The sequence below is a fragment of the Desulfomicrobium escambiense DSM 10707 genome, assembly GCF_000428825.1.
Lineage (GTDB): Bacteria > Desulfobacterota > Desulfovibrionia > Desulfovibrionales > Desulfomicrobiaceae > Desulfomicrobium > Desulfomicrobium escambiense.
Genome location: NZ_AUAR01000013.1, coordinates 1 through 56984, shown reverse-complemented (window position 1 = coordinate 56984; position 56984 = coordinate 1). Strand labels below are relative to the sequence as shown.

At 65.0% G+C, this 56984-nt stretch carries 52 protein-coding genes (1 of these 52 running past the window's edge); 32 read left to right on the top strand and 20 right to left on the bottom strand.

Going from position 1 to position 56984, the window contains the following annotated elements:
• On the bottom strand, window positions 1-664 hold the 5' portion of the coding sequence (locus G394_RS0111350) for a phosphate ABC transporter substrate-binding protein (RefSeq protein ID WP_028577758.1). 164 nt of this gene lie to the left of the window's left edge; the window shows 664 of its 828 coding nt (coding positions 1-664); the start codon lies at window positions 662-664; the stop codon falls past the left edge of the window.
• Between the two features lie 105 nt (window positions 665-769).
• Window positions 770-1597 carry a 4Fe-4S binding protein gene (locus G394_RS0111345; RefSeq protein ID WP_028577757.1) on the bottom strand — a complete coding sequence of 276 codons (828 nt, stop codon included), beginning with the start codon at window positions 1595-1597 and terminating at the stop codon, window positions 770-772.
• A 441-nt stretch (window positions 1598-2038) separates the two neighbouring features.
• On the opposite strand from G394_RS0111345, the gene G394_RS0111340 reads away from it, so the two are divergent.
• The 4 genes from G394_RS0111340 to G394_RS0111325 are packed head-to-tail and all read left to right on the top strand — an operon-like array spanning window position 2039 to window position 7939.
• Window positions 2039-2998, top strand: coding sequence for a PfkB family carbohydrate kinase (locus G394_RS0111340; protein ID WP_084435562.1), 960 nt, complete (start codon window positions 2039-2041; stop codon window positions 2996-2998).
• Window positions 2995-5148, top strand: coding sequence for an HAD family hydrolase (locus G394_RS0111335; protein ID WP_028577755.1), 2154 nt, complete (start codon window positions 2995-2997; stop codon window positions 5146-5148). Before G394_RS0111340 ends, G394_RS0111335 begins: the two co-directional genes overlap by 4 nt.
• Window positions 5145-5987 (top strand): HAD-IIB family hydrolase, encoded by an 843-nt coding sequence (locus tag G394_RS0111330; RefSeq protein WP_028577754.1) that lies wholly within the window; start codon window positions 5145-5147, stop codon window positions 5985-5987. Before G394_RS0111335 ends, G394_RS0111330 begins: the two co-directional genes overlap by 4 nt.
• The gene (locus tag G394_RS0111325) at window positions 5987-7939 is read left to right on the top strand and encodes an amylosucrase (RefSeq protein WP_028577753.1); all 1953 of its coding nucleotides are present in this window, start codon (window positions 5987-5989) and stop codon (window positions 7937-7939) included. The genes G394_RS0111330 and G394_RS0111325 overlap by 1 nt, the downstream gene beginning before the upstream one ends.
• A 220-nt stretch (window positions 7940-8159) precedes the next feature.
• On the opposite strand, the gene G394_RS0111315 is transcribed toward G394_RS0111325, so the two are convergent.
• Together G394_RS0111315 and G394_RS0111305 are read right to left on the bottom strand one after the other, a co-directional pair.
• Window positions 8160-9296 (bottom strand): PQQ-dependent sugar dehydrogenase, encoded by a 1137-nt coding sequence (locus tag G394_RS0111315; protein ID WP_028577752.1) that lies wholly within the window; start codon window positions 9294-9296, stop codon window positions 8160-8162.
• A gap of 138 nt (window positions 9297-9434) precedes the next feature.
• Window positions 9435-10034: a peroxiredoxin gene (locus G394_RS0111305; protein WP_028577751.1), complete on the bottom strand. Its 600-nt coding sequence runs from the start codon at window positions 10032-10034 to the stop codon at window positions 9435-9437.
• Between the two features lie 245 nt (window positions 10035-10279).
• Between G394_RS0111305 and G394_RS0111300 the strand changes: the two genes are divergently transcribed.
• Window positions 10280-10927: an HAD family hydrolase gene (locus G394_RS0111300; RefSeq protein ID WP_028577750.1), complete on the top strand. Its 648-nt coding sequence runs from the start codon at window positions 10280-10282 to the stop codon at window positions 10925-10927.
• A 92-nt stretch (window positions 10928-11019) separates the two neighbouring features.
• Here the strand turns inward: G394_RS0111300 and G394_RS0111295 are convergent, their stop codons facing one another.
• From G394_RS0111295 to glpA, 6 genes are all read right to left on the bottom strand, one after another.
• Complete coding sequence (locus G394_RS0111295) at window positions 11020-12768, bottom strand: GNAT family N-acetyltransferase (RefSeq protein WP_028577749.1); 1749 nt, start codon at window positions 12766-12768, stop codon at window positions 11020-11022.
• 186 nt (window positions 12769-12954) lie between these two features.
• The gene (gene glpK, locus G394_RS0111290; protein ID WP_028577748.1) at window positions 12955-14466 is read right to left on the bottom strand and encodes a glycerol kinase GlpK; all 1512 of its coding nucleotides are present in this window, start codon (window positions 14464-14466) and stop codon (window positions 12955-12957) included.
• Between the two features lie 48 nt (window positions 14467-14514).
• The gene (locus G394_RS0111285) at window positions 14515-15342 is read right to left on the bottom strand and encodes a CoB--CoM heterodisulfide reductase iron-sulfur subunit B family protein (RefSeq protein WP_028577747.1); all 828 of its coding nucleotides are present in this window, start codon (window positions 15340-15342) and stop codon (window positions 14515-14517) included.
• Window positions 15342-16925, bottom strand: a complete 1584-nt coding sequence (locus G394_RS0111280) for a 4Fe-4S dicluster domain-containing protein (RefSeq protein WP_028577746.1) — start codon at window positions 16923-16925, stop codon at window positions 15342-15344. Before G394_RS0111280 ends, G394_RS0111285 begins: the two co-directional genes overlap by 1 nt.
• Window positions 16926-16940: 15 nt before the next feature.
• A complete protein-coding gene (gene glpB / locus G394_RS0111275; RefSeq protein ID WP_028577745.1) occupies window positions 16941-18197 on the bottom strand; it encodes a glycerol-3-phosphate dehydrogenase subunit GlpB in 1257 nt (418 codons plus the stop codon).
• Window positions 18194-19807 (bottom strand): anaerobic glycerol-3-phosphate dehydrogenase subunit A, encoded by a 1614-nt coding sequence (gene glpA, locus G394_RS18930; RefSeq protein WP_051307131.1) that lies wholly within the window; start codon window positions 19805-19807, stop codon window positions 18194-18196. Before glpA ends, glpB begins: the two co-directional genes overlap by 4 nt.
• Before the next feature lie 259 nt (window positions 19808-20066).
• Here glpA and G394_RS0111265 point away from each other — a divergent pair, with 259 nt between their 5' ends.
• The 8 genes from G394_RS0111265 (at window position 20067) to G394_RS18925 (ending at window position 27989) form a co-directional block, all read left to right on the top strand.
• Window positions 20067-20894, top strand: coding sequence for a DeoR family transcriptional regulator (locus G394_RS0111265; RefSeq protein ID WP_028577744.1), 828 nt, complete (start codon window positions 20067-20069; stop codon window positions 20892-20894).
• 136 nt (window positions 20895-21030) lie between these two features.
• Window positions 21031-22119: an ABC transporter ATP-binding protein gene (locus tag G394_RS0111260; RefSeq protein WP_028577743.1), complete on the top strand. Its 1089-nt coding sequence runs from the start codon at window positions 21031-21033 to the stop codon at window positions 22117-22119.
• A 12-nt stretch (window positions 22120-22131) separates the two neighbouring features.
• Complete coding sequence (locus tag G394_RS0111255) at window positions 22132-23211, top strand: ABC transporter ATP-binding protein (protein ID WP_028577742.1); 1080 nt, start codon at window positions 22132-22134, stop codon at window positions 23209-23211.
• A 9-nt stretch (window positions 23212-23220) separates the two neighbouring features.
• Window positions 23221-24090: a carbohydrate ABC transporter permease gene (locus G394_RS0111250; RefSeq protein ID WP_028577741.1), complete on the top strand. Its 870-nt coding sequence runs from the start codon at window positions 23221-23223 to the stop codon at window positions 24088-24090.
• The gene (locus G394_RS0111245) at window positions 24087-24884 is read left to right on the top strand and encodes a carbohydrate ABC transporter permease (protein WP_028577740.1); all 798 of its coding nucleotides are present in this window, start codon (window positions 24087-24089) and stop codon (window positions 24882-24884) included. The genes G394_RS0111250 and G394_RS0111245 overlap by 4 nt, the downstream gene beginning before the upstream one ends.
• Window positions 24885-24893: 9 nt before the next feature.
• Window positions 24894-25172, top strand: a complete 279-nt coding sequence (locus G394_RS0111240) for a DUF2160 domain-containing protein (RefSeq protein WP_156902588.1) — start codon at window positions 24894-24896, stop codon at window positions 25170-25172.
• 84 nt (window positions 25173-25256) lie between these two features.
• Window positions 25257-26996, top strand: a complete 1740-nt coding sequence (locus G394_RS0111235) for an ABC transporter substrate-binding protein (protein ID WP_028577738.1) — start codon at window positions 25257-25259, stop codon at window positions 26994-26996.
• A 141-nt stretch (window positions 26997-27137) separates the two neighbouring features.
• Window positions 27138-27989: a competence/damage-inducible protein A gene (locus G394_RS18925; RefSeq protein ID WP_051307130.1), complete on the top strand. Its 852-nt coding sequence runs from the start codon at window positions 27138-27140 to the stop codon at window positions 27987-27989.
• Window positions 27990-28216: 227 nt separating this feature from the next.
• Here G394_RS18925 and G394_RS0111220 read toward each other — a convergent pair whose 3' ends face one another.
• Window positions 28217-28681: a 23S rRNA (pseudouridine(1915)-N(3))-methyltransferase RlmH gene (locus G394_RS0111220; protein WP_028577737.1), complete on the bottom strand. Its 465-nt coding sequence runs from the start codon at window positions 28679-28681 to the stop codon at window positions 28217-28219.
• Between the two features lie 174 nt (window positions 28682-28855).
• Here G394_RS0111220 and G394_RS0111215 point away from each other — a divergent pair, with 174 nt between their 5' ends.
• From G394_RS0111215 to G394_RS0111195, 5 genes are all read left to right on the top strand, one after another.
• Entirely contained in the window at window positions 28856-29281 is a 426-nt protein-coding gene (locus G394_RS0111215; RefSeq protein WP_028577736.1) for a PilZ domain-containing protein, read from the top strand.
• A gap of 13 nt (window positions 29282-29294) precedes the next feature.
• Complete coding sequence (locus G394_RS0111210; protein ID WP_156902587.1) at window positions 29295-29687, top strand: hypothetical protein; 393 nt, start codon at window positions 29295-29297, stop codon at window positions 29685-29687.
• A gap of 15 nt (window positions 29688-29702) precedes the next feature.
• Entirely contained in the window at window positions 29703-30605 is a 903-nt protein-coding gene (locus G394_RS0111205) for an AAA family ATPase (RefSeq protein ID WP_028577734.1), read from the top strand.
• 124 nt (window positions 30606-30729) lie between these two features.
• The gene (locus G394_RS18920; protein WP_051307129.1) at window positions 30730-32595 is read left to right on the top strand and encodes a DNA topoisomerase 3; all 1866 of its coding nucleotides are present in this window, start codon (window positions 30730-30732) and stop codon (window positions 32593-32595) included.
• The gene (locus G394_RS0111195; RefSeq protein WP_028577733.1) at window positions 32592-33770 is read left to right on the top strand and encodes a response regulator; all 1179 of its coding nucleotides are present in this window, start codon (window positions 32592-32594) and stop codon (window positions 33768-33770) included. The genes G394_RS18920 and G394_RS0111195 overlap by 4 nt, the downstream gene beginning before the upstream one ends.
• Before the next feature lie 181 nt (window positions 33771-33951).
• Here the strand turns inward: G394_RS0111195 and G394_RS20260 are convergent, their stop codons facing one another.
• From G394_RS20260 to folK, 5 genes are read right to left on the bottom strand one after another with little or no spacing between them, the layout of a single operon-like run.
• Window positions 33952-34446: a hypothetical protein gene (locus G394_RS20260; protein WP_028577732.1), complete on the bottom strand. Its 495-nt coding sequence runs from the start codon at window positions 34444-34446 to the stop codon at window positions 33952-33954.
• A 10-nt stretch (window positions 34447-34456) separates the two neighbouring features.
• Window positions 34457-34774, bottom strand: coding sequence for a hypothetical protein (locus G394_RS0111185; RefSeq protein WP_028577731.1), 318 nt, complete (start codon window positions 34772-34774; stop codon window positions 34457-34459).
• 54 nt (window positions 34775-34828) lie between these two features.
• Entirely contained in the window at window positions 34829-35476 is a 648-nt protein-coding gene (fsa, locus tag G394_RS0111180; protein ID WP_028577730.1) for a fructose-6-phosphate aldolase, read from the bottom strand.
• Window positions 35477-35485: 9 nt separating this feature from the next.
• Window positions 35486-35740 carry a transcriptional regulator gene (locus G394_RS0111175; protein ID WP_028577729.1) on the bottom strand — a complete coding sequence of 85 codons (255 nt, stop codon included), beginning with the start codon at window positions 35738-35740 and terminating at the stop codon, window positions 35486-35488.
• Window positions 35740-36267 carry a 2-amino-4-hydroxy-6-hydroxymethyldihydropteridine diphosphokinase gene (gene folK, locus G394_RS18910; RefSeq protein ID WP_043775615.1) on the bottom strand — a complete coding sequence of 176 codons (528 nt, stop codon included), beginning with the start codon at window positions 36265-36267 and terminating at the stop codon, window positions 35740-35742. Before folK ends, G394_RS0111175 begins: the two co-directional genes overlap by 1 nt.
• Before the next feature lie 62 nt (window positions 36268-36329).
• Between folK and xerD the strand changes: the two genes are divergently transcribed.
• The 12 genes from xerD (at window position 36330) to lysA (ending at window position 49681) form a co-directional block, all read left to right on the top strand.
• Complete coding sequence (gene xerD / locus G394_RS0111165; protein WP_043775613.1) at window positions 36330-37208, top strand: site-specific tyrosine recombinase XerD; 879 nt, start codon at window positions 36330-36332, stop codon at window positions 37206-37208.
• Window position 37209: 1 nt separating this feature from the next.
• On the top strand, window positions 37210-39879 hold the full coding sequence (locus G394_RS0111160; RefSeq protein WP_028577727.1) for a CBS domain-containing protein: 2670 nt from the start codon (window positions 37210-37212) through the stop codon (window positions 39877-39879).
• Between the two features lie 89 nt (window positions 39880-39968).
• The gene (locus G394_RS0111155; protein WP_028577726.1) at window positions 39969-40709 is read left to right on the top strand and encodes a basic amino acid ABC transporter substrate-binding protein; all 741 of its coding nucleotides are present in this window, start codon (window positions 39969-39971) and stop codon (window positions 40707-40709) included.
• 69 nt (window positions 40710-40778) lie between these two features.
• The gene (locus G394_RS0111150; protein ID WP_028577725.1) at window positions 40779-41585 is read left to right on the top strand and encodes an amino acid ABC transporter permease; all 807 of its coding nucleotides are present in this window, start codon (window positions 40779-40781) and stop codon (window positions 41583-41585) included.
• Window positions 41572-42312: an amino acid ABC transporter ATP-binding protein gene (locus G394_RS0111145; RefSeq protein WP_028577724.1), complete on the top strand. Its 741-nt coding sequence runs from the start codon at window positions 41572-41574 to the stop codon at window positions 42310-42312. The genes G394_RS0111150 and G394_RS0111145 overlap by 14 nt, the downstream gene beginning before the upstream one ends.
• Before the next feature lie 2 nt (window positions 42313-42314).
• Window positions 42315-42803 (top strand): HIT family protein, encoded by a 489-nt coding sequence (locus G394_RS0111140; RefSeq protein WP_028577723.1) that lies wholly within the window; start codon window positions 42315-42317, stop codon window positions 42801-42803.
• A gap of 11 nt (window positions 42804-42814) precedes the next feature.
• Entirely contained in the window at window positions 42815-43165 is a 351-nt protein-coding gene (locus G394_RS0111135; protein WP_028577722.1) for a LapA family protein, read from the top strand.
• Between the two features lie 84 nt (window positions 43166-43249).
• Window positions 43250-44257: an SDR family oxidoreductase gene (locus G394_RS0111130; RefSeq protein ID WP_028577721.1), complete on the top strand. Its 1008-nt coding sequence runs from the start codon at window positions 43250-43252 to the stop codon at window positions 44255-44257.
• Window positions 44258-44266: 9 nt separating this feature from the next.
• Window positions 44267-45358 (top strand): tetratricopeptide repeat protein, encoded by a 1092-nt coding sequence (locus G394_RS0111125; protein WP_028577720.1) that lies wholly within the window; start codon window positions 44267-44269, stop codon window positions 45356-45358.
• A complete protein-coding gene (gene mutS, locus G394_RS0111120) occupies window positions 45355-47979 on the top strand; it encodes a DNA mismatch repair protein MutS (RefSeq protein WP_028577719.1) in 2625 nt (874 codons plus the stop codon). The genes G394_RS0111125 and mutS overlap by 4 nt, the downstream gene beginning before the upstream one ends.
• On the top strand, window positions 47976-48392 hold the full coding sequence (locus G394_RS20255; protein WP_051307128.1) for a hypothetical protein: 417 nt from the start codon (window positions 47976-47978) through the stop codon (window positions 48390-48392). The genes mutS and G394_RS20255 overlap by 4 nt, the downstream gene beginning before the upstream one ends.
• Window positions 48393-48409: 17 nt before the next feature.
• Window positions 48410-49681 carry a diaminopimelate decarboxylase gene (gene lysA / locus G394_RS0111110; protein WP_028577718.1) on the top strand — a complete coding sequence of 424 codons (1272 nt, stop codon included), beginning with the start codon at window positions 48410-48412 and terminating at the stop codon, window positions 49679-49681.
• Between the two features lie 167 nt (window positions 49682-49848).
• On the opposite strand, the gene G394_RS0111105 is transcribed toward lysA, so the two are convergent.
• Together G394_RS0111105 and G394_RS0111100 are read right to left on the bottom strand one after the other, a co-directional pair.
• Window positions 49849-51012, bottom strand: coding sequence for an SO_0444 family Cu/Zn efflux transporter (locus G394_RS0111105; protein WP_028577717.1), 1164 nt, complete (start codon window positions 51010-51012; stop codon window positions 49849-49851).
• Window positions 51009-51368, bottom strand: a complete 360-nt coding sequence (locus G394_RS0111100; RefSeq protein WP_028577716.1) for an ArsR/SmtB family transcription factor — start codon at window positions 51366-51368, stop codon at window positions 51009-51011. Before G394_RS0111100 ends, G394_RS0111105 begins: the two co-directional genes overlap by 4 nt.
• Before the next feature lie 361 nt (window positions 51369-51729).
• Between G394_RS0111100 and G394_RS0111095 the strand changes: the two genes are divergently transcribed.
• A complete protein-coding gene (locus G394_RS0111095; protein WP_028577715.1) occupies window positions 51730-52563 on the top strand; it encodes an AraC family transcriptional regulator in 834 nt (277 codons plus the stop codon).
• Between the two features lie 15 nt (window positions 52564-52578).
• Window positions 52579-53490 (top strand): DMT family transporter, encoded by a 912-nt coding sequence (locus G394_RS0111090; RefSeq protein WP_028577714.1) that lies wholly within the window; start codon window positions 52579-52581, stop codon window positions 53488-53490.
• A gap of 288 nt (window positions 53491-53778) precedes the next feature.
• Here the strand turns inward: G394_RS0111090 and G394_RS0111085 are convergent, their stop codons facing one another.
• Complete coding sequence (locus G394_RS0111085) at window positions 53779-55923, bottom strand: lipase family protein (protein WP_028577713.1); 2145 nt, start codon at window positions 55921-55923, stop codon at window positions 53779-53781.
• Window positions 55924-55943: 20 nt separating this feature from the next.
• The gene (locus G394_RS21210; RefSeq protein WP_156902586.1) at window positions 55944-56879 is read right to left on the bottom strand and encodes a hypothetical protein; all 936 of its coding nucleotides are present in this window, start codon (window positions 56877-56879) and stop codon (window positions 55944-55946) included.
• Between the last annotated feature and the right edge of the window lie 105 nt (window positions 56880-56984).

Sequence of the window (56984 nt, the reverse complement as noted above, 5' to 3'; positions counted from 1 at the left end):
GCTCCACGCCGTCGAGCAGGGGCGCCTTGACCGTGGCGTCCACGAACCCGATGCTCATGTACCCGATGCCGGATGCGTCCTGGGAGACGGCGACCTTCATGGCCCCGTTGGAGGCGACCACGTTGGCCTTGTCGGCCACGGCGCCCTTCTTCAGCAGCTTCTCCCAGAACACTTCGCGCGTGCCGCTGGCCTCGTCGCGGGTGTAGAGGGTGATGGCCGCGTCGGCCCCGCCTACGTCCTTCCAGTTGGTGATCTTGCCGGCAAAGATGTCCTGAACCTGCGCGGCGGTCAGCTCCTTCACGGCGTTGGCCGGATTCAGGACGACGGTCACGCCGTCCACGGCGAAGGGGAAGGAGACCAGGCCGTACTTGGCGACCTCTTCCGCGGACAGGGCGCGGCCGGTGTTGCCGATGTCCACCAGGCCCTCTCCCGCCTTCTGCACGCCCACTCCGGTCCCGCCGCCCTCGACGGTGATGCGGATGTCCGGGTTGACGGTCATGATCCGCTTGGCCGCCTCGTTCATGACCGGGATGTGCGCCGTGCCGCCGGCGATGTCGATCTTGCCCTTCTGGCCCGCGAACTGCTGGAGCATGTCGGCCCGCGCCGCCGTGCACGTGAAGAGAAAGAGGGCCGCCAGGACCGCAAAATGCATGGAACGTTTCATCGATGCCTCCCTTGGGAAATGATTTATTCGAGCAATTATCCCAAAAGGATGGGTCGAAACAAATCGATAGGGCAAATGGATCTGCAATGAATGTATCGGCGCGTGCTATGCGGACCGGGGGGCACCGTCCTCATTGTCCAGAAAAAACTCCGGCTCCCTGCGTTGCGCGTACTGCGTCGACAGCATCCGGCCGAATTCAAGGATTTTTTCGTGGCGCATGACCCGGGCCCCGGTGGGGCAGGCGCGGGTGCAGGCGCAGCAGCGCAGACACAGGGAGGCCTCCGTCAGCACGCTGTCTTCAGCCAGGGCGATGGCCCCGGAAGGGCAGGTGCGGGCGCACTCGCCGCACAGAATGCACGATTGCGCGTCGGTTTCGGGGCAGATGGGCGAAGGCTGCACGCCCTGGCGGTAGGGGAAGTTGCCGGGCACCTCCAGGGGCCGCAGGTCGGCCGGCTTCGGCACCCCGTCCAACAGCTCGCGCACGGAGCGGCCGAAGGCACGGGCCTTGTACAGGTCCGCGGCGTCGGGTCGGCCCTGGGCCACGGGCCACTGCGGCGTGGAGAAGGAATGCTCGCCGATGAAGGCCGCGCCGGCTACAGGGACGAAGCCCAGTTCCAGGGCCAGGTCGCGCAGTTCGAGCAGGGCGTCCTCGAAGGCCCGATTGCCGTAGACCACAGCCAGAACCGCCGGCCGCCCCTCGCCGCGCACCTCTGCGCGCAGACGGGCCGCAGCCAGCTCCGGCACGCGCCCGGCGTGCACGGGAACGCCGATGACGACGATTTCACCGGCGGAGTGGCCTTCCCTTAACCCGCTTTGGGCGGTCATGTCGTGGAACGAAGGCCGCGCGCCAAGACCCTCCGCGATGCCCGCGACAATGGTTTTCGTCGTGCCCGTCGGAGAAAAATACACGAGTTCAGCGGAGTTCATATTCATACAATTTCATCCTTGTTTATGTTGCAACAAACCGAAATTACAGCGTAAAGTATCCGACATGCCGTCACTTCGGGCTCCCTGGCAGTGGCCAGAGGCATAAACGCATGTCGCCCGTCAGTCCAAATATTCTTTCCAACCTTGCAAAGCGTGGTTTCCGGGTTCTGCACCTTTGGCCGGATATCGTGGCATGTGCCGACAATCACCGCAAGGTTGACACGATCCGAAAACGCAATGTATGGGTCTAAAATATATACCCAGCGCATTGTGCATTCATCGCTTCGCCGCACCTCCGCCTTTTCCTTCAGACAGGGCTTCCCGCAGACATTCGGTTCCTGCCCATCGCTGCGTCATTGTGAGCACCATTTTTGCTGAGAATATAGAGAAGTCGATAATGACATTGTATTTCAGGAACATTCACCTCATACGAATTGGATTGAGAGCATGACCACACGACAGATTCCCCGGCGCAATGCCGAAGAGACGGACTCCGCCGCACCCAAAAGGCGAACCGTCGTCCTGTTCGGAGAGATCCTGGCCGACGTGTTTCCCGACCGCAGCGTCCTCGGCGGCGCGCCCTTCAACGTCGCGCGGCATCTGGCCGCTTTCGGGTTGGACACGCTGCTCGTCTCCCGCGTTGGCGACGACGACTTGGGCCGGGAAATCCTCGCGGCCATGGCCTCGGCAGGCATGGATGCCCGGGCGGTGCAGATCGACGGCGACCGCCCCACGGGGCGGGTGCAGGTGCGCATGGAGACGGGGGGGCACCGTTTCGAAATCCCGCCCGCACAGGCGTTCGACTTCATCGATCCCGAAGCGGCTCGCTCGGCTGCGGCCGCCAGCGAGCCGTCCATGGTCTACTTCGGCACCCTCAGCCAGCGCGGGGGCGTTTCGCGTAGCGCCCTGGAAGCCGTCCTCGCGGCGGCCCCCGCACCCCGGTTCGTTGACCTTAACCTGCGCACCCCCTGGTACACGGAAGACACGATCCGCTTTTCGCTGTCGCAGGCCGACATCATCAAGATCAACGCCGAGGAGCTCATGACCCTCGGACGCCTGCTCGGGCTGGACGGGGAGGACCAGGAAGACCGCGTACGCGCGCTGATGCGCGACTTCGGTATCGGCCGCGCCATCGTGACCTGCGCCGAGGAGGGCGCCTGGCAGGTTGTGGATGGAGGGGAGTGGACCGCGACGCCCCTGGCCTTCGAGCAGCCGGACGTGGTCGACGCCGTGGGCGCCGGGGACGGGTTCGCTGCCGTGTGCATCCTCGGCGCCGTGTCCGGCTGGCCCCTGCCGGAAACCCTGAACCGGGCCGACGCCTTCGCCAGGGCCATCTGCGGCCTTCGCGGCGCCGTGCCGGACAGCGCAGAGTTTTACCGGCCCTTTTTCCGGGAGTGGAGCCCATGAGCGCCCGCAGGCGCATGACGCAGGCGCCCCTGTTCATCGTGCTGCTGAGCGTGCACGGCCTGGTCCGTGGGCGTGACCCCGAACTGGGCCGCGATGCGGACACGGGGGGGCAGGTCAAGTACGTAGTGGAACTGGCCCGGGCTCTGGGCGAGAGCCGGGAGGTCGAAAGGGCGGTGCTGCTGACCCGGCGCGTCGTGGACCCGGCGGTCAGCCCGGATTACGCCGTCGTGGAAGAGCCCCTGACCGAAAAGGCGACCATCGTGCGCATCGAGTGCGGCGAGGAAGGGTACATCCGCAAGGAGCTCCTCTGGGACCACCTCGACAGCTTCTCCGACAACGTCGTGACCTTCCTGCGCAGTCAGGACCGCATGCCCGACGTCATCCACAGCCACTATGCCGACGCCGGGTACGTCGGCGCACGGCTGGCCAACCAGCTCGGCATCCCGCTGGTGCACACCGGCCACTCGCTGGGCCGCAGCAAGCGGCTGCGGCTGCTGGCAAGCGGCGCCACTCGCCTCCAGCTCGAAGGCACGTACAACATTTCGCGCCGCATTGAGGCCGAGGAGACGACCCTGAGCGTGGCCGAGCGCGTCATCACCAGCACCCGGCAGGAAGTCGAGGAACAGTACGGCCTCTATGACTTCTACCAGCCCGAGCGCATGCGCGTCGTCCCGCCCGGGACGGACATGTCGCGCTTTTACCCGTCGCGGGAAAACGAGTGGGGCACGGACATCGGGCGGGAACTCAGGCGGTTCCTGAAGCGCAGCTCCAAGCCCATGATCCTGGCCCTGTCACGGCCGGACCCGAAGAAGAACATCGTCACCCTCATCGACGCCTTCGGCGAATCGCCGCGGCTGCGCGAGGCCGCCAATCTGGTCGTCGTGGCCGGCAACCGCGACGACATCCAGGACATGGACGAAGGGGCCAGGGAGGTGCTGACGGACATCCTGTTGGCCGTGGACCGCCACGATCTGTACGGCAGCGTCGCCTATCCCAGGCATCACCGGCCCGACGACGTGGCCGTTCTTTACCGTCTGGCCGCCGCGACGCGCGGCGTCTTCGTCAACCCCGCCCTGACGGAGCCCTTCGGCCTGACCCTGCTCGAAGCCGCGGCCTGCGGCCTGCCGCTGGTGGCCACCGAGGACGGCGGACCGCGGGACATCATCGGCAACTGCGGCAACGGGTATCTCGTCGATCCTCTGGACAAGGAGGCCATGGCCGAAACCATGCTCCGCGTCATCACGGACAGGGCGTCCTGGAGGCGTTTCGCCGCGAACGGCATCGCGGGAGTGAGCCGGCATTACTCCTGGAAGGCCCACGTGGACAAATACCTCGACGTGATCCGGCCGCTGGTGGACAAGACGGAACCCCTGCCCCGGGCGTGCCCACTCATCCTGCAGGGGCTGACGCGTCGGCAGGCCCTGTTCGTGGAGCTGGACCTGAGCCTGCTGGGCGACGAGGCGTCCCTGCGGCGGCTGCTGGAAACCGTTCACCGCCTGCGCAAGTCCGTCATTTTCGGCATCACCACGGGCCGCCGCCTGGACGACGCCCTGGCCACCCTGCGCAGGCACCGCATGCCCCAGCCCGACATCCTCATCTCCGGCCAGGGCACCGAGATCCACTACGCCCCAAACCTGACCGAGGACTCCACCTGGCAGCGCCACATCAACCACCTCTGGACGCCGAGGCTGGTGCGCGCCGCCCTGCGCGACGTGCCGGGCCTGACCCGCCAGCCCAAGCAGCACCAGAGCGACTTCAAGATCAGCTACTACATCGACACCAACATCGTCGGCGAGCAGGAGATAAGACAGACCCTGCAGCGCGCCGATCAGGCCGTGAACGTCTTCGTCTCCTTCGAGCAGTACCTCGACGTGCTGCCCGTGCGCGCCTCCAAGGGGCTCGCCCTGCGCTGGTGCGCCGAGCATCTGGACTTCCCCCTCGAAAACACCATGGTCGCCGGGGTCACGGGCGCCGACGCCGACATGCTGCGCGGCAACACCCTGGGCACCGTTGTGGACAGCCGGCACATCATGGAACTTTCCGGCCTGGCCAGCGTCGACAACATCTATTTCGCCAAGGCCTCCCACGCCGAAGGGGTCCTCGAGGCCATGGAGTACTACGGCTTTGGAGCCGGGGAGAAGCGGGAGTGACGCGCCGCCTGCTCTGCACCGACCTCGACAGGACGCTCATCCCCAACGGGCCGCAGCCCCTGTCGCCCGAGGCCCCGGACCTCTTCGCCGCCCTGGCGGCCCGCCCGGACGTCCGTCTGGCCTATGTCACGGGCCGCCACCGCGAACTCGTCGAGAGCGCCATCCTCGAATTCGGGCTGCCCAGTCCGGACTTCGCCGTGGCCGACGTGGGCTCGACCATCTATCTCACCGGCACGGACCCGTGGACTCCCTGGGCCGAGTGGAGCGAGCACCTCGCCCCGGACTGGGCGGGCCTCGCCTCGATGGACCTTCACGACCTGCTCTCGGACCTGGGCGGCCTGCAGCTGCAGGAACACGAGAAGCAGGGCCGGCACAAGCTGAGCTATTACGTGTCCCTGGAGGCCGACCACAGGACGCTCATGGACGAGGCGAGGCTTCGGCTGCGCCGGGCGCATCTTAGGGCCAGGCTGGTCTGGAGCGTGGACACCCTGGCCGGGGCGGGGCTTCTGGACGTGCTTCCGGCCCGGGCCGGGAAGCTGCCCGCCATCCGCTTTCTCATGGACCGGGAGGGCTTCGGGCCCCGCGACACCCTGTTCGCCGGCGACAGCGGCAACGACCTCGACGTGCTGGCCAGCGACATCCCGGCGGTGCTGGTGGCCAACGCGGACGGGGACATCAAGACGCTGCTGGCGCGGGAGAAGGGGGCCGCCCTGCACGTCGCCGGGGGCTACCTGGGCATGAACGGCAACTACGCCGCGGGCATTCTGGAGGGCGCCGCGCATTTCTGGCCCGAGATCGACGCGTGGCTGCGCGAAATCATACGCAACAAGGAGAACTGATGTACGAACAGGCATCCCACGCACTGCTGAACGAAATTCTAGCCAAGCTCAACCCCGAGATCGGCAAATACAGGTTACGCCGCTTTTACACGCGCCTGGGGGCGAACTTTTACGCCATCTATTCGCTGTTCAAGCTCCTCTACGGTGAACGACCCGACTTCAAGAGCCAGATGGTCCGGCTGGTGGAGACCCTGGCCTTGCGCTACATCGAGCGCGGTCCGGTCCTGCGGCGCTCGGACATAGCCCGTGAGGTCAACTACAACTGGTTCCTGAACCAGAAGTGGGTGGCCATGACCCTGTACTGCGACCGCTTCGCCGACGACCTGAAGGGACTCAAGGACAGGCTGTCCTACATGCAGGAACTCGGCGTGAACATGGTTCACGTCATGCCCATCCTCGACTGTCCCACCGGGAACAACGACGGGGGCTACGCCGTGCGCGACTTCAGGAAGATCGACGAACGGTACGGCACCATGAACGACCTTACGGAGCTATCGGGGGCCATGCGCAGCAGGGAGATGCTGCTGGTTCTGGACGTGGTGGTCAACCACACCTCGGATGAGCACGAGTGGGCCGCGCGGGCCAGGGCAGGGGAGAAGACGTATCAGGAGTACTACTACGCCTTCGACGACCGCGCGACCCCCGACGCCTACGAGGAGTCCATGCCCGAAATCTTTCCGGCCACCTCACCGGGAAACTTCACCTGGGATGAGGCCATGGGCAAGTGGGTCATGACGGTCTTCAACTCCTACCAGTGGGACCTGAACTACCGCAATCCGGCCGTGCTCATCGAAATGATCGACATCATCCTCTTCTGGGCCAACAAGGGGGCCGACATCCTGCGCCTCGACGCAGTGGCCTTTCTTTGGAAGAAGATCGGCAGCACCTGCCAGAACGAGCGCGAGGCGCACCTCATCCTGCGCCTGATGAAGGACTGCTGCCAGGTTACGGCTCCGGGCGTGCTGTTCATCGCCGAGGCCATCGTCGCCCCGAGCGAGATAGCCAAGTACTTCGGTGAGCATGCCATCTACTCCAAGGAGTGCGAGATCGCCTACAACGCCACCCTCATGGCTTTGCTGTGGGACGCCGTGGCCACCAAGAACGCGAAACTCCTGGTCCAGGGCGTCGGCAACCTGCCGCAGAAGCTGGAGCGGGCCACATGGCTCAACTACGTGCGCTGCCACGACGACATCGGCCTGGGCTTCGACGACGAGGACGTGCGCGCGGCCGGTTACGATCCCGCCCTGCATCGCTCCTTCCTCATCGACTACTTCACCGGGGACTACCCGGCCTCGCCGTCCTGCGGCATGCCCTTCGGCACCAACGAAAAGACCGGCGACGCGCGCATCGCCGGTTCCCTGGCCTCCCTCGTGGGCCTCGAAACGGCCTTGAAAAGCGGGGACGAAGGGGCCGTGGATGCGGCCGTGAAGACGATTCTCCTCCTGCACGGCGTCATCCTGTCCTTCGGAGGGATGCCGCTGCTGTACTACGGCGACGCCATCGGCACCCTGAACAACATGGATTTCCTGGAAAACCCCGCCACCCAGCACGACACGCGCTGGCTGCACCGCTCGCGCTTCGACTGGGACAAGGCGGACAAGCGCCACGAGAACGGCACGGTGGAGCAGCGCATCTTCTCTGGCCTCAAGCACCTCATCGCCCTGCGCAAGGAAATCCCGGCCTTCGCGGACTTCGACAACCGCCAGATCATCGCCGTGGGCAACCCGAACCTGCTGGTCTACGCGCGCACGGACCCCGAAAACTGCAGGTCCCGGGTGCTGGTGGCCGCCAACTTCAACGTCGAGCCCCAGGCCATGGCGGTCCAGGACATCTCCGTGCACGGATTCTTCCAGCACGGCGCCATGACGGATCTCTGCACAGGAGAAACGGTACGCGTGCAGGAAGGAGAGATCGTCATCGCTCCCCTGTCCTTCTTCTGGCTTTCCGATTGAGCCGGTCTCCTCCCTATCGGTGCGTCCGTAACGCAGTCGATGAGGGAGGAGAAGCTCACCCCTCCAGACCCCGCCTTTCCCCGCCTCACGCGGCCCCATCGAGGTCGGAAGCGTCCGCCGCCGACTCCATGCGGGCCGAAAGCGCGGTGGTCCTTCAGCGCGCCGAAAGTCTGGCGGCACTGGCCGGGCACCTGCAGGAGCTGGGGGGGCGGTTCCGCTTCTAGTCCAGGGGGTCGAGCCGCAGGACCTGTCCGAGGTCGTGGTCCGTCAGGAGCCACAGGCTGCCGTCGGGCCCGACCCGTACGTCGCGGATGCGCCGTCCCAGGTCCTCCAGCAGGCGTTCCTCCTCGACCACCACCTCGCCGGCCAGCCGCAGTCTGACCAGGTGGCGCTGCACCAGCGCCCCGACGAACAGATCCCCCTTCCAGCGGCTGAACCTGTCCGAAGCGTAAAAGGCCATGCCCGACGGAGCGATGGACGGAATCCAGTAATGCAGCGGGTCGGCCATGCCCGGCACGTGTTTCAGTCCGTCGCCGATGGTGAAGCCCGTGTAGTCGATGCCCAGGGTGACCACGGGCCAGCCGTAGTTCATTCCGGGCCGGATGACGTTGATTTCGTCGCCGCCCCGCGGGCCGTGCTCATGGGTCCAGACTTCGCCCGTCCCGGGATGGACGGCCATGCCCTGGATGTTGCGGTGGCCGTAGCTGAAGATCTCGGGCCGGGCGCCGGGCGTGTCCACGAAGGGGTTGTCTGCAGGGACGCGGCCGTCGTCGTGGAGGCGGACGACCTTGCCGGCCAGGTCCCCAAGGCGCTGGGCGCGCTCCATCTCACCCCGGTCGCCGACGCTGACGTAGAGGTGGCCTTGGGGGTCGAAAGCCAGCCGGCCGGCGAAATGCACCCGGCCCCCGGAGGCCGGTTCGGCACGGAAGAGCACGTCGATGTCCGACAACGTGTCCTTTTCGAGTCTGGCTCGGGCCACGTGGGTGGTGACCCCGCCGTCCAGGTCGGCGGCGTAGCTGAAATAGAGCAGACGGTTCGTGCGGAAGTCGGGATGGGGCAGCAGGTCCAAGAGGCCCCCCTGGCCCATGACGCGCACGTCGGGCAGGCCCCGCACCGGTTCGGGCAGCAGACGGCCGTGGCGGATGACGCGCAGCCGTCCCTCGCGTTCGCTGACCAGGATATCGCCGTCGGGCAGAAAGGCCAGGGCCCAGGGATGGGCGAGGCCGTCGGCCGCGACCGAGAGCCGGAAGCGGTGATGGGTGGACGAGTAGTCCTGCGCGGGTGCATCGGGCACTGCGCAGACGAGGACAAGAAGAAGGGCGGGAAGGAGTCCCGTAAGGATGGCGGGCAAGCTCATGGATGACCTCCCGGAAGCGGTTGGGTCGATCCTTCTAACCATAACCCGCAAGGGCGGTTTGGCAAGAAAGCGGGAGGCCGGAAAAGGACGGGCGGCCGGTTCCTGTCAGACCGGCCGCCCAGGGAGGGAAGGGATGACTTAAAGCTTTTCGACGTTCTTCGACAGGAAGTCGGCCACGCCGCCCGCGTCGGGCTTCATGCCCGTGTCGCCCTTCTGCCAGCCGGCCGGGCAGACCTCGCCGTATTTTTCCGTGAACTGCAGGGCGTCCACGAGGCGGATCATCTCGTCGACGTTGCGGCCCAGGGGCAGGTTGTTGACCTGCTGGTGCTGGACCACGCCGTCGCGGTCGATAAGGAAGGACGCGCGCAGGGCCACGCCCGCCTCGGGGTGCTCGATGCCGTAGGCCTTGGCGATCTCGTGCTTGACGTCGGCGACCATGCGGAAGCCGATGGGGCCGATGCCGCCCTGTTCGATGGGCGTGTTGCGCCAGGCGAAGTGGGTGAACTGCGAGTCGATGGACACGCCGACGAGTTCCACGCCGCGCTCGCGGAACTCCTTGAGGCGCTTGTCGTGGGCGATGATCTCCGTCGGGCAGACAAAGGTGAAGTCCAGGGGCCAGAAGAAAAGAACGACATATTTCCCGCGCAGGGAAGAAAGGGTGAAATCGTCGATTCCGCCGCCGGGGGTGACGCAGGGGGCGGTGAAGTCGGGTGCGGTTTTGGTGACGAGTACGCTCATGGTTATGCTCCTTATGCGTGTTCGAGAGTGCTGTGCATGTGTGATGGAAAGCTCTTATTAATAGTAATCATTCTCGTCAAGTAAAAGATTAACCTTGTCTAATATATTCCCCGGATCGTAACGGTCATCGGACCCGAAGCCGGGAAGGGCGCGCCAACCGGGGAAATTCGGGAGCGGCCTGCTGCCGGGCCGCCCCCATGGCTTAGCATGACACCCGGAAAGAACATGAAAACAAGGAAAGACCGGTGAAATACAAGGCTGTTGTTTTTGATATGGACGGCACCCTGCTCGATACCCTGGACGACCTGGCTGACGCCATGAACCGGGTCCTGGCGGGCAGGAACCTGCCCGTCCACCCCGTGGACGCCTACCGCTTCTTCGTCGGGAGCGGGGCCAGGAACCTCGTGCTGCGCACGCTCCCTGCCGACCGGCAGGACCTGGCCGCGGAGTGTCTGCAGGATTTCCTGCGGGAATACAAGGCGAACTGGAAGGTCAAGACCCGTCTCTACGACGGCGTGGCCGAACTGCTCGACGCCCTGACGGCCAGGAACATCCCCATGGCCGTGCTGACCAACAAGCCTCAGGAGTTCGCCGAGCTGTGCATGGGCGCGTTCCTCCCGGACTGGGACTTCGCCCTGACCCTGGGCCAGATGCCGGGCGTCCCGGTCAAGCCGGACCCGGCCGGGCCGCGGCAGGTCATCCGACACCTGGGCGTGGCCCCGGAGGAGATCCTCTACCTCGGCGACACGGACGTGGACATGCGCACCGCCGTGGGCGCAGGGATGTTCCCCGTGGGCGTGACCTGGGGGTTCCGGGCTGAGGACGAGTTGCGGGCCTCGGGCGCGGCCGTGATCATCGACCACCCCATGGAGCTTCTGGACCTGCTCGGTTGATGAACGGCCGCGGGCAAACAGGCCCGCCACGGTGAAATTCCCCATCCCCGGACGGTCGGCGCTCTCGCAGGAGCGCCGGCCGTCCGGCCATTTCAGCGCCTCCGCGCCACGGCCGCGCCTTCGAAAAGCCCCTGAAAGAAGTTGGCGGCGTTCACGCCCAGGGACCGGATGCGGTAGCCGCCTTCCTGCACCACCAGCGTATGCCTTCCGAGGCCCCCGATCAGCTTCCCGTTGCGCAGGAAATCCCTGGCCTGCAGGTCCCAGGTGCCCGTCGGGTCGCCCTTGGCCGGGTCCAGCCCGAGGCCGACGACCAGGAAGGCCGGGTCGAAGTCGGCGATGAAGGCCAGGGCGCGGCGCAGCACCTCGGCGTACCGCTCGCCGTCCATCTTCTCGGGCAGGGCGTAGTTGCGGTTGAAACCGTAACCGGGCCCTTCGCCGATCTCGTCCGCGAAGCCGCTGAAATACGGGTAGGCGAAGCTCGGGTGCCCGTGGATGGAGACCGTCAGCACGTCGCCTCTCTCGTAGAAGATGTTCTGGGTGCCGTTGCCGTGGTGGTAGTCCACGTCGAGGACCGCCACCCGGCCGTGGGCGCAGAGGCGCTGGGCCACCACGGCGGCCGTGTTGAAATAGCAGAAGCCGCCGAAAGCCCGGCGTTCGGCGTGGTGTCCGGGCGGGCGGACCAGTGCGTAGGCCAGGCGCCGGCCGGCCAGGATCTCCTCGGCCGCTGTCAGGCCGCAGTCCACGGCCCCGCGCGCCGCGGCGTAGGCGTTGCCGTTCAGGGGGGTGAAGGTGTCGATGCAGTAGTAGCCCGCGCGCACGGCCAGCTCCTTGGGCGGCCGGGTCGCGTTGCGGATGGGGAAGACGTAGGGGTAGACGGATTTCTTTTCGGGCAGCGCGGCGCAGACTGTCTTGAAATAGGACACGAACTGACGGTCATGGACCTGCGTGATGTGCCGCTCCGAGAAATGCCGTGCCTCGCGGCGGTCGAACAGCCCGGACTTCTCGATCTCGCGCAGGATGGTGCTCATGCGCACCGGCGATTCGACGTAGCCGCGCTCGCGCACATGATGGATGGAATGCTTCTCGTTGCAGACCAGGGCGATGCGCCGGTCGGCGCTGATGACCTGCGGCCGCACGGGAACGGTCTCCCTGGCGTAGCGGAAATCGCGCAAGGCCAGGGGGCCGGGCGGGATGGAGTCGAGGACCATGCGCACGTACTCAGGCGAGCATTTCCCCTTGTACTTGCGCTCCAGCACGGCGCGGATGACGTGCCGGGCGCGGTCGCGCGTCAGCCGGAAGGGCTTGTCCAGCGGGTCGGCCACCAGATAGGGCGCGCAGTCGTCCTCGGGCGAAAGGGGGGTCTCGTAGGCCGTGTTGACGACCGGCCGCGCCCCGTAACGTTCGTAGAAGCGCAGCCGCGCCACGTTCTCGCGCAGCAGCTCCGGGTCCCGGCACAGGGCCGGGTCGTCGGGCAGGCATTCGAAGAAGAGGGCCGTGTCGCCCAGGGCCCTGGCCTCCTCGCGCACCCGTTCGTACAGGGCCGAACCCACGCCGCGCCCGCCGTGGCGCAGGCTGACCGAGAGGTAGTCCAGGTAGCAGAAGCGCAGGTCCGAGAAATGGCACAGCAGGGCGAATCCCTGCACCACCCGGCGCTGACCCTCGGCCACGAAGACGATGGTCCGGTACCCCTTGCCCAGCGGGTTTTTGAGGGTGGCCGGGAGGCTCGCCACCTCGGAGGCCGCGATGAGCGGAAACCGTTCGGCCAGAATGGCCTGCACCTGCTCGACGCGCTGGGCGTCGATGGGCACCGTGGTGTCGTAGATGGGGCGGATGCGGAACATGGGGGCGCTCCTTTCATGCTTCGAAAATCGGATCCCGCACCGGCGGATGCGCCCCGCTGCTCACGCGGAACGTGCATCGGCACGGATCAGACCGGATTGTACCCCTGACATGTCCAAAGTCCATAGCAAAGGGGGCGTGATTTCAATGCGGAAATCACGCCCCCCTTCAATATCGGTCGAATGCTCCTATTCCACCCAGTCAAACGTCCGGGTCACGGCCTTCTTCCAGCCGGCGAAGAGGGCCGCGCGGCGGGTTTCCTCCATGTCGGGGATCCAGCGCTTGTCCTCTTCCCAGTTGTTGTAGAGTTCCTCGCGGCCGGACCAGAAGCCGGACGCGATGCCGGCGGCGTAGGCCGCGCCGAGGCAGGTGGTCTCGGCCACCTTGGGGCGCACCACGGGCACGTTCAGGATGTCGGCCTGGAACTGCATGAGCAGCTCGTTGAAGACCATGCCGCCGTCGGCCTTGAGGGTCTTCAGCTCCACGCCCGAGTCCTTGTTCATGGCCTCGACGATCTCCTTGGTCTGGTAGGCCGTGGCTTCGAGCACGGCGCGGGCGATGTGGTTGCGGTTGATGTAGCGCGTCAGGCCGACCATGGCGCCTCGTGCGTCGGGGCGCCAGTAGGGGGCGTAGAGGCCCGAGAAGGCCGGCACGATGTACATGCCGCCCGTGTCCTCGACCTGGCGGGCCAGGTGCTCGATCTCGGGGGCCGAGGAGAACATCTGCAGGTTGTCGCGGAGCCACTGCACCAGGGCGCCGGCGATGGCGATGGAGCCTTCCAGGCAGTAGGAGGGTTTGCGGCCGCTGAACTGGTAGGCCAGGGTGGTGATGAGGCCGTGGCGGGACTGGATGGGCTCGTGGCCCGTGTGCATGAGCAGGAAGCAGCCCGTGCCGTAGGTGTTCTTGGCCTCGCCCGGCGCGAAGCAGGTCTGGCCGACAAGGGCCGCCTGCTGGTCGCCCACGGCGCCGCAGACCGGCACGCGCGCGCCCAGGGGGCCGTCCTCGCTGGTCGGGCCCCAGGTGGCGCTGTCGGACGAGGGCACGATGCGCGGCAGACCCTGGGCCGGGATGCCCATGACCTTGAGGATGTCCTCGTCCCAGGCCAGGGTCTTCAGGTCCATGAGCATGGTCCGGCTGGCGTTGGTCACGTCGGACACGTGGGCGCCGCCCTTGGGTCCGCCCGTCAGCCACCAGATGATCCAGGTCTCGATGGTCCCGAACAGGGCGTTGCCCTTGTCGGCGGCCGCGCGGGCCTCGGGCACGTTGTCCAGGATCCAGCGGATCTTGGGGCCGGAGAAATACGTGGCCACGGGCAGGCCCGTCACGGCCCGGAAGCGGTCCTGGCCGCCGTCGGCCGTGAGCTCCTTGCAGATGTCGTGGGTGCGCGTGCACTGCCAGACGATGGCGTTGTAGTAGGGCTTGCCCGTGAAGCGGTCCCAGACCACCGTGGTTTCGCGCTGGTTGGTGATGCCCACGGCCGAAAGCTCGGAACCCTTGATGCCGGACTTGGCCAGGGCCCCGCGGATGACGTCCTGGGTGTTGTTCCAGATCTCCATGGGGTCGTGCTCGACCCAGCCGGGCCGGGGGTAGATCTGCTCGTGCTCCTTCTGGTCCATGGCCACGATGCGGCCGTGCTCGTCGAAGATGATGAAGCGGCTGCTGGTTGTCCCCTGGTCGACTGCTCCTACGTAGCGGGCCATGTTCTCCTCCGAAGAAAGGGTTTGCGGTGCGGTGACTCTACAGAAAAATCATTCTTTCTCAAGGCGGCCGAGCCACGGGGCGTCGGGGGCCAGGCCGAGGTCTTCCGGCGGCAGGCCCAGGGCCAGGCCCAGAATCTGCGAAAAAAGGACGGCCGGGATGGTGCGTCCCTCGCCCTGGCCGAACTGCAGCTGACAGTAGGTGCAGGCCGTGGCCAGCACGTCCGCGCCCGAAGTCGCCGCGCTGGCCAGCTTCTTGGCCATGAGCAGGTCCGAGATGGATTCGTCGCGACCGCGCAAGGGGTAGCCGCAACACTCCAGGCGCAGCTCCCAGGGCAGCGGGACGGCCCCGGTCGCCGCCGCGACGCGTTCGAAAATGGTCGGCCCAAGGGGGTCGTCGAAATGGGTGACGGCGGCCGGACGCAGGGCGTGGCAGCCGTAGTGGCAGGCCAGCCGCAGGTTGCGCAGGGGGCGCGTGACGGCCTGCGACACCGCGTCCAGGCTCTCGTCCAGGACCTGCAGCAGATGGCGGACGCGGACGGTTTCGGGAAAGGGGAGCCCTTCCTCGGCCAACAGATCCTTCATGCGCTGCATGAGGTTTTCGTCCTGGGCGGCCTGGTACCGGGCGTGCTGGAAATTGCCGAAGCAGCACTTGCACGGCGTCATGAGGTCGAGCCCGAGGCTCTGGGCCTGGGCCAGGCCGCGCAGGGCGGAGTAGACCGCGGCGTCCTGGCTCTCGTGGCGCACGGGGTAGCCGCAACAGGCGAACTCCGTCCGCTCCAGGCCGATGCCAAGACGGTCGCAGACGGCTTCGACGCTCAGTCCGTGGGCGGGCAGGTGGTGGGCGATCTTGCAGCCCGGGAAATAGGCGTAACGCATCACGGCTTCCCCCTGTGGCGCAGGGTCCGGGCGCCGAGCTGGCGCAGTTCATAGAGAATGTCGGCCACGGGCACGCCTTGGGGACAGTGCTCCTGGCACTTGTAGCAGGTCGTGCAGCTCCAGACCATGCGCGCGCCCAGGGTCTGGGCCTTGAGGCCCATGCGCAGGTAGTTCATGATCTGCTGGGGTGTCAGGTCCAAGTCGCGTTGCGGGTCCGTGCTCACGGCCACGACCGGGCAGACGCCCGTGCAGGTCGTGCACTGCACGCAGCCCCAGAAGGACTCGGCGTGGTCGGCCAGACCGGAGCCGCTGGCACCGACCTTGCCCAGGCGGCGCGAGGCAAGCTCGTGAGCCCACTCGCCGGCCGTGCGCTTGCGGATCTCGCCGTCCACCCCGGCCCTGCCGGCCTCCGACAACGCCGCCTTGGAGGATATCCAGAGATCCTGCAGGTCGATGCCGGCCGGGCAGACCTGGGTGCAGCGCAGGCATTCGGTGCAGACGTGGCTGCCTTCGACCAGGTCCGCCAGTCGCGCGCCATCCAGGCTGCGGTCCAGCCAACTGCGCAGGTCCGCGAGCTTGTCCATGGGCAGGATGTCGACATTGCCGAGGACGCGGCGGCTCGGCGCCACGCTGCAGTGCAGGCTGCACTGGCCGCAGCGCGTGCAGGCCTCCAAGGCCAGGTTCCGGGCCGGAGGCGCGGCGGGAAACCCGCTGTCCCAACGGCCTCCCCGGACCAGGAGATTGGCCGGTGAGGCCAGGGGATGCAGGAACTTGCCCCAGGGCAGCAGGGCCAGGACAAGAAAGGCCAGACCGACGTGCAGATGCCAGAAGATCGGGGCCATGGTCCGCGGAAGCACGGCGCCTGCGGGCAGGGCGTCGGCCAGGGTCCGGGAGGCGAAGGCCGTGGCGGTTGGCGCGTGACACCCGGCGCAGCGGTCCTCGTGCAGTTCGCGGCCCTGCTCAAGGATTTCCGGGGCCGTCGGCAGGAAGCGTTCGAAGCGCACGCCGTTCTCCCGCGCCCAGTGGGCCTGCAGGGCGATGAACTCGTCACCGTCGGCCTCGGGGAAAAAGTCGGCGACCATGCGCTCGAAGTCCGCGGGCGAGGCCATCTTTGCGGCCTCCAGCACGAAGCCGGTCAGAAGCACGGCGGCCAGCAGTCCCAGAAGCGCCCAGTCCTGGACGCGGCTGAAGGCGCGCAGCCGCCGCCCCCTGTGCCAGACCAGCAGGCCAAGGCCCGCCAGGGCGGCCAGGCCCAGGGCGTTGCGGGCCGACTGCCAAGGCTCCAGGGTCGGTTCGTAGCCGGAAAAGAGGGGGCGGGTGACGATCCCGTCCATGGCGTGCAGGAAAAGCAGGGGCAGGAAGCCCAGGATGAGGAGCGTGTGCCCTGCCCAGCGGAGCTTGCCGGTGCGCAGAGTGCGGCGCAGCAGGATGATGTCCACCAGACCGGCGGCCAGGCCGCTTTTCCTGCGGTCCTGTTCGGAGGCGGCGGGCAGGCGGCTACCGGGGCGGCCGTGGACGCGCCAGGCGAAACCCAGGACGAAGCTCAGACAGGCAAGGCCGAGTCCGGCGGAAAAGAAGTCCATGCCGCTCCCGCGTGTTTAGAGATTTTGGCTCAGCTCCCGCACCGCCTTGCAGGCCGTGGCGATGGCCAGGCCCGCGCCGCACTTCATACGCATCCAGTCCTGGTGGGCCAGGATGGCCCCGGCGGCGTGGAGGCGCGGGTGGAATGGCCGTCCGTCGGCGCCGAGGGGCCGCAGGGCGGCGTCGGTTTCAAGCCCTGACTGGTTGATCTCGTGGCCGCGCGGGTCGAAGAACTCGGCCCTGTGCCAGTCCTCCCGCTTTTCGGGTTGGCGCACGGGCAGGTCGAACACGGCCTCGCGCACGGCGTGCCGGTCGGCCTTGAGCCCCTTTCCGAAGAAGCGGCCGCTGGCCAGGACGGCGCCCCGCGCGGCGATGCGCACCGCCGTGGAGCCGCTGCCAGCCGTAAAATGAAACATTTCGCCGGACACCTCGGCGGCGCTGACGAGCTTCTGCGTGTACGTCCGCACCCCCAGGGCGGGCAAGCCCCGATCGAAGGCCGCGCGCAGGCGGGGCCCGGCGATGGACGGCGGCAGGGTGGGGATCTCGAAGACCCGGCGCCCCAGCAGTTCCTCCATGTGCCGGACCACGGCCATGGTGTCGGTCATGCCGAAGATGGCCGGGAACCCGACGAAGCGCGCGTCTCCCAGCAGCGGCCGGACGGCCTCGGCCAGTTCGATCCGCCTGGCCTGGTCGGCCATGCTCCAGGCCATGTGTTCGGGATACAGCTCGCCCCCCATGCCGGGGAAGCGGACGCGGGCCGTGCGCAGCCCCGGCCAGTCCGCGCGCACCTCGGCGATCTGCCGGGCCGAGATGCCCTTGAGGCCGTGAAAGTCGACCAGCAGGGTTGGAGCCTTGGCCTCCAGCGCCTCCACCCCGCCCCAAGCGGAGCAGGGCAGCAGGTACGTGGGCTTGACGGTGCCGGCCGAGGTCAGGGCCAGGGTGTTGCGCCCTGGGCGGCCGGTGTAGCAAAGGCCATTCTCTTCGAGAAATCCGGTGAACTCCTCCAGGGCGGCCGCAATCTCGTCGTCGGCCACATGGGCATAGGGGTGCAGCGGCAGGTCCCGGCGCAGGGCGACCAGGGCGGCGAAGGGGTCCTCCCAGACGCGCTGCTCGGCCACGGGGTGCACAGCCAGGAGATCGATGAAGCCCGTGCTGAAGTCGATGCCGCCCGTGCCGCCGGCCTGGACCACGGACAGCCCCCGCTTTGCGGCGAACAGGCTGGCCGCCATGCCGGCGAAGCCCGAGCCGATGACCATGACATCATATGTTTTCATGCCGGCTCCTTGGCGACCGGCGCGCAGGCGCCATCGTCGTCACGGGTGGAGGGGGGCGGCCCGAACTCGAGGTCCATGGAGCCGCAATACAGGGCCTCCTGCAGGTCGGCCTGCATCAGCGGCACGCCCCACAGGATGGGCGAAAAGCCCCGCCAGCGGCGTTCGGTGAACGTTTTCAGCTCGGCCAGCCCCTGCATCCCGGCGACCATGCCCCGGTCGTAGAGGTGGCCGGTCACGCGCTGGCCGCAGAACCCGCCCTGGCAGGGGCCCTTGCCCACGCGGCTGCGCATGCCGATGGCCTTGAGCATGGAGCGGCCGCGCATGGCCCCGGCCTCGTCGATGATGGAATCGATGACCCCGCGCGAGACCATCTCGCACTCGCACAGCACCAGGTCGTCCTCGGTGCGGCTGTCGACCCAGGCCCGTGGGCCCTTGCCGGGCTCGGTCCACTGGCCCAGAGTCGAGGCGGGCAGGGGTTCCGTCCTTGTCAGGCAGGGAGCCGCGACGCCCAGCTTGGCGCAGGCCAGGTCCGCGGCCTTCTCGGCCATGAGGCGGTAGGTGGTCAGCTTGCCGCCGGTGATGGTGATGAAATTTTCGAGACCGTCGGCAGCGTGGTCCACGAGGGCGAAGCCGCGGCTCACGGCGCGGTCGTCGCCGGCCGGGCCAAGGGAGACTAGGGGCCGCACCCCGGCGTAGGCGCGGATGTAGCGCGTGCGATCGAGGATGGGCAGCATGGCCCGGGCGTCGTCGATGATCCGGTCGGCCTCGGTCACGCTCGGGCGGCAGCCGTCGGGCGAGGCCACGCGGATGGAGGTCGTGCCGAGAATGGAGACCGTGCCGCCGGGCACGAGGATGTCGGCGTCGGACGGGCGTCGCAGGCGGTTGATGACGCGCGTGGCGATGCGGTCCTGGGTGATCAGCAGGCTCCCCATGGAGAAGAGCATGCCGATGCGCGCCCCGGCCAGGGACGCCACGCGCGCGGCCCAGGCCCCGGCGGCGTTCAGCACCAGGTCGGCCTCGATGCGCACATCCTCGCCCGTGGTGATGTCCCGGCACAGCACGCGCACGATGCGCCCGTTCTCGACCTCCATGGACCGCGCGGCCAGGTTGCGGCGCATGGAGTTGCCCAGGCTCAGGGCCTGGGCGATGTTGTCCAGGGAAAGCATGAAGGGGTCCACGGCACCGTCCTGCACGGCAAAGGCAGCCACGAGGTCCGGGGAGAGGGCGGGCTCCATGACCCGGGCCGTGCCCAGGTCGAGGCCGCGGCAGGGCACGGAGCTTGCGGCGCAGAGGCCGGGAAAATCGGCCACGTAGCGCTCGTCGTCGCCCCGCACGGCCACGAAGAGGCCGCCCGTGTCCTCGATGCACTGCGGCGCCAGACGGCGCAAGATGTCGCCTTCCTCGCGACATTCCTCGGCCGCCTCCCGGTCCGAGGCCACGTAGCGCGCGCCGCTGTGCAGCAGCCCATGGTTGCCTCCCGACGCCCCGGAATTGACGTCGCGCTGTTCGATGAGCAGGGCCGGCACCCCGCGCAGGGCGAGGTCGCGCAGCAGTCCCGCGCCCGTGGCGCCGGCGCCGATGATCAGGACGCGGGTGTGGAGGGTGGTCATGCTTTCCCCGGTTGGCGTGAAACGCCGCAAAAGAATGAATGAAAGCGAACAAAGCGAACAGAAAAGCCCGTCGACCAGCCGCCTCCGCAACCCGGACAAATCCTGCTGGTCATCAGCGTAAAGCCGTGCTAGAGGCATTCGTGGGCCGATTTTGACCCCGTTGCGGCGCCTTGTAGCACACGCTTCCGGACTCTGCCAGATTTATTTTCTCAAAACGACATTTCTTTTATTTTTTTGTTCGAAATCGAAAGGAGTTGTCATGACCGAAGCATTTGGCCCCGAGGAGCAGGATACCGGCGCCCGGCACGTCACCGTCCGTCAGCGGCACGCCGAGATGATCCGCATGGTCCGGGAGACGGGCTTCGCCACCATCCAGTCCCTGGCCGAGCACTTCGGCATCACCCCGCAGTCCGTGCGCCGCGACATCAACACCCTGAGCGCCAAGGGCCTGCTGCAGCGCTACCACGGCGGGGCGGGCCCCTGCCTGAGCACCGAGAACATGGACTACCTGGACCGCAAGGTCCTCTGCCTGGCCGAGAAGAAGGTCATCGGCCGCATGGTGGCCGAGGCCATCCCCAACAAGTCATCCCTGTTCATCAACATAGGCACGACCACCGAGGAGGTGGCCCGGGCCCTGGGCGGCCACAAGAATCTGCGGGTCATCACCAACAGCCTGAACGTCGCCACCATCCTGACCGGCAATCCCGAGGTCGAGATCATCGTCGCTGGCGGCCTGATCCGCCACCACGACGGCGGCATTGTCGGCGAGGCGGCCATCGATTTCATCCGCCAGTTCAAAGTCGACTTCGGCATCATTGGCATCAGCGGCATCGACATGGACGGCACTCTCCTGGACTTCGACTACCGCGAGGTCCGCGCCGCCCGGGCCATCATGGAGAACTCCCGCCAGGTCTTCCTGGTCACCGACCACACCAAGTTCGGCCGCAACGCCATGGTCCGTCTGGGCAACATCGACGAGATCGACGCCCTGTTCACGGACCAGGCCCCGCCGGCCAGCGTCCAGGAGCAGATGCGCCGCGGCGACGTCGAGTTGTATGTGGGCGGGGAGGGCGAATCGGAAAGCTGAGCATTTCCGAAAAAAATAGGTTAGCTGACCAATTTTCATTTTCAGTTGAGAAAATTTATTTCGTCTGCTACAGGCTAGCGAACATGACGCCGGGCGATCGCGCCCGCCGTCCCATCCCGCCTTACGGAGGAGCCGCATGGGGCTTCAGCTTGATTCCATCGACCGCATCGTCGACGGCGAAACGCACCTCAAGGACGTTTCCCTCAATTTCGAGTCCGGCCAGCGCTATGTGCTGCTTGGCCGCACCCAGGCCGGCAAGACGTCGCTTTTGCGCATCATGGCCGGCCTGGACCGTCCCACGCGGGGCAAGGTCATCGCCGACGGCCGGGACGTGACCGGGGAGTCCGTGCGCCGCCGCAGCGTGGCCATGGTCTACCAGCAGTTCATCAACTACCCCTCCCAGACCGTCTTCGACAACATCGCCTCGCCCCTGCGCATCGCCGGGACCCCCAAGGCCGAGATCGAGAAACGCGTCCTGGAGACGGCCCGCATGCTCCATCTGGAGCCGCTGCTCTCGCGCCTGCCGGCCGAGCTCTCGGGCGGCCAGCAGCAGCGCACGGCCATCGCCCGGGCCCTGGTCAAGGAGGCCCACCTCCTGCTCCTGGACGAACCCCTGGTCAACCTCGACTACAAGCTGCGCGAGGAGCTGCGCGACGAACTGCAGCAGATCTTCGGCCAGCGAGACTCCGTCGTCGTCTACACCACGACGGAGCCCACCGAGGCCCTCATGCTCGGCGGCAACATCATCGTCATGCACGAGGGCAGGGTGCTGCAGACCGGACCCACGAGCGAGGTCTACGACAATCCGGCCACGACCAAGGTGGCCGAGGTCTTCAGCGACCCGCCCATCAATTTCATCACCGCCGAGATCGACACGGCGGGGGCCCACTTGCGTATCGGCATCGACCTGCCCCTGACGGGGCACCTCGCGGGACTCACGCCCGGCACGTACAAGTTCGGCATCCGCTCCCACCATTTCAACCTGGCCCGCAAGACCGAAGGGGACGTGGAGATCAGGACCGTGGTCGAGCTGGCCGAGATCAACGGCTCCGAGACCTTCGTCCATTTCCACTACCGCAACCGCTCCCTGGTCCTGCAGGAGCAGGGCGTGCGGTCCTTCAAGGTGGGTCAGGAGGTGTCCGTCTTCGTGCGGCCCTGCGACGTCTACGTCTTCGGGGAGGACGAGAGGCTGGTCAAATCCCCGTCATCAACCTGCTCCGCCTGAGCGAGGCTTTTCATGGCTGAAATCATACTCGAGAACATGGCCCACAGCTACCGGGCCAACCCCAGGGGCGACGAGGACTTCGCCCTGAAGCGGCTGCATACGGTCTGGGAGGACGGCGGGGCGTACGCGCTGCTCGGCTCCAGCGGCTGCGGCAAGACGACCATGCTGAACATCATCTCGGGCCTCTTGACCCCCAGTCAGGGCAGGGTGCTCTTCGACGGCAGGGACGTCACGACTCTGCCGCCCGAGAAGCGCAACATCGCCCAGGTCTTCCAGTTCCCGGTGCTCTACGACACCATGACGGTCTTCGACAATCTGGCCTTCCCCCTGCGCAACCGCAAGGTGGAGGAGGGCGAGGTCAGAAGCCGCGTGCACGAGATCGCCGAACTTCTGGACCTCGCTCCGGTGCTCGGCAAGCGCGCCAGCGGTCTGGCCGCCGACGCCAAGCAGAAGATTTCCCTGGGGCGCGGCCTGGTGCGCAAGGACGTGGCCGCCATCCTCTTCGACGAGCCCCTGACCGTCATCGATCCGCACCTCAAATGGCAGCTGCGCCGCAAGCTGAAGGAAATCCATCAGCAGTTCAAGCTGACGCTGATCTACGTGACCCACGACCAGACCGAGGCCATGACCTTCGCCGACAAGATCGCCATCATGTACGACGGGTCGCTGCTGCAGATGGGCGCGCCCGACGAGCTCTTCGACGAGCCGGCGCACACCTTCGTGGGCTACTTCATCGGCAGCCCCGGCATGAACCTGCTGCCCTGCACCCTGGAGGGCGGGGACGCGGTCCTGGACTGCGGACGCATCCGCCTGGACCCGGCCGTGGCCGCCAAGGCGGGGGCGGGTGAATTCCAGATCGGCATCAGACCCCTGTACCTGGAACTTTCAGAATCGGAAAAGCCGGGCGCCCTGGCCGGGCGGGTCGTGGCCGTGGAAAACGAGGGCAGCACCCGCATCGTGACCGTGGTGTCCGGCTGCGCGCGCCTCAAGGCCCGCGTGGCCGAGGGCCGCACCGTCCCGTCCGACGCGTGCTGGGCGGTCTTTCCGCCGGAGCGGACCAAGCTTTTTCGCGACCAGGTCCTGGTCAAGTAGGAGGAAGGCGTGGATAAATGGGAAAACAACCGGGCCTGGTTTCTGATCCTGCCCGTCTTCGTCATCGTGGCCTTCAGCGCCGTGGTGCCGCTCATGACCGTGGTCAACTACTCGGTCCAGGACATCCTGGGTCCGGGTCAGCGCATCTTCGTCGGCGCGGAGTGGTTCCGCGACATGCTGACCAACCCGCGCCTGCACGACGCCCTGGTCAAGCAGCTCATCTTCTCGGGACTGGTGCTCCTGATCGAGATCCCGCTGGGCATCGGCATCGCCCTGACCATGCCGGCCAAGGGCTGGACGGCCTCGGCCTGCCTCGTGCTCCTGGCCCTGCCGCTGCTCATCCCCTGGAACGTCATCGGCACCATCTGGATCATCTTCACCCGGCCGGACATCGGCCTCTTCGGCGCCACCATAAACGGTCTGGGCCTTCCCTTCGACCATACGGCCAACCCCCTGGACGCCTGGATCACGGTCATGCTCATGGAGGTCTGGCACTGGACGCCGCTGGTCGTCCTGCTGGCCTACGCCGGCCTGCGCTCCATCCCCGACGCCTACTACCAGGCGGCCAAGATCGACGGCGCCAGCCGCTGGGCCGTGTTCCGCTTCATCCAACTTCCCAAGATGCGCGGCGTGCTGACCATCGCCGTGCTGCTGCGGTTCATGGACAGCTTCCTGATCTACGCCGAGCCCTTCGTCCTCACGGGCGGCGGCCCCGGCAACGCCACGACCTTCCTATCCATCTACCTGGTCAAGCTGTCCACGGCCATGGACCTCGGACCGGCCGCGGCCTTCTCCATCATCTACTTCCTCATCGTCCTGCTGTTCTGCTGGCTGTTCTATCAGGCCCTGCAGGCCGTGGGCACGGGGGACAAGTCATGAGAAAACGCCATTTCGTCCTTGTCTTCTACCTAGTGGTGCTGCTCCTGCCCATCTACTGGATGCTCAACATGTCCCTGCGCACCAACGCGGACATCATGCGCTCCTTCCAGCTCTTTCCCCACGACATGACCCTGGAGAACTACGCCAAGATCTTCGCGGACCCGTCGTGGTACTCGGGCTACATCAACACCATGATCTACGTGTCCATCAACACGGTCATCTCCCTGGTCACGGCCCTGCCGGCGGCCTACGCCTTCTCGCGCTTCCGCTTCATCGGCGACAAGCACGTCTTCTTCTGGCTGCTGACCAACCGCATGGCCCCGCCGGCCGTCTTCCTGCTGCCGTTCTTCCAGCTCTATTCCACCTTCAACCTGATCGACACGCACATCGCCGTGGCCCTGGCCCACTGCCTGTTCAACGTGCCCCTGGCGGTCTGGATCCTGGAAGGGTTCATGTCCGGCGTGCCGCGCGAGATCGACGAGACGGCCTTCATCGACGGCTACAGCTTCCCGCGCTTCTTCCTGGCCGTCTTCATCCCGCTCATCCGGGCAGGGATCGGCGTGACGGCCTTCTTCTGCTTCATGTTCAGCTGGGTCGAGCTGCTCCTGGCCCGCACCCTGACCACCACCGTGGCCAAACCCATCGCCGCGACCATGACCCGCACGGTCAGCGCCTCGGGGCTGGACTGGGGCCTGCTGGCCGCGGCCGGCGTCCTGACCATCGTGCCCGGCGCCCTGGTCATCTGGTTTGTCCGCAACCACCTGGCCAAGGGCTTCGCCCTGGGCCGGGTCTAGGAGGGTGTCATGAATATCGGATGGATGGCCTGGACCCCGGTCACGGCCGCATTCTTCGTCTTCATCGCGCTCATGCTCGCCGGCATGACCGTGTGGCAGATCGTCTCCCCGAGCATCGCCCGCCGGGGCTTCCTGCCCATCGTCACCACCCGCGGGGACCGTCTGTTCATAAGCCTTCTGGGCAGCGCCTACATCCATCTGGCCTGGCTGGGCCTGACGGATCTGGCCGTCTGGATCGCAACTGTGATATCCGTCGCCTTTCTCGTCACCGTCATGCGCTGGGGCTGAGATCAGGGCACCTGCGCGGTGTCCGGGAAAGGAACGGAAGCGGTGTTTGGGGGTTTGTTGGTATAACTGCAACTGGAGGTCCGTATGCAAGTTCGACGTGTTCTTTTGACCGGGATGCTCATGGTGGCATTCCTGGGCGTCACCAGCCTTGGCTTCGCCGATGAGGCGGCCCAGAAGGCGGCGGCGAAAAAATGGATCGACGAGGAGTTCCAGCCTTCCACGCTCAGCAAGGACGAGCAGATGAAGGAAATGGAATGGTTCATGAAAGCGGCCGCGCCCCTGAAGGGCCTGGAAATCAAGGTCGTCTCCGAAACCATCCCGACCCACGAGTACGAATCCAAGACTTTGGCCAAGGCCTTCTATGACATCACCGGCATCAAGGTCACCCACGACCTGATCCAGGAAGGCGACGTCATCGAAAAGCTGCAGGTCCAGATGCAGTCCGGCGAGAACGTTTTCGACGGCTACGTCAACGACTCCGACCTCATCGGCACCCATTTCCGCTACGGCCAGGTCGTCAACCTGACGGACTGGATGGCCGGAGAAGGCAAGGACGTGACCCTGCCGACCCTGGACATCGACGACTTCATGGGCAAGTCCTTCACCACCGCCCCCGACGGCAAGCTCTATCAGCTGCCCGACCAGCAGTTCGCGAACCTGTACTGGTTCCGTTACGACTGGTTCCAGCGCCCCGAACTCAAGGCCAAGTTCAAGGCCAAATATGGCTACGAACTGGGCGTGCCGGTCAACTGGTCGGCCTATGAGGACATCGCCGAATTCTTCACCAACGACGTGAAGGAAATCGACGGCAAGGCCGTCTACGGCCACATGGACTACGGCAAGAAGGCCCCGGATCTGGGCTGGCGTTTCACCGACGCCTGGCTGTCCATGGCCGGTGCCGGCGACAAGGGCATCCCCAACGGCCTGCCCGTGGACGAGTGGGGCATCCGCGTAGAAGGTTGCCGTCCGGTCGGCGCCAGCGTGTCCCGCGGTGGCGCCGCCAACGGCCCGGCCGCCAAGTACGCCTTGCGCAAGTACATGGACTGGCTGCGCCTCTACGCACCTCCCGGCGCCCTGGGCATGGACTTCTACCAGTCCCTGCCGAGCCTGGCCAAGGGCAACGTGGCCCAGCAGATCTTCTGGTACACCGCCTTCACCTCTTCCGTGGTCGAACCCGGCATCCCCGTCGTGAATGAAGACGGCACGCCCAAGTGGCGCATGGCCCCGTCCCCCCACGGCCCCTACTGGGAAGAGGGACAGAAGCTCGGCTACCAGGACTGCGGTTCCTGGACCCTGCTGAAGTCCACCCCGGTCGACCGCCGCAAGGCAGCCTGGCTCTACGCCCAGTTCTGCGTGGCCAAGTCCACGTCCCTGAAGAAGGCCCACGTCGGTCTGAACCCCGTGCGCGACTCCGACATCCGCCACGCCTCCTTCACCGAACGCGCCCCGAAGCTCGGCGGCCTGGTGGAGTTCTACCGCAGCCCGGCCCGCGTGGCCTGGACGCCCACCGGCACCAACGTGCCCGACTACCCGAAACTGGCCCAGCTGTGGTGGCAGAACATCGGTGAAGCCGTGTCCGGCGAAGTCACCCCCGAAACCGCCATGGACAACCTGGCCGCCGAGCAGGACAAGATCCTGGAGCGTCTGGAGCGCGCGGGCGTGCAGGGCGAATGCGGTCCCAAGCTGAACGAGCCCAGGGACGAGAAGTACTGGCTCGACCAGCCCGGCGCCCCCAAGCCCAAACTGGCCAACGAGAAGCCCAAGGGTGAGACCGTCGACTACGACAAGCTCATCGAAGCCTGGAAGGCCGGCAAGGTCAAATAGGTTTCGGACAACCGTCACATGCGAGGGAGCGTCTTCGGGCGCTCCCTTTTTTGTTGGCGTGCTGGGGGGTTGGCATGTATGGGAGAGGATCGCCGCCTTCGGCATCGTTGCGGCGGATTCATCCGGGCAGGGGAGGGCATCATGACATATTCGGCCATCGCGGAGATCCTGGTCATCGGCAACGAGATTCTCATCGGCGACATCCAGGACACCAACACCAGCTGGCTCTGCCGGCTGGTCAACTCGCGCGGCGGCCACGTTTCCCGCGGGACCATGCTGCGCGACGACCTGGACGTCATCGCCGCCGAGGTGCGGCTGGCCCTGGAGCGCGGTCCGGACGTCATCTTCACCTCCGGTGGTCTCGGGCCCACGGCCGACGACCTGAGCCTGGCCGCCGTGGCCAAGGGAGCCGGACTGCCCCTGCGGCCGCATGAGGAGGCCCTGCGCATGGTCAGGGAGCAGTACGACCGTTTCCACGCCATGGGCATCATGGCGCAGGGCGGCCTCAACCCGGGGCGGGAAAAGATGGCCTGGCTGCCCGAAGGCGGACTGCCCCTGTACAATCCCGGCGGAACGGCGCCCGGGGTGCTGTTGCAGGTCAACCGGACGTCGATCATCTCCCTTCCTGGCGTGCCGTCGGAACTGAGGGGCATCATCGAGGCCTCCCTGCAGGACTTTCTGGACCGCACGTTCGGGGCCGGCGGATCACTGGCCAGGACGCTGCGCGTACGCTGCAACGACGAGTCCGTGCTGGAACCGGTCCTGGGCTGGGTGGTGCCGAGGCACCCGAAGGTCTACATCAAGTCACTGGCCACCACGGTTGGCGAAAGCCCGGAGCTGGATATCACCCTGACCGTCACCGGAGGCGGGGCGGGGGAGCGGGAGGGGCTGCTGGACGCGGCCTGCGCGGAGCTTAGCGAGGGGCTGGCCGGGCTCGGGATTGCGTACCGGGAAGTTCCGGCAGGGGGGAAGGGCACTGAAGCGGAAGGATGAACGAACGGGGCGCTTTCGATTCGGTATCGAACGGTCATGACCCTCCGGATTTGAGGCAGCAATGAAGACATGGATTCCCGCCTGCGCGGGAATGACTCCGTTACAAGCCTTACGCCTCTGCCATTTGCACCATGCTGACGACCGGAAAATATGCGACCATTCGCCTCGCCTCGAAGTCATTCCCGCGCAGGCGGGAATCCATCCCCATGCGCCCTATGTACCCGCCCTCAGTAGTGGTATGTCCTGTTGGCCAGGATGGTCATGGCCCGGAAAAGCTGTTCGTAGAGCACCACCTGGGCCAGTTCGTGGGGCATGGTCATGGGGCTCAGGCTCAGCAGGCAGTCGGCCCGCGCGAGGAGCTCCTGCGAAAGGCCCAAAGCTCCTCCGATGACGAAGCAGCATTCCCCTTGGGGGTTCTCGAACAGGGGACGCACGAACGCTGCAAATTCTCTGGAATTCATGAGTTTCCCTGTCTCGTGCAAGGCCACCGTGGTGTCGCGGGCACCAATTTTTTCCAGAATGCGCGCCGATTCGGCCCGCTTCCTGTCCTCGCCCTCCGCCCCCGGGCAGTCCTTGACCGCGACGGCGTCGATGCGCACCATGGGGCCGAGCATTTTCGCGTAGTGCCCGATGGCCTCAACCCAGTATTTCTTTTTGATTTTTCCGACGCAGACAATTTTGATTCGGTACATGTTTCACCTGAGTTCCCGAGCAAATAGGATCAATCCCTGACAAGAGCAGGCGTCCGGAGGGATTGATTTTGAATGAAATCAAGGGCAATGATACATCGTTGCCAGTATTTCCGCTCCGTGATCGCCAGGACCAGGGTTCACGGTCACTTCAGCCACGGTCTTTGGAGGTGTCGCATGAGCAGCAAGCCAGGACAGGATGCAGGGGACGACTCGAGCCTGCTGATCGCCAGCGAAAACGAGGAGAAGCACTTCGTCCGCAAATCCTTCCGCGTGCCGATCCCGCAGGGGCTTGTCACCCTGGACCACGGCGGGCGGAAACACGCGGTCAAGGACCTCTCCATGTACGGGGTCGGCCTTGCCGTGACAAGCCCCGACGACTTCAGCGTCGGCGCAGTCCTGGAGAGCGTCCGGATCACCTTCCCCGACAAGACCTTTCTGGTCGACGTGCGGGTGGTGCACATTTCGGCCTACGAAGGCGACAGTCTCATCTGCGGGATGGAGATCATCCACACCCACGACTCCGGCTACATCGACTGGATGACGCGGGTCATATCCGAAATCAAGACATCGGTCCTGGGCGCTGTCGTGAAATCCTCCTGAATCGGGGACGCACATGAACGGACGAGCACATCCCGACATCCTCGGTGAATTGTTTCGGGGCGAACATGGCTCCGGGCCCGTAGCGGGCCTGGAGGAACTTGAAGCCCTCATCCGGGTCTGCCTGCCCAAGGCCGAACCCGGAACCAAGCCCAACGCCAAGCTTCTGCCCCTGAAACGCAAGCCCAACGCAACCAAGCGAAAAACCACCCATTACCTGCGCGAGGACGTCTTCGACGGCCTGACCCAGGCCAAGGACATCCTCCTGCGGCTCCTGCCCGACGGGTCGAAAGCCAAAGCGTCCAAGTCCAATCTGGTCAACCACGCGGTCAACCAACTGCTGCGGGAGATCGAGGAGAAAGGCCTCGATGGCCCCCTTGTCAAATCCATCCTTGGAAAAATTGAGTAACGGCGGAGGCTGTTCATGAAGGTGATCTGTCCGCAGTGCAGAAAAGAGCACAACGTCGATGAATCCAAAATCCCGGCCGGGGCCAAGGTCGCCCAGTGCCGGGCTTGCGGGCACCGTTTCCCGCTGTTCGAACCGGCTGCCGCCGAGCCGGAGAAACCCAAGGTCCGCAGGATCGGCGTGACCCTCAGCAAGGGCGGCGTGGGCAAGACCACCACGGCCGTCAGCCTGGCCGCCGGTCTCGCCCTGGCCGGATACAAGGTGCTTCTGGTCGATACGGACACCCAGGGGCAGGCTGCCTATGTCCTGGGCATGAAGCCCAAGGCGGGCCTGACGGAACTGGTCACGGGCGAACTTCCGCCCGAGGAGACCATCGTGCAGGCCCGGGAAAATCTCTGGCTCCTGGCCGGCGGACGCTCCCTCGCCGGCATCAAGCGCCTCATCGACCGCAAGGATTTCGGCGGCGAGCTGACCCTGGTCGAGGCCCTCGAACCCATCGAAAAGGATTACGACTACGTCATCGTCGATACCTCGCCGGGCTGGGACCCGCTGACGGTCAACGTGCTCTTCTACGTCTACGAACTCATCACGCCCGTGTCCCTGGAGGTCATGACCCTGCAGGGCCTCGTTGAGTTCCTGAAGAGCCTGTCGTCCATCCAGAAATACCGCGCCGACGTGACCCTGAACTACATCCTGCCGACATTCCTGGACAAGCGCATCAAGAATCCCGACGCCATCCTGGACAAGCTCAAGGACCTGTACGGCGAGTACGTGTGCACGCCGATCCGCTACAACGTGCGCCTGTCCGAGTCTCCGGCCTACGGCAAGACCATCTATGAGTACGCCCCCGGCTCCCACGGCTCCCAGGACTACCGCGACCTGGTGCGCAAGATAACCGGCCGCACGGACCTGTTCGCCTGAGGCTGTCCGCGCCCCGTGGCGACCAATCCCCGCGCATTTGCGTGCGCGGGGATTTTTTCGTACCTAGCCGTCCCATGACGATGAATTTCCCCATGACTCTCGATTGCCCGCGAACGGAACGCCCGTGCCCAGAACGCTGATCATTGCCGAAAAACCCTCCGTGGCCCGCGAACTGGCCGCCGTGCTGGGCGTCAGGGGACGTGGCGAGGGCTGCTTGCAAGGGCCTGGGCACGTGGTCACCTGGGCAGTGGGGCATCTGGTCAACATCGCCGAGCCGGCGCAGCAGAACCCGGCCTGGGCAGGCCGCTGGGCCATGGGCCAGCTGCCCATGCTCCCGGCGCGCTTCACCCTGGGCATCCTGCCGTCCACGGCCAGCCAGTACGAAATCATCCGCCGCTACCTTCTGGACGACGACATCACCGAGGTCATCAACGCCACGGACGCAGGCCGCGAAGGGGAGCTCATCTTCCGGCGCATCTACCTTCTGGCCGGTAGCACCAAGCCCATCCGCCGCCTGTGGGCCAACGACATGACCGAGAAAGGCCTGCAGAAGGCCTTCGCCGGCCTCGTGGACGGCGAGCAGAAGCGCAACCTCGGGCACGCGGCCTTTGCCCGGGCCGAGGCCGACTGGCTGGTGGGCATGAACTTCTCCCGCCTCTTCACCCTGCGCGCCGGCAGCCTCATCACCGTGGGCCGGGTCCAAACGCCGGTCCTGAAGCTCCTGGTGGACCGGCGGCGCGAGATCGAGAATTTTGAGCCCAAGGATTACTGGACTGTGGAAGGGGACTTCGCCCAAGGCGAGACGACCTTCCGGGCAACCTGGTTCGCCCCGCCCGAGTTCAAGGACTCCAAGGTCTGGACCGAAGCGGAAGGGCGCGAGGTGGTGGAGGCCTGCGCCGGGGGCAGGGGAGAGGTGCTGGCCATGGAGAAGAAGAAGGGCCGCCAGAAGCCGCCGCTGCTCTTCGACCTGACCACGCTGCAGAAGGAGGCCAACTCCCGCCTGAACCTTTCGGCCCAGCAGACCCTGACCATCGCCCAGGACCTGTACGAGAAGAAGAAGGTCATCACCTATCCGCGCACCGACTCCAGACACCTGACCAAGGAGCTTTTCGCCGAGTGTCTGGAGAACCTGCGGGCCGTGTACGGGCATTTCCCGGAGATTTCGAGCAAGGCTGCGGCCAACATCAAGGGCGGCAAGAAGAAGTTCGAGTGCGTCAACGACGGCAAGGTCACGGACCACCACGCCATCATCCCGACGACGGTCAAGGCCAACCGCGCGGGCATGGGCGCGGACGAGTGGGCCGTGTACGAGATGATCTGCCGGCGCTTCGCCGCGGCCTTCATGGACGATGCCGTGTTCGACGCCTCGACCCTGTGGATCGGCGTGAACGGGCACCGCTTCCGCGCCACGGGCAAGATCTTCCGCGACCGCGGCTGGCTCGAGGCCGAGCCCTGGAGGGCCTCCGAGGACAACCCCCTGCCGGACCTGAAGAAGGGCGGGGCGGTAGACGTGGTGGAACTGACTCTGGCGGCGCACAAGACCAAGCCCCCGGCGCACTTCACCGACGCGACCCTGCTGGCGGCCATGGAAACGGCCGGCAAGCTCGTGGAGGACGAGGAACTGCGCGAGGCCATGAAGGAGAGGGGGCTAGGCACTCCGGCCACTCGCGCCCAAATCATTGAAACGTTGCTTGCGCGGGAATATATCGCCAAGGACGGCAAGCGCCTCGTGGCCTCGGACCTGGGGTGCTGGGCCGTGGACGTGGTCTGCGCCATGATCCCCCAGGTGGCCTCGCCGGAGCTGACGGGCGAGTGGGAGAAGCGCCTCAAGGAGATGGAGCAGGGCAGTTATGCCTATGGGGTATTCATGCGCCAGGTGCGGGACATGGTCGCCGGTGGGGTGAGTCTGGTCAAGGGCAGCTCCGCGCGTCCGCCGCGCTGCCCCGTCGCCCCGCAACGAAACGCACGCAGCAAGGAGGTGGCCTCGTGAACACCATTCTCGTCGTGGACTCCGACGGCAAGGCCCTGACGGCCGCCCACCGCAGGTTGCGCAGGAATTTCGAGACGCACATCGCCCTGGGAGCGCGCTCGGGGCTGCAGCGGCTTGTGGAAGAGGGTCCGTACGCGGCGGTCATCGCCGAATTCTCCATGGCGGACATGGACGGGATCGAGTTTCTGGCGCGCGTGCGCACCGTGAGCCCCCAGACTTCAAGAATCCTGCTCAGCCGAACGTCCATGGGAGTGGCCGACCTGTTGCGCGCGGTCAACGAGGCAGGCGTCTTTCACGTCCTGCCCGCCTCGTGCGACGATCAACCGCTGCTGGACGCCGTGGGCAAGGGTGTCCGGCAATACGAGGAAATGTGGACATCCTCGCGCGACATGCGGGACACCTGCGCCCTTTTTGCCAAGGCCGTGCACGAGATCGTGTGCTGGCTGCGCGCCGACCTGCGCGATCTGCTGAGCTCCGTACTGCCGCTCCTGCGCGGGCTATGCCAGCGGCTCAACGACCCGGATCCGGTGCTGACGGAGACGGCATTCCTCGCCTCCGTCGTAGGTTTCATCGCCCTGCCGGCACAGACGCTGGATGCGGTCGTCTCCGGACGGGAACTGGGCGACGCCCAGAAGCTCGCCTTCGCAGGGCATCCTGAGCACGCGGTGGAACTGCTGCGCCATATCCCCAAGATGCGGGACGTGGCCGAGATCCTGCGCGGATATTCCAATTTTCTGCACCTGAGCCTCATGCCGGCTTCCGACGATGCGACGGACATGCCGGACATGCCCTGCGGTTCCCCCATCCTGGCCCTGGTCATGGAATACCGGATGTCCCTGTTCGAAAATCTCCCCACAGCGGCATTCATGGAGCGCATGCGCGAGCGGGGCCTGTACGCCAGTTCCATGCTCCAGGCCCTCGAGGCGCAGATCGCGGCCAGCGATCAGGCCGAAACGCCGGTCGGCCTGGAGGCGCTGCAACCAGGCATGGTCCTGGCCCGGCCCGTGACCGGGACACGCGACGGCAAAAGCATGGTCCTGGCGCCCGAAGGCTACGAACTGTCCCGCACGACCATCCTCTTCATCCGCCAGACCGCCCGCAACGGCCATGTGGACGAACCGGTCATGGTCAAGGGCGGCGGCACGCCCCGGAACACGGACCAGACGGAAAGCTGAAGGCGACTCGCACCACGGTCATTGGACAGCGTTCTTCGAGGGCTCGAGGACGGGCCGCCGCTATGAAGCCCGGACAGAAAAAAGCCCGGCCGGCGCAAAGTTGCGCCGCACCGGGCCGACCTGGACCGCGTCCATTTCAGTCCATAAAGTCCAACACGTCAGTGCAAGAACCCGGGCAACCTTATTCTTCAAGCAAGTAGTTGAAACGCTTGAGATTTGAATACGTCCACTCCAGAATCTTGCGCATCTCGGCCGGCACGGCCTCGGGATGGACCTGCCCCTGATACTGGTTCAGGTAATAGGTCAACGCGCCGGCATCCTCCTGATAAACAAGAACTATCGAATAAATCGAGGCGATTTCCGGGCGGTCAGGGAATTCCGGCTGGCTCATGATGTGCAGGACGAACTTCTTTTTCTCCGACGCGGTCAGCTCGAAAAGCCTGCTGGCGATGACTTCCTCCTTGAGCTTGAACGACAGGAGCGTGCCGCTCTGGTCCGAGCCGCGGGACTGGATGTCCAGGGGGAACTTGCCGATGGCGCCGGACGGAGGCGCGGTTTCAGGTGTCTGTGCGGGCTTGGAGATGTTCAGCGTCGAATTGTCTGCGGACTGAGCCCAGGCACAGCCAGCCAGGCCGACGAGACACAATGTGATCAGCAAAGTCAGGACGCGCTTCATGTGAATATCCTCATGTTGATGGAAAAGCCGCAACGGCCGGCCAGTGAGCTTCGCAGCGCGAAAGCTGCGGCGCAGGCAAAGAGAACAGTACCAAAAGAGCGGTGCCTTCGGCAATGGCGCGGGATTGCTGAACCTTCACGATTATTAAAGTTAACATAATTTTCATTATGGGACTAAAAAAAAGGCGCGCGAGAATGGTGGACTGGATGGACCTTATGGACGGGATGGACAAAATGGAGCCGCCCTGATGGACATGCGGCGCCTGTAAAAAGAAAAGCCCGGCCCGGCGCATTGCTGCGCCGACCGGGCTGACTGAGGGCTCGTCCATTTCAGTCCATACGGTCCATGCCGTCCATAACGTCCACAACAACCACAAAGCCGGTCATTTTCCTTCTTTCTTCTCCCAATCCTTGAGAAACGCGGCAATCCCCTTGTCCGTCAGGGGGTGGCTCAAGAGTTGGCTCAGGATCTTGAACGGCACCGTGGCAATGTGCGCGCCGGCCAGGGCCGCATCCAGGACGTGCAGCGGATGGCGGACGCTTGCGGCGATGACGCGGGTGGAAAAGCCGTAGTTGGCGTAGACCGTCAGGATCTGCTGCACGAGTTCCATGCCGTCCTGGCCCACGTCGTCGAGGCGCCCGAGGAACGGGCTGACGTAGGCCGCGCCGGCCTTGGCGGCCAGCAGCGCCTGGGCCGCGGAAAAGACCAGGGTCACGTTGGTCTCGATGTCCATGGATTTGAGGATGCGCACGGCCTTGAGCCCTTCGCCCGTCATGGGCACCTTGACCACGACGTTGGGTCCGTACTGCATGAGATCCCGGGCCTCGCGGACCATGCCCTCGGCGTCCAGGGCGATGACTTCGAGGCTGACGGGCCCCGACACCAGGCGGCAGATCTCGGTTGCGATCTCGCGCCAGTCGGACGCCTCCTTCGACATGAGCGACGGGTTCGTGGTCACGCCGTCCACCAGGCCCATGTCCATGGCCGCCCGGATCTCGTCCAGGTTGGCGGTGTCGATGAAGAACTGCATGGTTCCCCCTTATTCCTTGATCATTTTCAGGTACTTGTCCCGGCATTCATAGCTGCAGAAACACCTGACCTGCCCCCCTTCCTTGATCCGGATGTCCGAATCCTTGGAAACGTACGTGCCGCAGACGGGATCCTTGACCAGCACCCCTTCCTTAGCCAGCTGCTCGTCATTGTTCTTCTTGACTTCGACCTTCTTCTTACGGTCGTTGGTCAGCAACTTGTACAGGATGAAGCAGGCGGCGGCGATCACGAGAAACTTGAGCATCATTCACCTCGAAATGGTTTGGAGGGCTGGCGGATGATGTCCCCCTCGACGGAGTACGTAAGCCGCGACAGCCACTGTGATGGGCTTGCGTCCCGGATGCGAAGGTCCGGGGCGAGATGCATGAGCGGGACGAGCACGAAGGCCCTCTCGCACATGCGCGGATGCGGGATCTGCAGCCGGTCCGACAGCCATTCGCAGCCGTCCAGAAGCAGAATGTCGATGTCGATGACGCGCGGTCCCCAGACCACCGTGCGCACCCTTCCCATGGCGTCCTCGACGCCGGATGTGGCGTCCAGGAGCGTTTCGGGCGTCCAGGCGCCCTCCAAACGGACGTGGGCCGCGCAGTTGGCGAACCAAGCCTGATCCGTCAGGCCCTGGGGCTCCGTTCGGAAGATCGGGGACACGGCCTCCACGGTCAGGCCCGGGATGGCGCCAAGAAGTTCCAGTGCGCGGCGCAGGTTGGCGGGCCCGTCGCCCATGTTCGAGCCCAGGCCGAGATAGGCTTGGGTGACCGTGTGGTGTGGCATAGCCCGAAAAAGCTACCTTTTTCATCTTGTGCAGGCAAGGGGGCAGATGTACCTTGGCGGAAATGCACGACGAAATCGACGCCTACCTCCAACACCTGACCGTCATCCGCGGCCTGTCCGAAAAAACCGTCGAGGCCTACGGCTCGGACCTGCTCTTCTTCCGCGATTTCATGACGGAACTGGGCGGGAGCCTCGATTCCGTGGACGAGCACACCCTCTTCCTCTACCTCGTGCACCTGCGGCGCAAGGGCCTCAAAAACACCTCCCTGGCCCGCAACCTGTCGAGCCTGCGGGGCTTCTTCGACCATCTCGTGCAGGAGCGCGTCCTGACGGGCAGCCCGGCCGCCCTGCTGGACAGTCCCAAACTCTCGCGCAAGCTGCCCGACGTCCTGTCCCGCGACGAGGTCACGGCGCTTCTGGCGCGGCCCGACACCTCGGACCGCCTGGGCTTCCGCGACCGGACCATGCTCGAACTCCTCTACGCCTGCGGTCTGCGCGTGTCCGAACTGGTGGCCATGACGGCCCAGGACTTCGACCCCCAGACCGGACTGATGCGCGTCCTGGGCAAGGGCAGCAAGGAGCGCTTCGTGCCCCTGCACGACGGAGCCATAGGTTTTCTCCTGGACTACCTGCGCCGCTGGCGCCCCCTCTTCGGCCCCAAGTGCGACGAGGCCTTCCTGAACCGCTCGGGCCTGGGCCTCTCGCGCCAGGGCGTGTGGAAGATGATCCGCCGCTACGCCCTGGAGGCCGGCATCGCGCGCACCGTGTCACCCCACACCCTGCGCCACTCCTTCGCAACGCATCTCCTCGAAGGCGGGGCCGACCTGCGCACCGTGCAGATCCTGCTGGGGCACAGCGACATCATGGCCACGGAAATCTACACCCACGTGCAGTCGGCGCGCATGATCGCCCTGCACCGCAAATTCCACCCACGGGCCTGAGATGAGTCATCCGACAACGGTCATCACCTGCCACGCCAACGCCGACTTCGACGCCCTGGCCGCCATGATCGCCGTAAGCAAGCTCTACCCCGGCGCGGCCCTGGTCTTCCCGGGCACCCAGGAGAGCTCCCTTAAGGATTACTTCATCCAGAGCGCCATGTACCTCTTCAATTTCACGACGCTCAAGGACATCGACCCGGCCCTGATCCGCAAGCTCGTCGTGGTGGACACCCGCCAGCGCTCGCGCCTGGTCCACGTGGAGCCCCTCTTCGCCGTGCCGGGCCTGGAGATCCACATCTACGATCACCACCCGCCCGACGACGAAGGCCTGCGCGGCGTCGTGGACGTGTACCTGCCCTGGGGCGCAACCACATCCATCATCGTTGACATGCTCAAGGCCAAAGGCCTGACCGTGGACGCCGACGAGGCCACCATCCTGGGCCTGGGGATTTTCGAGGACACGGGCGGCTTCACCTTCAAGTCCACCACGGAGCACGACTTCGAGGCCGCGGCTTGGCTGCGGACCATGGGCATGGACCTCGACGTCGTCCGCGACATCATGAGCCGCGAGCTGTCCACGGAACAGGTGGCCATCCTCTCGGAACTCATCGAGTCGGCCGCGACCCATACCATAAACGGCGTGGACATCGTGCTGACCGAGGTCTCCCTGGAGTCCTACGTCGGCGACTTCGCCCTGCTGACCCACAAGCTCATGGACATGGAGAACATCCGCGTCCTCTTCGCCATCGGCCGCATGGGCGACCGCATCCAGCTCGTGGCCCGCAGCAAGGCCCCGGAGGTGGACGTGGGCGTGGTCTGCGCCTCCTTCGGCGGCGGCGGCCACGCCTACGCCGCGTCGGCCTCCATCAAGGATCGCACGATATCTCAAGTAAGGGATGAACTTTTCGCGCTGCTCTACTCCCACATCAATCCGCAGCTCGTGGTCAGGGATTTCATGTCCGCGCCCGTGGTGCGCATCGAGGCCGCGCAGACCGTGGCCCAGGCCGCGGAGGTCATGACCCGCTACGGCCTCAAGGCCCTGCCCGTGGTCGAGTTCGGGGACCAGGTCTGCGGCATCATCGAGGGCAGCCTGGCGGAGAAGGCCGTGGGGCACGGCCTGGGTTCCGAACGCGTCACGGAGTACATGCTCGAGGACTTCCAGGCCGTGTCCGAGGACCAGGACCTCTACCAGGTCATGGAGATCATCCTCGGACGTCGCCAGCGCCTGGTGCCGGTCCTGCGCGATCACGCCATGGTCGGGGTCATCACGCGCACCGACCTCATCAATTTGATGGTCCAGGAGCCGGCCCGCATCCCCGAGTCCCTCCTCTCGGACAAGCGCCAGGAGAAGAGCATCCGCCACGTGCTGTCCGAACGGCTGCCGCGAGCCACCGTCGCGCTGCTGCAGCTGGCCGGGCAGACGGCCCAGGACATGGGCGTGGAGGTCTACGCCGTGGGAGGCTTCGTGCGCGACATGCTGCTGGGCATCCCCAACGACGACATCGATCTGGTGGTGGAGGGCGACGGCGTGGCCTTCGCCCACGCCCTGGGCGAACGGCTCCAGGCCCGGGTGCGGCCGCACCTCAAGTTCCGCACGGCCGTGCTCATCCTGCCATCGGGCCAGAAGATCGACGTGGCCACGGCCCGCCTGGAATACTACGAATACCCGGCCGCCCTGCCCATCGTGGAGCTATCGTCCCTGAAGATGGACCTCTACCGCCGCGACTTCTCCATCAACACCCTGGCCGTGCACCTCTGCCCGCCGACCTTCGGCCGGCTGGTGGACTTCTTCGGCGGCCAGCAGGACATCAAGGACGGCATCATCCGCGTCCTGCACTCGCTGTCCTTCGTCGAGGACCCGACGCGCATCATCCGCGCCATCCGCTTCGAGCAGCGCTTCCAGTTCAAGATCGGCAGCCAGACCGAGCGGCTCATCAAGAACGCCGTGCGCCTCAACATCTTCCAGCGGCTCTCGGGGGCGCGCATCCGCCACGAACTGCGGCTCCTGGCCGAGGACAGCGCGCCCGTGGACGCCCTGGTGCGCATGCGCGACCTGGGCCTGCTGCAGGAGATCAGCCCCCTGCTCCACTTCCCCCAGACCAAGGAAGCCCTGCTGGAGGAGATTGAGAAGGTCATCACGTGGTACAAGCTCCTGTTTCGCCGCGAGGCTCCGGACATCTGGATCGTCTACTTCCTGGGGCTGGTCTCGGGCTTCGACGCCCACCAGGTCCTGGCCCTGACGGCGCGCCTGCAGTTCCCGCCGCGTCGCGTGGAACTGGTCGAGTCCACGCGCCGGCAGCTGCGCTTCACGGCCATGCAGCTGGCCCAGTGGGCCAGAAACCAAGGGCGGCCGGCGGACCTTTACGAGATCCTCGCCCCGCTCTCCCTGGAGGGGCTGCTCTACACCATGGCCCGGCAGCGCAAGGAAGAGCTGCGCAAGGCTGTGTCCCAGTACCTGACCCATCTGCAGGACGTGCAGATCGCCGTCTCAGGCCGCGACATCGCCGCCCTGGGCCTGCCGCCGGGCCCCCACTACTCCACCATCCTGCGCGCCGTGAAGTGCGCGGTGCTCAACGCCGAAGTCGCGACGCGCGAGGAGCAGCTGGCCCTGGCGCAGCGCCTGGCCAATTCCCTGGCTGGGGAAGCGCGCGACGCCGCAGCACTTTCTTGACCGGAGGGTGGCAATTCTTTAACAATTTTTTGTCGTTTTGGTCCGTGGGACTCTTTTTACGGAAATCATCAACCTGGTTTGGAGGACGTATGCGCACTCGGATTGCTCTTGCTCTGCTGGCTCTTTTCCTGATGGCCGGTAACGCCCTGGCCAAGGATGTCGTCTTCGCGGTGGACGCGACCTATCCGCCCATGGAAATGGTCGACGCCAACAAGAACATCGTCGGCTTCGGTCCCGAAATCGTGGCCGCCATCGGCAAGGCCGCCGGCTTCAATCCCGTCCTGAAGAACACCGCCTGGGACGGCATCTTCGCGGGTCTGGCCTCCGGCAAGTACGACGCCATCGCCTCCTCGGTGTCCATCACCGACGAACGCAAGCAGACCATGGACTTCACGGACCCCTACTTTGAAGTGAAGCAGGGCGTCGTGACCGCCAAGGACGCGGCCATCAAGACCGTTGAAGACCTGAAGGGCAAGACCATCGCCTCCCAGATGGGCACCACCGGCTACTTCGTGTGCAAGAAGATCGAAGGCGCCACCGCCAAGTCCTACGACGAGATCGGCCTGGCCGTGGAAGACCTCTACAACGGCCGCCTGGACGCCGTCATCGCCGACGACGCCGTGGCCTCCAACTACGCCCTGCAGCACGAGCAGTATTCCCAGAAACTGACCCTGGCCTTCCTCATCGCCCCCGAAAAGCCCGAATACCTGGGCTTCGCCGTGAACAAGGGCAACAAGGAGATCGCCGACCTGATCAACAAGGGCCTGGCCGCCATCAAGGCGAACGGCGAGTATGACAAGATCTACGCCAAATGGTTCGGATCCAAATAGCATGAGCCATGGCGAACCGGGAATTCCCCGGTTCGCCATTTTTTTCACCCGACCCCGACAAGGCCTGTCATGAACCAACATTTCCACAAGAAAGCCGTCAAGATCGACATCGGCGACGGCGCCGCCATTCCCGTCAAGAAAGACGCAGGGCTGTTCACGGCCTGGTGGATGACCTTCTTCGGCGCCATCGCCGTCATCGTCTACCTCTGCGTGACCCAGCCCGAACCCTACTGGAGGGTGCTCAAATTTCTGCCCGACGGCGTGTACGTGACCTTCCAGGTCACCATCCTGTCCATCCTCCTGTCCCTGGTCCTGGGGCTCGTCACCGGACTGGGACGCCTGTCCCGGAACAAGGTCGTCAACCTGATCGCGTCCACCTACGTCGAGATCATCCGCGGCATCCCGCTCTTGGTGCAGCTTTTCTACATCTACTACGCCCTGGGCCGCCTGGAATTCTTCAAGGACCTGCCGCCCATGGCCGCGGCCGTGGCCGCCATGGGCATCTGCTACGGGGCCTACATGGGCGAGGTCTTCCGCGCCGGCATCGACTCCATCGACAAGGGGCAGTCCGAGGCGTCGCGCTCCCTGGGCTTCAACCGCGCCCAGACCATGATGTACGTCATCCTGCCCCAGGCCTGGCGGACCATCCTCCCGCCCGTGGGCAACGAGTTCATCGCCCTGCTGAAGGACAGCTCCCTGGTGTCCGTGCTGGCCGTGGCCGACCTCATGCGGCGCGGGCGCGAGTTCGCCAGCGAATCCTTCCTGTATTTCGAGGCCTACACCATGGTGGCCCTGGTCTACCTGGTCATCACGCTCTTCCTGTCCAAGGGCGTCAGCAAAATGGAGCAGAGGTTGAACTATTATGAACGGGATTAGGCCCATCATCGACATCAAGAACGTCTACAAGTTCTTCGGCCAGCTGCAGGCGCTGAACGACGTCAGCCTGTCCATCAATCCGGGCGAGAAGGTCGTCATCATCGGTCCCAGCGGCTCGGGCAAGTCCACCCTGCTGCGTTCCATCAACCGCCTTGAGACCATCGACAGCGGCAGCATCGTCGTCGACGGCAAGGACGTGAGCGCCGCGGGCAGCGACATCAACCTGATCCGCCAGGAACTGGGCATGGTCTTCCAGAGCTTCAACCTCTTCCCGCACAAGACGGTCATGGGCAACCTGACCATGGCGCCCATGAAGCTCAAGAAGGTGCCGGAGCTGGAAGCCAAGAAGCGGGCCCTGGCCCTCCTGGACAAGGTCGGCATCAAGGACAAGGCCGAGGTCTACCCGTCCATGCTCTCGGGCGGGCAGCAGCAGCGCGTGGCCATTGCCCGCGCCCTGGCCATGAACCCCAAGATCATGCTCTTCGACGAGCCCACCTCGGCCCTGGACCCCGAGATGATCGGCGAGGTCCTGGACGTCATGGTCACCCTGGCCCGCGAGGGCATGACCATGGTCGTGGTCACCCACGAGATGGGCTTCGCCCGCGAGGTGGCCGACCGCGTCATCTTCATGGACCACGGCCAGATCGTCGAGACGGGCACGCCCGAGCACTTCTTCACCAACCCGGAACATCCGCGCACCCAGAAGTTCCTCAGCCAGATCCTGTAGCCATGAAGACAATCCACGCGCCCTGGCGCATCGACTACATCCTGGGCCCCAAGCCCGACACCTGCGTCTTCTGCCTGCCCGAAGGCACGCACGAGGACGAAAAGCGCTGCGTGCTGCACCGCGCCGAGCACTGTTTTGTGATCATGAACATCTTCCCGTACTCCAACGGGCATCTCATGGTCACGCCCTTCAGGCACGTCAGCAACATCACGGAGCTGACCGCCGAGGAAAGCCACGAAGTCATGGACTATGTACAAAAGTGCGCTTTTATCCTACAACAAGCTTTCAAGCCGCACGGCCTGAACATCGGCGTGAACATCGGCGAGGCCGCCGGCGCCGGGATCAGGGAGCACCTGCACGTGCACCTCGTCCCCCGCTGGAACGGAGACCACTCCTTCATGGCCGTCATGTCCGAAACGAGCGTTCTTCCCGAGCACCTGCGCTCGACGTACGAGCGCCTGAAACCATATTTCGACAACCTTCAACGGTAGAGGTACCTCGGATGCGTTATCTCAAAGTGTTGGGCCTGGTGGCTCTCTTCTTCTTCTCCATGCTGTTCTTCGTCCAGAACCACGACATTCTGGTCCAGGAACTGGCGCTGGAGCTCAAGGTTTTCGGCCTTCACTACACGACCGAAGCCGTACCCTTCTATCTGGTCATCCTCATGGCCTTCGTGGTTGGCGCCCTGCTGTGCACCCTGTACTTCTTCCTGGAACGCGTGCGCCTGTCCAAGCAGGCCCGCCAGCTGAAAAAGCAGGTCGACGCCCTGGAGCGCGAAGCCGCCTCCCTGCGCCCCAAGACCGTGGAAGAGCCGTACACCACGGCGGAATCGACCGAGAACATCCAGAACTGATCTCTCCGTCGCAAGACCTTCCACAGTGCGTCCCCAAGGCCACCCTTCGGGACGCAATTTTTTTCCTGCACCGGGGGACCGCAGATGCACACTTTACTTGAAACACGCCGCCGCTGGCTCGTCACGGGCGTGGCCGGCTTCATAGGCTCCAATTTGCTGGAGACCCTGCTGGCTCACGACCAGGAGGTCACGGGGCTCGACAATTTCTCCACGGGTCACCGCCACAACCTCGACGAGGTCCGGGGCTCCGTCACGCCCGCGCAGTGGGCGCGCTTTCGCATGATCGAGGGCGACATCCGCGACCCGCAGAACTGCGTGGAAGCCTGCACCGGCGCGGAGTTCGTCCTGCACCAGGCGGCCTTGGGCTCGGTGCCCCGCTCCATCACCGACCCGCTGCTGACCAACGCAAACAACGTCACTGGCTTCCTGAACATGCTCGTGGCCGCCCGGGACTGCGGGGTCAGGCGCTTCGTCTACGCGGCCTCCAGTTCCACCTACGGCGACCACCCGGGCCTGCCCAAGGTCGAGGACGTCATCGGCAAGCCCCTGTCGCCCTACGCCGTGACCAAGTACGTCAACGAACTCTATGCCGAGGTCTTCCTGCGAACCTACGGACTGGACAGCGCGGGCCTGCGCTACTTCAACGTCTTCGGCAAACGCCAGGACCCTGAGGGCGCCTACGCCGCCGTCATCCCCAAATGGTTCGCGGGGCTCCTGCGCGGGGAGACCGTCTGGATCAACGGCGACGGCGAGACCAGCCGAGACTTCTGCTTCATCGACAATTGCGTCCAGGCCAATATCCTGGCAGCATGCGCACGCAACCCCGAGGTGCCGGGCAAGGTCTTCAACGTGGCCTACGGCCAGCGCACCTCCCTGAACGAACTCTTCGCCCTCATCCGCGACGAGGCCGTGAAATTCAATCCCGGATGCGCCGACATGGCGCCCTCGTACCGGGACTTCCGCGCCGGGGACGTGCGCCACTCCCTGGCGGACATCTCCCGCAGCCGCGCCCTGCTCGGCTACGACCCGGCCTACGGCGTGCGTGAAGGGCTGGCCCGGGCCGGCCAGTGGTACGCCCGGCATCTGACCTAGGAGACCACCATGCAATGGCTCAAGTCCCTGCTGGGACTGCGCGACGACCACACGGACCTCTTCCTCCCCGTGCCGCCCAACCCGGCCCAGGACGCCCTGGCCGCCATCGACGACCTGTCGCGCGCCATGAAGAACCACCACGGCGCCGTGGAGACCTGTTCGGCCCTGGGCAACCTCTACCGCATGCGCGGGGAGCTGGACCGGGCCATCCAGATGCGCAGTTCCCTCCTGGCCCGTCCCGACCTCGGGCGCGAGGACCAGGCCCGGATCTGGTTCGAGCTCGGCCGCGACTACTCCCGCGCCGGCATCCTCGACCGGGCCCACGAGGCCCTGCGCCAGTGCCGCGAGATCGGCGGCGACCACCCCGCCCTCGAACTGGAGTTGGCCCTGCTGCACTCCAAGGGCGGCGATTTCCTGGCCGCCAGCCGGCAGTACCGGAAGATGGGGCACGCCCCCCAGGCCGCCCACTACCTGGTCCGCGCCGCCACGTCCCGGGAACCCGCCGACCCGGGCCTCATCGCCGAGGCCCGCGACGTGTACCCGGCATCGCCGGAAGCGTGGCTGGAAGGGATCATGCACCGCATCCGTCGGGACGACTGGGACGAGGTCATCACGCACCTCGACCAGGGGCTCGGGGCCGTCGGGCCGCACCTGGGCTTCGTGCTCCTCGATCCCCTGCTCGACTACGAGGACCCGGCCGAACCCGCCAGGGCGATCCTCCCGGCCTCCTCCCTGGACTCCCTGCTGGCCGTCATTGACCGCCACCCCCCGGAACTATCATCTCTCCACAGCGCGGGCTGCCTGCTGCGCGCCCATGGCCGCGTCGAGGAGGCCAAGACCTGGCAGGAGAAGGCGCTGTTGCTGAATCCCGCCTTCTGGCCCTCGCGGCTGGAGCTCTTGACCATGTCCCTGCCCGAGCAGCGGATGACGCAGGTCTTCACCCTGCAGCTCGACTTCCTGCTGCGCCGCGCGCGCGAGGCCAAGCGCTTCGTCTGCGGCCGCTGCGGCCTCAAACGCGGCCAGATCTTCTTCTGCTGCCCCAAGTGCATGTCCTGGCACTCCATCACCCTGCGGCAGCTCCTGAGCGACGAGGCGTCATGAGCACGGTCAAGTTGACGCCTATGATGGAGCAGTACCTGCGGGTCAAGGAGGAGCATCCGGACACCCTCGTCTTTTTCCGCATGGGCGACTTCTTCGAGCTTTTCTTCGAGGACGCCGAGGTGGCGGCCCGCGAGCTGCAGATCGCCCTGACCAGCCGCAACCCCGGGGCCGAGAACCCCGTGCCCATGTGCGGCATGCCCCACCACGCCATCGACGAGTACCTGCGCCAGCTTCTGGACAAGGGCTACAAGGTGGCCCTGTGCGACCAGGTCGAGGACCCCAAGCAGGCCAAGGGCCTGGTTCGCCGCGAAGTGACTCGCGTTCTCACGCCCGGCACCGTGGTCGAGGACATCAACCTCGACGCCAAGGGACACAACTTCCTGGGGGCCCTGTTCTGGGACGCGGAGCTGGGCGGGGGCCTGGCCTGGGTGGATTTCTCCACGGGCGCCTGGTCGGGCCTGCAGACCAAGAGCGAAGCCGTGCTCTGGCAGTGGCTCGTCAAGATGAACCCGCGCGAGCTGCTCCTGACCGACGCCCAGCAGCTGCCCAAAGATCTGGAGCAGTGGCGGCCGCGGATATCGCGCTTCCCCGAGAAATCCTATTTCGACGGCCGTGGGGCCGAAGACAAGATCGTGCGCGCCCAGGGCGTGGCCACCCTGTCCTCTCTGGACCTGGACGACAAGCCGGCCCTGACGCGCTGCTGCGGGGCGCTCCTGACCTACCTGGAGCTGACCCAGAAGCGCGACCTCGGCCATCTGGCCCCCTTCGCCCCCCTGGACCTCTCGACGACCCTGCTCCTGGACGAGGTCACGGAACGCAACCTGGAGCTTTTCCGCACCATGGACGGCGGCAAGGGCCGGGGCACCCTGTGGAACGTCCTGGACCAGACCCAGACGCCCATGGGCGGACGCCTCCTGGCCACGCGCCTGCACCAGCCCTTCAAGGACCTGTCCGCCATCCTGCCCGTGCAGGAGCTGGTCGCCTTCCTGGCCGACGGCGACGACGCCCGCGAGGGCCTGCGCCGCGCCCTGGACAAGGTCTACGACCTGGAGCGCCTGTGTACGCGCATCGTGGTCAACCGCTCCACGCCCAAGGATTTCGGTGCCCTGTGCGCGTCCTTGGCCGAACTGCCGCGCATGCGGCGCGACCTGGAGCGCCTGGATTCCGTGCCGCCCCTGCTGGCCCGGCTGCTGCGCGACTGGGACGACCTGGACGACGTGCACGGCCTGCTGTCCCGCGCCTTGGCCGACTCTCTGCCGCCGGTCATCACCGAGGGCGGGCTCTTCCGCCAGGGCTACGACCGGACCCTGGACGAGCTCATGGAGCTGACGGACCACGGCGAGGCGGCCCTGACGGCCATGCTCGAACGCGAACGCGCGGCCTGCGCCCTGCCCAAGCTCAAGCTCGGCTTCACCAAGGTCTTCGGCTACTACTTCGAGCTGAGCCGCGCCGCCGGGGCCGCCGAGCCGCCGGCCCACTTCATCCGCCGCCAGACCCTGGTCAACGCCGAGCGCTACATCACCGAGGAGCTCAAGGTCCTGGAAGACCGGCTCATGAGCGCCTCGGACCGCCGCAAGGCCCGCGAGTACGAACTTTTCCTGGCCCTGCGCGACGAGGTAGCCGGGCACCGCGCCCGCTTCATGTCCATGGCCCGCATCCTGGCCGAACTGGATTTCGCCCAGGGCCTGGCCCACGCTGCGCGCAAATGGGAATGGCGCAGGCCAGAACTGCACGAGGGCCTGGAGATCGCCATCCGGGCCGGACGACACCCCGTGGTCGAGGCCGTGCAGGGCCGCTCGAACTACATCCCCAACGACCTGACCATGGGCGACGACGGCCGCGTGCTCCTCATCACGGGCCCGAACATGGCCGGCAAGTCCACGGTGCTGCGGCAGGCGGCGCTGATCTGCATCCTGGCGCAGATGGGCTCCTTCGTGCCGGCGGCCTCGGCCCGCCTGGGCCTGTGCGACCGCATCTTCTCGCGCGTGGGCGCCTCGGACAACCTGGCCATGGGCCAGTCGACCTTCATGGTCGAGATGACCGAGACGGCGCGCATCCTGCGCCAGGCAGGCAAGCGCTCCCTGGTCATCCTCGACGAGATCGGCCGGGGCACGAGCACCTTCGACGGCCTTTCCCTGGCCTGGGCCGTGGCCGAGGAACTGGCCCGGCGCCAGGGCGGCATCCGCACCCTTTTCGCCACCCACTACCACGAGCTGACGGTGCTGGAAGAGAGGTTGCCCGGCGTGCGCAATTACAATATCGCCATCAAGGAATGGAAGGGCGACATCGTCTTTCTGCGTCGCATGGTGCCCGGCCCGGCCGACCGCAGCTACGGCATCGAGGTCGCCCGCCTGGCCGGCGTCCCGGCCCCCGTGGTGGCCCGGGCCAAGGAAATCCTGACGGCCCTGGAGCGCCACGCCCCAGGCGGCGCCAAGCGGCGCGAGGTCATCAGCCGCCAGGTGGGCCTGCCTGGTCTGGCCAAGGCGGCCCAACCCCGGGAGGAGGCGGCAGGCATGCATCCCGTGCTCGCGGCCCTTCAGTCCCTGAACGTCAACGAGCTTTCCCCCCTGGACGCACTTACCCTGCTCCACCAGTGGAAGGCTATGGCAGGAAACTCATGAAACGTCTGCTGCTGTGCATCCTCCTCCTGTCGGCCGCGGCCTGCGGCAAGAAGGAATGGCCCCAGCCCGTGGCCAGCGAAGAGCTGATCCAGATCAACCACATGGAGGCGCGCTACGACCAGGGCTGCATCCTGATCAACGCCAAGCTCGGCGGCCGCCTGGCCAACCTCGAATATTTTCTGGTGGAGATCGAGCAGGAAGGCTGCCCCACCTGCCCCTTCACGCCGTCCTACACCCAGAAGTTCTTCCCCTACAGCGCGGGCCTGTACCGCAAGGAGAACAGCTTCATCTTCACCATCTGCGAGCCCCTGCCGGGCAAGACCCTGCGCATCCGCCTGAAGGCGGACAACACCTACCACATCATCCAACCGGCCCTGTCGGAGATCATCACCCTCGAACCCTCGACCCCCTGACCCTGAGAGGAAACCTCATGCACTACTTTCAATACAAGGACGGACACCTTCATGCCGAAGACATCCCCGTAGCCGATCTGGTGCGGGAATACGGCACGCCCCTCTACATCTATTCGGCCACGACGCTCAAACGCCATTTCAAGGCCTTTGACTCGGCCTTCGAGGGCATCCACCACCTGACGTGCTATTCGGTCAAGGCCAACTCCAACCTGAGCCTGCTGAAGATCCTGGCCAAGGAAGGCGCGGGCACGGACATCGTGTCCGGCGGCGAGCTTTTCCGCGCCCTGCGCGCCGGGGTGCCCCGCAACAAGATCGTCTATTCGGGCGTGGGCAAGAAGGCCGTGGAGATCCAGGAGGCGCTGCTGGCCGACATCCTCATGTTCAACGTCGAGTCGCGGCAGGAACTGGAGCGCATCAACGCCATCGCCGCCGATCTGGACAAGGTTGCGCGCATCAGCTTGCGCATCAACCCCGACGTGGACCCCAAGACCCACCCCTACATCTCCACGGGCCTCAAGGAAAACAAGTTCGGCCTGTCCCGGCCCGACGCCCTGGAGACCTACGCCCTGGCCAAGAGCCTGCCCAACGTCGACCCCATCGGCATGGACTGCCACATCGGCTCCCAGCTGACCAAACTCTCCCCCTTCCTGGAAGCCCTGGACCGTCTCAAGGCCTTCCACGGGCAGTTGCTGGAGATGGGCATCAAGATCAAGTATCTGGACCTGGGCGGAGGCCTCGGCATCACCTACAACGAGGAGGAGCCGCCCCACCCCGAGGATCTGGGCCGGGCCCTGGTCGAGTCCCTGAAGGGCATGGACGTGACTCTCATCCTCGAACCCGGCCGCGTCATCGCCGGCAACACGGGCATCCTGGTGGCCGAAGTCCAGTACACCAAGACCAACGAGGACAAGACCTTCGTCATCGTGGACGCGGCCATGAACGATCTGGTGCGCCCGTCGCTCTACGGCTCCTACCACCGCATCGCGCCCGTCAAGGAAGGCAACGGCGAGCAGATGACGGCCGACGTGGTCGGGCCCATCTGCGAATCGGGCGACTTCCTGGCCAAGAACCGCACCTTCCCCAAGGTAGCCCAGGGCGACCTGCTGGCCGCCTTCTCGGCCGGAGCCTACGGCTTCGTCATGTCCTCGCAGTACAACTCCCGCCCCAGGGCCGCGGAGATCATGGTCGAGGGCGACAAGCACGTGCTCATCCGCAAGCGCGAGGTCTACAACGATCTGGTGGAGCTGGAAGAGGAAGGGCTGTCGCTCATCGACGAGCTGCAGAAATAGCCGAAGCTTCACGCATATCAAAAAAATCCCCCGGTTGCGCGATGCGGCCGGGGGATTTTTTCATGATGTGGTGCAAATTCGGCATCGACTGACCCGAATGGCCACATCCGGATCGATGGTCGCCCGCGTGTGCGGGAGGTTGGTCGGGAACGTTGGTGCCGGGGTACTCAGTTCGTACGCGGCCCGAACCGCCTGACCGCCAAACGCGCCACCGCACGGACGAGGATCGCAAGCATGAGCAGGGCGGCGGCAACGGAGAGGGGACCGCCCTCCTCCGCTCCGGATCCCCCGAGCCAGGAGTGGATGTGAAAACCCAGCGCCGCGTACACGGCGTCGGCGGCCACGGCGCAGGCCATGGTCACGACGGCGATGGTCGTGACGTAGATGACAGCGGACCTGCGCCCCAGAAGCTTGCCGACCATGAGGACCGTGGCCGCGTTGGTGGCAGGCCCGGCCAGGAGGAAGACGAGAAGCGCCCCGGGTGAGAAGCCCTTGAGGGCCAGGGCCGCGGCGATGGGGGTGCTGGCAGTTGCGCAGACGTACATCGGCATGGAAATGAGGAGCATGGCCAGCATGGCCCCGCCCCCAGGCAGCATGGCTCCCAGGTTCTCGGGCAGGTAGAGGGTGATGAGCCCTGCCAGGACGATGCCCAGGCCGAACCACGGGGCGATGTCGCCCATGAGGTCGTCAAAGGCGAAGCGTTGTCCATCCAGGAAACGCCTCCAACTGGACACGGTCGCGACATGCTTCGCCCCCCCGTTTCCGGGCGCGGCAAAAGGATCGCCCGGTTCGGGCCCCGGAGCCCCCGAGGGCACGACAATCCCCGCCGGCGTGGGCTTCGTCGCGCCCGAGCAGGAGCAGCACCCGGAGGAACAGGCCGGAGCCTGGGGCAGATCGCTCTCGGCCGGGGCTTTGCCCGGTTCGTCCCCCTTGTCCGCGGCGTCGATGAAAAGGCCTGCGGCCATGGCCGTGACGAAGGCCGAAAGGGGCCGTAGGACGGTCATGAGCGGGTCCAGCAGCGCCCAGCTCACGGACATGGAGTCGACGCCGGTCTCGGGCGTGGAGATGAGGAAGGAGGCTGTCGCGCCCTTGCTGGCGCCCATCCGTCGCAGGCCGGCCGCGGCCGGAATGACGCCGCAGCTGCACAGCGGCAGGGGCACGCCGAAGAGAGCCGCCTTGAAAACGTTGCCGGAGCGGCCGCGGCCGAGGTGTCGGGCCACGATGTCCGCCGGCACGAATGCCCGCAGCAGTCCGGCCATGAAAAAGCCGAAAAGCATCCAGACCGACGAGTCGACGAGGATGTCCCAGCAGACCTTGAGAAACCCGCTCATTGTGCCCCCCTTTCCCGGCAATGTTCCAGGGCCGTGTCGAGAATCCTCTCCACGTGCTCGTCGTCCAGCGTGTAGAAGACCACCTTGCCGTCCTTCCTGCCCCGCACCAGTCGTGCGGCCTTCAGCAGCCGAAGCTGATGCGAGACGGCGGAGACGGTCATCTGCAGCACGGCCGCCAGGTCGCACACGCACAGCTCCCCCATGCGCAGGGCGTCTAGGATCTTGACCCTGGTCGGGTCGGCCATGGCCCCCAGCAGCGCCGCAGCCTCCTCCAGCTCCCGCGCCTCCGTCCGCCCCAGATTGGCCCGGGCAACATTGGCCGGGTGGATGCAACGGACTTCACAGATCTCATCCATGCTTGCCTCACAGAAATGACATTCAACATTTGAAAGATTGCTCAAATATTAAATCGACTAAACCTAGTCAAGTCATTAACCGGAACTTCGCGAGCCATGCCCGCCAATCTTCCCGGAGGATACGCAGACTTCATGTCGAAAATGTTGGTTGTGTCCTTATTGATTCCGCCGTGTTTGGGCGGCCTCATAACCGAAAAATTGGCCCACTTCCCGGCAAAGGTATGCGGAGATCTGCCCGTACTTTGCCCCGGCGACTTTCTGCACGCGTTTCGACTCAATTTGTCCCGACTTTGAGTCTGCGGCACCGCAACGCAATTTTTTCCAAGACGGCCCGCCCCTCCATGGTCTATTGATCCCGGCCATGGACGCCCCCTCTTTCGAATTCATCGCCAGCATGCCCGGCATCGAGATCTGCCGGGCGTCGTTCAGCACGCACGTCTTCCCGCGGCATTTTCACGACGACCTCTACTCCGTGGGACTGATGCACCGCGGGGCGTGCCAATGCCTGGGTCCGGGCAGGGACGACGCCACCGTGCGGCAGGGCCAGGCCTGCCTGATCAACCCCGGCCAGGTCCATGCCGGCGGTCCGGCCCGTGACGGCGTGTTTTCCTACACCATGTTCTATCTGGGCCTCGATCTGGTCCGGAGCCTGGCCGAGGATGTAAGCCGAAGGTCCCAGGCGGCTCCGGAGTTCACGGCCCTGATCAGCGACCGGCCGGACGTGTGCGAATCCCTGCAACAGCTCGTGACGAGCCTCGGCAGCGAGGACGATCTGCAGACCGAGTCGGCCCTGGTGCGGACCCTCGGGAACGTGCTGCGGGCCCACGGCGGGGTGCCGAGGGATAGCGATGTCCATGATCGGACCTTTGTCCGCCGGGCCAGGGAACTGCTGGCCGCGGACCTGGACCGCAAGGTCACCATCCGGGACATGGCGTCCGCCCTGGGGGTCAGCCAGTACCATTTCCTGCGCGCCTTCAAGCGCCAGACGGGCGTGCCGCCCCACGTCTTCCGCACCCAGCGCCGGGTTGAACTGGCCAGAAGCCTGGTCCGACGCGGCACGCCGCTGTCCGAGGTGGCGCAGCTGGCGGGTTTTGCGGACCAACCCCACCTCACCAACACGTTCAAGTTCTACACCGGGGTCACGCCTGGGCACTACGCCGCACGCATCGCCCATACCCCCTCGACTTCACTCTGATACGGGAGACATGCCATGAAATCCGAATCCGTCGCCGCACCTGACGTCATCGAAACCCTTTCCATCGGTCTGGCCCCGCGCCTGGCCGTGCTGGGCGCCGTCCTGCTCTGGGGCGCATCCTTCTCGGCCATGCGCGCCGCCCTGGCAGACCTGCACCCATGGAGCGTCATGTGGCTGCGCATGATCGTGGCCCTGGCCTGCATCCTGCCCATGTACCGCAGCATCGACCTGTCCATGTACCGGCGCGGCGACTGGAAACTGCTGATACCGGCCGTCATTCTGCAGCCGTGCCTGTACTTTTGGTTCGAATCTGCCGCCCTGGGGCTGACCACCTCGGCCCAGGCCGGCGTCATCTCGGCTTCTGTGCCGCTGCTGGTCGGCGTGGGAGCATGGATGACCCTGCGCGAGCCCCTGAACGGACGCACGGTGTTCGCCCTGCTCCTGTCCTTGGCGGGCGTGGCTGTGCTGAGCCTCTCGGGCGAGGCGACGGAAACGGCGCCCTCGCCGCTTCTGGGCAACGGTCTGGAGCTGGGGGCCATGGTCTGCGCCGCGGCGAACATGATCCTCATCCGCTTCCTGGGCCGTCGCTACGGCGCCTGGACCCTGACCGTCATGCAGGTGGTCACCGGCTGCCTCTTCTTCTCCCCCGGGGCCCTGCGCCTGCTCGACGTTCCGGCCGGAACCTTCGACACCCGGCTCATCCTCATCCTGCTCTTCCTCGGTGCAGGCGTGACCCTCGGCGCCTTCTCCCTCTACAACTGGGCCATCACCCGCATGCCGGCCGGCACGGCCTCGGCCCATATCAACCTCATACCCGTGGTGGCCGTGACCTGCGGCTTCCTTTTCCTGGGAGAAACTATGAGCTTGATCCAACTGGCCGCGGCCGGGGTGGTGCTTGCTTCGGTGCTGCTGACGCAGAAGGGATAGGCCACGCATGCCGCGCAGACAATTCGGGCCGGAGCGCGGGAAGCGGAAGTCCTAAGGCAAAGGCTCTCCAAACGCGATTCATCGCGTCTCGGCACGTGGAGAACGACAGAAGTTTCCGCTCCGTTCACGTCACGGGAATCCGCCGAACACACGGTGCCGTGCGGTCCGCGACGTTTTCGGACGAAACGGGATCATCCAAACGCTCTTTGTTTTGAAATTTGTGCGTCCCGGAGTCTGAATGGTCCGTTTTCGCCACAATTCGTGCTCAGCGTGATTTCATGCGTGCATTTACATGAGCGGCCGGCCTTCAATTTTTGGCGGCACGAGGATGTACTGCCGCAGGGTTTCCCCGGCCTTTTTCATTGTAGCCATTCTTTCCGTCTCGTACGAGGACTGATGAGCGGCCAAGGGGCTTCCTTCCCGCGTTTGCGATGGTGACAGCAGGTCGAGTTCAGGGCCTAGATGACATGACGCACGAGTGGCTTTTTCCTGCCGGGTCTGGAGATACTCCTGGCGGGCCATGTCGGCGAGGCGTCCCGTGTCGCGGCAGAATCGCTTGACTTCCTCCTCCACCGCAGACCGCGAGACAAGCTCCGAGACATGCCTGTCCAGCAGTTCGGCCAGTGAGACGGGCTGCATGTAGGCGAGCAGTTCCTGATCGTAGTCGTCATCCGGGTCCAAGTGGCGAGGGGTGATGTGCCGCGAGAGCATGGCCCCTCCCCTGCTGGCGTATTCGTAACGCTGCCGCAGTTCATTCTGCAGAAACGTGATGTAATTGCTGGCCATGAAATGAAACATGACCCCGGCCAGATCGACGGCGCTGTTGACGTGTCTGAAGCCTCCCCGAAGTTTTCTCTCGAAAAATTCGAAAAATCCCTTTTCCGTCTGCTCGTATCCGGTCATCTCCGCAGGCCCCCAGGGGGCGTTGTCTCCCGTGTAGCGACGCTGCCGAGTGATGGCACTCTCCATCTGGTGCAGCCCATAGTCCCCGATCCAGGGCAGAACAGTCCCTTTGGCTTTCACGAGGCTCATTTGCCGCAGGTGCCCGAAGTGCCGGTAACCCAGAAATGCCGGCGGAGCGGCGGGAATGATGTCGTTGCGATAGACATGGCGCATGTGCGGCACCTGAAAATTCCAGTAGCGGGCAAACACGGTGTCGCCGATTCGGGGGGCGGCGTAGGTGTAGAGGGTGACGGGGTTGGAAAAATCCGAGGAGATCGCGCATGCCAGGAGCGAAGCCACCGCCCCTCCCAGGCTGTGGCCGGTCACAAAGATGCGTTTGAGCGTGCCATCAGGCGCTTTGCTGTGATTTTCGCAATAACTATGTACAAATTCCCATAAATACTCGAAGGCTTGCAAAAAACCCGTATGCGCAGAGCCAATCTGCGCGAGTGGTTCCGGGCAAGATTTCATTGAGATCTTAACATCTTGGATGAGGTCTTGACTGAACGGGCCTTCTGTTCCTCGAACGGAAATGATGATGGTGTTCCTGTTGGTGGCCATGAAGGCCTGGGTATCCGTGGGATTTTTCGATTTGTTCGCAATGCGAAAAAATCTCATGTCGTGGTAATTCCAGTCATAGGGCATCTCGTGGAGAACCATATCCACCCACTCGCCGCCGACTTGGTATGGCCTGGCACGCTGAGTGCGGAGATTGTCGAGAGTATGGAGGATTGTCTTGTCGTATGGTGCTTTCGTGTTGTCTTCGGGCCGGGTGCCTTTGTTTCTGGTGTCTGGATCCGCATAGGCCAGGGTGGAAAAGACTGCCAGATTGTTCGCGGTGATGCTGTCCCAGTCGTCCGGGGCGCCGAGTTTGGACGTGACCAGTGCGGGAATCCAGCAGAAGAGGGGCGCGAGTTCCAGCAGGTACCCGGTTTGCAGGTTGTGGCATGACGGACAGCGGCGTTCGTTTTCGGTCATCATGAAGCGCAGGGCGCAACGCTGCTTGGGCCGGGTCTCCTCCAACCTGTCGTCGATGTGTTCCAGTCGTCGCGGCAGGTTAAGGGTTCCGTGAGCCACGCGATGATACGACCATCCGATGCGGTGCTCTTCGCTCAGAACCTGACGGTTCGGTCGCACTCCATTACGGGAAGACGATTTGAGGGCCTTGTGGGCGATGATGTCCGCCGCCAGGGTCAATTGATCCCATTCCTCGTCGTCCGGGTAGCCTTGCGGCTTGGTACGAGGCAGGGGATTGAATTCCAGGTACATCCAGCCGCGGCCCACATGGCACAGGTCGAGTATCGGTTTGCCTTTGGCGTACACGTGCTCACTCAACAGCATGCCTCCCGCGTCGTAAGCCTTGATCAGCAGATTCCCGACTTCTTCGCCGCTGTCGGGATGAACAAGGCCGGTGATGGGCGTGTTTTCAAAATCGACGATCTTGAGACGCAGACAGCGTTTTTGAAAGCATTGAATGGGGCTCAACTGCATGATGCGTTCTCCTTCTTCTGTCACTGATGAATGAAATCCGGCAACTCCCACACATCTTCCGATGCCAGGAGCGCAAGCTGTTCTTGAGTCAGTTGGATTGAAATTTCAGATTCAGGTTTATTTCCTGGGATGCCTATTCGAATTTTGTATTGTCCACTCTCAGTGTTTACTGACCAATATTTTTCGAAGCCTATTGTTGTGTGCATGCTATCAATTATGCTATTTAAATATTTAATTTCTTTTTCATATGATTTTTTTTTGTTCACTTTTTCGTCAAAGTAATTTTTTCTAAAATATTGTAGTTTATTATTAGAATAATTTATTTTAATTTTTCCTGAATCCTTGTGTGTAAATCCAACATATGGTGTTCCTGAAGATTTATTCGCTCCACGTGCAGTTGGATTTTTGCAATTGTATGAATAAAATTTATTGGTATAATTACCATTATCGTATATTCTTATTATGTTATGTTCCGATACGTCGCAAACCAGAATCGACTCGTTGTTTCGAGTCCGTGGATCTCCTTGCTTGACTTCATCGTCAGGCTTCGGGTCTCTGGGTTCGTAAAGGAAGGCATAAGCCAATTGATGATAGCTAGTTTTCTCTGCATTGGAGTGTACGCCAATGGTCATGAGGTCGAGTTCCCACTGACAGAACGGGTGCCATATCCTGGTGGGAATGTGAGAAACCCATATTCCCGGCTTTTCTTCCACATTACGAGCGGATGCCCCATATCTATGGGGCCCGAATTTTCCTGACCCGAAACTGAGCTGCCGACACATGAAGGAGTCGCTGGTCCAGTATGCGGACGTGAACATCTTGCCTTCCATTTCCTTGGGCACCTCATAGCGCAGGTTGAACATCCCCTCGTCGCGCAGGACAATGAGCTGCGTGTCGAACACGAAGGCAAGGAAGACGAGAAACGCGGCCAGCAATACCCATTTGAACTTGGTCATAATGCGCCTCCGTTCGTTCAGACTTGAAATGCAGGAATAGGCGGAATCATAGATCACGCATTCCGTGTACGACCAAACGGTCCTTGAGGGCCTTGTGGGCAATGA

Bases quoted from the DNA above. Each gene is read 5' to 3' on its own strand.
- G394_RS0111345 (WP_028577757.1), bottom strand. From the start codon at position 1,597: ATGAATATGAACTCCGCTGAACTCGTGTATTTTTCTCCGACGGGCACG.
- G394_RS0111340 (WP_084435562.1), top strand. From the start codon at position 2,039: ATGACCACACGACAGATTCCCCGGCGCAATGCCGAAGAGACGGACTCC.
- G394_RS0111335 (WP_028577755.1), top strand. From the start codon at position 2,995: ATGAGCGCCCGCAGGCGCATGACGCAGGCGCCCCTGTTCATCGTGCTG.
- G394_RS0111325 (WP_028577753.1), top strand. From the start codon at position 5,987: ATGTACGAACAGGCATCCCACGCACTGCTGAACGAAATTCTAGCCAAG.
- G394_RS0111315 (WP_028577752.1), bottom strand. From the start codon at position 9,296: ATGAGCTTGCCCGCCATCCTTACGGGACTCCTTCCCGCCCTTCTTCTT.
- G394_RS0111305 (WP_028577751.1), bottom strand. From the start codon at position 10,034: ATGAGCGTACTCGTCACCAAAACCGCACCCGACTTCACCGCCCCCTGC.
- G394_RS0111295 (WP_028577749.1), bottom strand. From the start codon at position 12,768: ATGTTCCGCATCCGCCCCATCTACGACACCACGGTGCCCATCGACGCC.
- glpK (WP_028577748.1), bottom strand. From the start codon at position 14,466: ATGGCCCGCTACGTAGGAGCAGTCGACCAGGGGACAACCAGCAGCCGC.
- G394_RS0111285 (WP_028577747.1), bottom strand. From the start codon at position 15,342: ATGCGTTACGCCTATTTCCCGGGCTGCAAGATCGCCCACCACCTGCCC.
- G394_RS0111280 (WP_028577746.1), bottom strand. From the start codon at position 16,925: ATGGACTTCTTTTCCGCCGGACTCGGCCTTGCCTGTCTGAGCTTCGTC.
- glpB (WP_028577745.1), bottom strand. From the start codon at position 18,197: ATGAAAACATATGATGTCATGGTCATCGGCTCGGGCTTCGCCGGCATG.
- glpA (WP_051307131.1), bottom strand. From the start codon at position 19,807: ATGACCACCCTCCACACCCGCGTCCTGATCATCGGCGCCGGCGCCACG.
- G394_RS0111265 (WP_028577744.1), top strand. From the start codon at position 20,067: ATGACCGAAGCATTTGGCCCCGAGGAGCAGGATACCGGCGCCCGGCAC.
- G394_RS0111260 (WP_028577743.1), top strand. From the start codon at position 21,031: ATGGGGCTTCAGCTTGATTCCATCGACCGCATCGTCGACGGCGAAACG.
- G394_RS0111255 (WP_028577742.1), top strand. From the start codon at position 22,132: ATGGCTGAAATCATACTCGAGAACATGGCCCACAGCTACCGGGCCAAC.
- G394_RS0111245 (WP_028577740.1), top strand. From the start codon at position 24,087: ATGAGAAAACGCCATTTCGTCCTTGTCTTCTACCTAGTGGTGCTGCTC.
- G394_RS0111240 (WP_156902588.1), top strand. From the start codon at position 24,894: ATGAATATCGGATGGATGGCCTGGACCCCGGTCACGGCCGCATTCTTC.
- G394_RS0111235 (WP_028577738.1), top strand. From the start codon at position 25,257: ATGCAAGTTCGACGTGTTCTTTTGACCGGGATGCTCATGGTGGCATTC.
- G394_RS18925 (WP_051307130.1), top strand. From the start codon at position 27,138: ATGACATATTCGGCCATCGCGGAGATCCTGGTCATCGGCAACGAGATT.
- G394_RS0111220 (WP_028577737.1), bottom strand. From the start codon at position 28,681: ATGTACCGAATCAAAATTGTCTGCGTCGGAAAAATCAAAAAGAAATAC.
- G394_RS0111215 (WP_028577736.1), top strand. From the start codon at position 28,856: ATGAGCAGCAAGCCAGGACAGGATGCAGGGGACGACTCGAGCCTGCTG.
- G394_RS0111210 (WP_156902587.1), top strand. From the start codon at position 29,295: ATGAACGGACGAGCACATCCCGACATCCTCGGTGAATTGTTTCGGGGC.
- G394_RS0111205 (WP_028577734.1), top strand. From the start codon at position 29,703: ATGAAGGTGATCTGTCCGCAGTGCAGAAAAGAGCACAACGTCGATGAA.
- G394_RS20260 (WP_028577732.1), bottom strand. From the start codon at position 34,446: ATGAAGCGCGTCCTGACTTTGCTGATCACATTGTGTCTCGTCGGCCTG.
- G394_RS0111185 (WP_028577731.1), bottom strand. From the start codon at position 34,774: ATGGACGAGCCCTCAGTCAGCCCGGTCGGCGCAGCAATGCGCCGGGCC.
- fsa (WP_028577730.1), bottom strand. From the start codon at position 35,476: ATGCAGTTCTTCATCGACACCGCCAACCTGGACGAGATCCGGGCGGCC.
- G394_RS0111175 (WP_028577729.1), bottom strand. From the start codon at position 35,740: ATGCTCAAGTTTCTCGTGATCGCCGCCGCCTGCTTCATCCTGTACAAG.
- folK (WP_043775615.1), bottom strand. From the start codon at position 36,267: ATGCCACACCACACGGTCACCCAAGCCTATCTCGGCCTGGGCTCGAAC.
- xerD (WP_043775613.1), top strand. From the start codon at position 36,330: ATGCACGACGAAATCGACGCCTACCTCCAACACCTGACCGTCATCCGC.
- G394_RS0111160 (WP_028577727.1), top strand. From the start codon at position 37,210: ATGAGTCATCCGACAACGGTCATCACCTGCCACGCCAACGCCGACTTC.
- G394_RS0111155 (WP_028577726.1), top strand. From the start codon at position 39,969: ATGCGCACTCGGATTGCTCTTGCTCTGCTGGCTCTTTTCCTGATGGCC.
- G394_RS0111150 (WP_028577725.1), top strand. From the start codon at position 40,779: ATGAACCAACATTTCCACAAGAAAGCCGTCAAGATCGACATCGGCGAC.
- G394_RS0111145 (WP_028577724.1), top strand. From the start codon at position 41,572: ATGAACGGGATTAGGCCCATCATCGACATCAAGAACGTCTACAAGTTC.
- G394_RS0111140 (WP_028577723.1), top strand. From the start codon at position 42,315: ATGAAGACAATCCACGCGCCCTGGCGCATCGACTACATCCTGGGCCCC.
- G394_RS0111135 (WP_028577722.1), top strand. From the start codon at position 42,815: ATGCGTTATCTCAAAGTGTTGGGCCTGGTGGCTCTCTTCTTCTTCTCC.
- G394_RS0111130 (WP_028577721.1), top strand. From the start codon at position 43,250: ATGCACACTTTACTTGAAACACGCCGCCGCTGGCTCGTCACGGGCGTG.
- G394_RS0111125 (WP_028577720.1), top strand. From the start codon at position 44,267: ATGCAATGGCTCAAGTCCCTGCTGGGACTGCGCGACGACCACACGGAC.
- mutS (WP_028577719.1), top strand. From the start codon at position 45,355: ATGAGCACGGTCAAGTTGACGCCTATGATGGAGCAGTACCTGCGGGTC.
- G394_RS20255 (WP_051307128.1), top strand. From the start codon at position 47,976: ATGAAACGTCTGCTGCTGTGCATCCTCCTCCTGTCGGCCGCGGCCTGC.
- lysA (WP_028577718.1), top strand. From the start codon at position 48,410: ATGCACTACTTTCAATACAAGGACGGACACCTTCATGCCGAAGACATC.
- G394_RS0111105 (WP_028577717.1), bottom strand. From the start codon at position 51,012: ATGAGCGGGTTTCTCAAGGTCTGCTGGGACATCCTCGTCGACTCGTCG.
- G394_RS0111100 (WP_028577716.1), bottom strand. From the start codon at position 51,368: ATGGATGAGATCTGTGAAGTCCGTTGCATCCACCCGGCCAATGTTGCC.
- G394_RS0111095 (WP_028577715.1), top strand. From the start codon at position 51,730: ATGGACGCCCCCTCTTTCGAATTCATCGCCAGCATGCCCGGCATCGAG.
- G394_RS0111090 (WP_028577714.1), top strand. From the start codon at position 52,579: ATGAAATCCGAATCCGTCGCCGCACCTGACGTCATCGAAACCCTTTCC.
- G394_RS0111085 (WP_028577713.1), bottom strand. From the start codon at position 55,923: ATGCAGTTGAGCCCCATTCAATGCTTTCAAAAACGCTGTCTGCGTCTC.
- G394_RS21210 (WP_156902586.1), bottom strand. From the start codon at position 56,879: ATGACCAAGTTCAAATGGGTATTGCTGGCCGCGTTTCTCGTCTTCCTT.